Origin of the sequence: Breznakibacter xylanolyticus (assembly GCF_003254275.1) — a bacterium.
In the GTDB taxonomy this organism is placed as follows: Bacteria; Bacteroidota; Bacteroidia; order Bacteroidales; family Marinilabiliaceae; genus Breznakibacter; species Breznakibacter xylanolyticus.
Map to the genome: position 1 here is coordinate 1 of NZ_QKZK01000014.1, position 57671 is coordinate 57671.

At 47.9% G+C, this 57671-nt stretch carries 45 protein-coding genes (1 of these 45 running past the window's edge); 29 read left to right on the forward strand and 16 right to left on the reverse strand.

What is annotated here, in order from left to right; genetic code table 11:
- Nucleotides 1-472: 472 nt before the first annotated feature.
- On the reverse strand, nt 473-760 hold the full coding sequence (locus LX69_RS09550) for a type II toxin-antitoxin system RelE/ParE family toxin (RefSeq protein WP_111445806.1): 288 nt from the start codon (nt 758-760) through the stop codon (nt 473-475).
- Nucleotides 753-992 (reverse strand): ribbon-helix-helix domain-containing protein, encoded by a 240-nt coding sequence (locus tag LX69_RS09555; RefSeq protein WP_111445807.1) that lies wholly within the window; start codon nt 990-992, stop codon nt 753-755. The genes LX69_RS09550 and LX69_RS09555 overlap by 8 nt, the downstream gene beginning before the upstream one ends.
- 340 nt (nt 993-1332) lie before the next feature.
- Here LX69_RS09555 and LX69_RS09560 point away from each other — a divergent pair, with 340 nt between their 5' ends.
- Entirely contained in the window at nt 1333-2595 is a 1263-nt protein-coding gene (locus LX69_RS09560; protein ID WP_111445808.1) for a plasmid pRiA4b ORF-3 family protein, read from the forward strand.
- Nucleotides 2596-2794: 199 nt separating this feature from the next.
- Here LX69_RS09560 and LX69_RS09565 read toward each other — a convergent pair whose 3' ends face one another.
- Both LX69_RS09565 and LX69_RS09570 read right to left on the reverse strand, forming a co-directional pair.
- Entirely contained in the window at nt 2795-4918 is a 2124-nt protein-coding gene (locus tag LX69_RS09565) for a pectate lyase (protein ID WP_111445809.1), read from the reverse strand.
- A 477-nt stretch (nt 4919-5395) separates the two neighbouring features.
- A complete protein-coding gene (locus LX69_RS09570) occupies nt 5396-7660 on the reverse strand; it encodes an aconitate hydratase (protein WP_111445810.1) in 2265 nt (754 codons plus the stop codon).
- A 216-nt stretch (nt 7661-7876) separates the two neighbouring features.
- On the opposite strand from LX69_RS09570, the gene thpR reads away from it, so the two are divergent.
- The gene (thpR, locus tag LX69_RS09575) at nt 7877-8440 is read left to right on the forward strand and encodes an RNA 2',3'-cyclic phosphodiesterase (RefSeq protein WP_111445811.1); all 564 of its coding nucleotides are present in this window, start codon (nt 7877-7879) and stop codon (nt 8438-8440) included.
- A gap of 46 nt (nt 8441-8486) precedes the next feature.
- On the opposite strand, the gene gap is transcribed toward thpR, so the two are convergent.
- Both gap and LX69_RS18240 read right to left on the reverse strand, forming a co-directional pair.
- Entirely contained in the window at nt 8487-9494 is a 1008-nt protein-coding gene (gap, locus tag LX69_RS09580) for a type I glyceraldehyde-3-phosphate dehydrogenase (RefSeq protein ID WP_111445812.1), read from the reverse strand.
- A gap of 213 nt (nt 9495-9707) precedes the next feature.
- On the reverse strand, nt 9708-9836 hold the full coding sequence (locus LX69_RS18240) for a hypothetical protein (protein ID WP_262509759.1): 129 nt from the start codon (nt 9834-9836) through the stop codon (nt 9708-9710).
- Between the two features lie 438 nt (nt 9837-10274).
- Here LX69_RS18240 and LX69_RS09585 point away from each other — a divergent pair, with 438 nt between their 5' ends.
- The 5 genes from LX69_RS09585 to LX69_RS09605 all read left to right on the forward strand — a co-directional run bounded on the left by LX69_RS09585 (nt 10275) and on the right by LX69_RS09605 (nt 16057).
- Nucleotides 10275-11228, forward strand: coding sequence for a sensor histidine kinase (locus tag LX69_RS09585; RefSeq protein WP_111445813.1), 954 nt, complete (start codon nt 10275-10277; stop codon nt 11226-11228).
- The gene (locus tag LX69_RS09590) at nt 11225-11869 is read left to right on the forward strand and encodes a response regulator (RefSeq protein ID WP_111445814.1); all 645 of its coding nucleotides are present in this window, start codon (nt 11225-11227) and stop codon (nt 11867-11869) included. The genes LX69_RS09585 and LX69_RS09590 overlap by 4 nt, the downstream gene beginning before the upstream one ends.
- Nucleotides 11870-12057: 188 nt before the next feature.
- Nucleotides 12058-12765 (forward strand): NAD(P)H-binding protein, encoded by a 708-nt coding sequence (locus LX69_RS09595; RefSeq protein ID WP_111445815.1) that lies wholly within the window; start codon nt 12058-12060, stop codon nt 12763-12765.
- Nucleotides 12766-12773: 8 nt separating this feature from the next.
- The gene (locus LX69_RS09600; RefSeq protein WP_146260704.1) at nt 12774-14765 is read left to right on the forward strand and encodes a hypothetical protein; all 1992 of its coding nucleotides are present in this window, start codon (nt 12774-12776) and stop codon (nt 14763-14765) included.
- Between the two features lie 731 nt (nt 14766-15496).
- A complete protein-coding gene (locus LX69_RS09605; RefSeq protein WP_146260705.1) occupies nt 15497-16057 on the forward strand; it encodes a hypothetical protein in 561 nt (186 codons plus the stop codon).
- Nucleotides 16058-16450: 393 nt separating this feature from the next.
- Here the strand turns inward: LX69_RS09605 and LX69_RS09610 are convergent, their stop codons facing one another.
- Together LX69_RS09610 and LX69_RS09615 are read right to left on the reverse strand one after the other, a co-directional pair.
- Entirely contained in the window at nt 16451-17155 is a 705-nt protein-coding gene (locus LX69_RS09610) for an LrgB family protein (RefSeq protein WP_111445818.1), read from the reverse strand.
- Nucleotides 17143-17484: a CidA/LrgA family protein gene (locus LX69_RS09615; RefSeq protein WP_111445819.1), complete on the reverse strand. Its 342-nt coding sequence runs from the start codon at nt 17482-17484 to the stop codon at nt 17143-17145. The genes LX69_RS09610 and LX69_RS09615 overlap by 13 nt, the downstream gene beginning before the upstream one ends.
- Before the next feature lie 965 nt (nt 17485-18449).
- On the opposite strand from LX69_RS09615, the gene LX69_RS09620 reads away from it, so the two are divergent.
- The 7 genes from LX69_RS09620 (at nt 18450) to LX69_RS09655 (ending at nt 31545) form a co-directional block, all read left to right on the forward strand.
- On the forward strand, nt 18450-19940 hold the full coding sequence (locus LX69_RS09620; RefSeq protein ID WP_170124319.1) for a hypothetical protein: 1491 nt from the start codon (nt 18450-18452) through the stop codon (nt 19938-19940).
- 43 nt (nt 19941-19983) lie between these two features.
- Nucleotides 19984-23244 carry a SusC/RagA family TonB-linked outer membrane protein gene (locus tag LX69_RS09625; protein WP_111445821.1) on the forward strand — a complete coding sequence of 1087 codons (3261 nt, stop codon included), beginning with the start codon at nt 19984-19986 and terminating at the stop codon, nt 23242-23244.
- A 25-nt stretch (nt 23245-23269) separates the two neighbouring features.
- Entirely contained in the window at nt 23270-25093 is a 1824-nt protein-coding gene (locus LX69_RS09630; protein WP_111445822.1) for a RagB/SusD family nutrient uptake outer membrane protein, read from the forward strand.
- An 87-nt stretch (nt 25094-25180) separates the two neighbouring features.
- Nucleotides 25181-26845 carry an arabinan endo-1,5-alpha-L-arabinosidase gene (locus LX69_RS09635; RefSeq protein ID WP_111445823.1) on the forward strand — a complete coding sequence of 555 codons (1665 nt, stop codon included), beginning with the start codon at nt 25181-25183 and terminating at the stop codon, nt 26843-26845.
- 177 nt (nt 26846-27022) lie between these two features.
- Nucleotides 27023-28981 (forward strand): alpha-L-arabinofuranosidase C-terminal domain-containing protein, encoded by a 1959-nt coding sequence (locus LX69_RS09640; protein WP_111445824.1) that lies wholly within the window; start codon nt 27023-27025, stop codon nt 28979-28981.
- A 278-nt stretch (nt 28982-29259) separates the two neighbouring features.
- Nucleotides 29260-30177 carry an ABC transporter ATP-binding protein gene (locus tag LX69_RS09650; RefSeq protein ID WP_111445826.1) on the forward strand — a complete coding sequence of 306 codons (918 nt, stop codon included), beginning with the start codon at nt 29260-29262 and terminating at the stop codon, nt 30175-30177.
- Nucleotides 30178-30225: 48 nt separating this feature from the next.
- Nucleotides 30226-31545: an ABC transporter permease gene (locus LX69_RS09655; RefSeq protein WP_111445897.1), complete on the forward strand. Its 1320-nt coding sequence runs from the start codon at nt 30226-30228 to the stop codon at nt 31543-31545.
- Between the two features lie 109 nt (nt 31546-31654).
- Here LX69_RS09655 and LX69_RS09660 read toward each other — a convergent pair whose 3' ends face one another.
- Together LX69_RS09660 and pyrE are read right to left on the reverse strand one after the other, a co-directional pair.
- On the reverse strand, nt 31655-32053 hold the full coding sequence (locus LX69_RS09660) for an SRPBCC family protein (protein ID WP_111445827.1): 399 nt from the start codon (nt 32051-32053) through the stop codon (nt 31655-31657).
- 139 nt (nt 32054-32192) lie between these two features.
- Nucleotides 32193-32834 carry an orotate phosphoribosyltransferase gene (gene pyrE / locus LX69_RS09665; RefSeq protein ID WP_111445828.1) on the reverse strand — a complete coding sequence of 214 codons (642 nt, stop codon included), beginning with the start codon at nt 32832-32834 and terminating at the stop codon, nt 32193-32195.
- On the opposite strand from pyrE, the gene LX69_RS09670 reads away from it, so the two are divergent.
- Nucleotides 32833-33459 carry an NUDIX hydrolase gene (locus tag LX69_RS09670; RefSeq protein WP_111445829.1) on the forward strand — a complete coding sequence of 209 codons (627 nt, stop codon included), beginning with the start codon at nt 32833-32835 and terminating at the stop codon, nt 33457-33459. The genes pyrE and LX69_RS09670 overlap by 2 nt on opposite strands.
- A gap of 72 nt (nt 33460-33531) precedes the next feature.
- On the forward strand, nt 33532-34125 hold the full coding sequence (locus LX69_RS09675) for an outer membrane beta-barrel protein (RefSeq protein WP_111445830.1): 594 nt from the start codon (nt 33532-33534) through the stop codon (nt 34123-34125).
- Between the two features lie 113 nt (nt 34126-34238).
- Here LX69_RS09675 and LX69_RS09680 read toward each other — a convergent pair whose 3' ends face one another.
- Complete coding sequence (locus LX69_RS09680) at nt 34239-35111, reverse strand: VIT1/CCC1 transporter family protein (RefSeq protein ID WP_111445831.1); 873 nt, start codon at nt 35109-35111, stop codon at nt 34239-34241.
- Between the two features lie 75 nt (nt 35112-35186).
- Nucleotides 35187-36278: a glutamine-hydrolyzing carbamoyl-phosphate synthase small subunit gene (gene carA / locus LX69_RS09685; RefSeq protein WP_111445832.1), complete on the reverse strand. Its 1092-nt coding sequence runs from the start codon at nt 36276-36278 to the stop codon at nt 35187-35189.
- A 672-nt stretch (nt 36279-36950) separates the two neighbouring features.
- Between carA and LX69_RS09690 the strand changes: the two genes are divergently transcribed.
- Nucleotides 36951-37619 (forward strand): hypothetical protein, encoded by a 669-nt coding sequence (locus LX69_RS09690; protein ID WP_111445833.1) that lies wholly within the window; start codon nt 36951-36953, stop codon nt 37617-37619.
- A gap of 62 nt (nt 37620-37681) precedes the next feature.
- On the opposite strand, the gene LX69_RS09695 is transcribed toward LX69_RS09690, so the two are convergent.
- On the reverse strand, nt 37682-38980 hold the full coding sequence (locus tag LX69_RS09695) for a patatin-like phospholipase family protein (RefSeq protein ID WP_111445834.1): 1299 nt from the start codon (nt 38978-38980) through the stop codon (nt 37682-37684).
- A 494-nt stretch (nt 38981-39474) separates the two neighbouring features.
- Between LX69_RS09695 and LX69_RS09700 the strand changes: the two genes are divergently transcribed.
- The 4 genes from LX69_RS09700 (at nt 39475) to LX69_RS09715 (ending at nt 42545) form a co-directional block, all read left to right on the forward strand.
- The gene (locus LX69_RS09700) at nt 39475-40341 is read left to right on the forward strand and encodes a UDP-2,3-diacylglucosamine diphosphatase (RefSeq protein ID WP_111445835.1); all 867 of its coding nucleotides are present in this window, start codon (nt 39475-39477) and stop codon (nt 40339-40341) included.
- 138 nt (nt 40342-40479) lie between these two features.
- A complete protein-coding gene (locus LX69_RS09705) occupies nt 40480-41505 on the forward strand; it encodes a glycosyltransferase family protein (RefSeq protein WP_111445836.1) in 1026 nt (341 codons plus the stop codon).
- Between the two features lie 151 nt (nt 41506-41656).
- Nucleotides 41657-42187, forward strand: coding sequence for a lysophospholipid acyltransferase family protein (locus LX69_RS09710; protein WP_111445837.1), 531 nt, complete (start codon nt 41657-41659; stop codon nt 42185-42187).
- Nucleotides 42171-42545 carry a hypothetical protein gene (locus LX69_RS09715; RefSeq protein ID WP_170124320.1) on the forward strand — a complete coding sequence of 125 codons (375 nt, stop codon included), beginning with the start codon at nt 42171-42173 and terminating at the stop codon, nt 42543-42545. The genes LX69_RS09710 and LX69_RS09715 overlap by 17 nt, the downstream gene beginning before the upstream one ends.
- Nucleotides 42546-43351: 806 nt before the next feature.
- Here the strand turns inward: LX69_RS09715 and fabD are convergent.
- The 3 genes from fabD to LX69_RS09730 all read right to left on the reverse strand — a co-directional run bounded on the left by fabD (nt 43352) and on the right by LX69_RS09730 (nt 45992).
- The gene (gene fabD / locus LX69_RS09720; protein ID WP_111445839.1) at nt 43352-44239 is read right to left on the reverse strand and encodes an ACP S-malonyltransferase; all 888 of its coding nucleotides are present in this window, start codon (nt 44237-44239) and stop codon (nt 43352-43354) included.
- A 444-nt stretch (nt 44240-44683) separates the two neighbouring features.
- A complete protein-coding gene (locus tag LX69_RS09725; RefSeq protein ID WP_111445840.1) occupies nt 44684-45592 on the reverse strand; it encodes an N-acetylmuramoyl-L-alanine amidase-like domain-containing protein in 909 nt (302 codons plus the stop codon).
- Between the two features lie 112 nt (nt 45593-45704).
- The gene (locus tag LX69_RS09730; RefSeq protein ID WP_111445841.1) at nt 45705-45992 is read right to left on the reverse strand and encodes a carboxymuconolactone decarboxylase family protein; all 288 of its coding nucleotides are present in this window, start codon (nt 45990-45992) and stop codon (nt 45705-45707) included.
- Nucleotides 45993-46258: 266 nt separating this feature from the next.
- Between LX69_RS09730 and LX69_RS09735 the strand changes: the two genes are divergently transcribed.
- The 8 genes from LX69_RS09735 to fusA form a co-directional block, all read left to right on the forward strand.
- Entirely contained in the window at nt 46259-48238 is a 1980-nt protein-coding gene (locus LX69_RS09735; RefSeq protein ID WP_170124321.1) for a gliding motility-associated C-terminal domain-containing protein, read from the forward strand.
- 21 nt (nt 48239-48259) lie between these two features.
- The gene (locus LX69_RS09740) at nt 48260-49168 is read left to right on the forward strand and encodes a PorP/SprF family type IX secretion system membrane protein (RefSeq protein WP_111445843.1); all 909 of its coding nucleotides are present in this window, start codon (nt 48260-48262) and stop codon (nt 49166-49168) included.
- Between the two features lie 20 nt (nt 49169-49188).
- Nucleotides 49189-50631 (forward strand): PKD domain-containing protein, encoded by a 1443-nt coding sequence (locus tag LX69_RS09745; RefSeq protein ID WP_111445844.1) that lies wholly within the window; start codon nt 49189-49191, stop codon nt 50629-50631.
- Between the two features lie 71 nt (nt 50632-50702).
- Nucleotides 50703-51680, forward strand: a complete 978-nt coding sequence (locus LX69_RS09750) for a hypothetical protein (protein WP_111445845.1) — start codon at nt 50703-50705, stop codon at nt 51678-51680.
- Nucleotides 51681-51689: 9 nt separating this feature from the next.
- On the forward strand, nt 51690-54881 hold the full coding sequence (locus LX69_RS09755) for a ligand-binding sensor domain-containing protein (protein WP_111445846.1): 3192 nt from the start codon (nt 51690-51692) through the stop codon (nt 54879-54881).
- Between the two features lie 297 nt (nt 54882-55178).
- Nucleotides 55179-55607, forward strand: a complete 429-nt coding sequence (gene rpsL / locus LX69_RS09760) for a 30S ribosomal protein S12 (protein ID WP_111445847.1) — start codon at nt 55179-55181, stop codon at nt 55605-55607.
- Nucleotides 55608-55741: 134 nt separating this feature from the next.
- The gene (gene rpsG / locus LX69_RS09765) at nt 55742-56218 is read left to right on the forward strand and encodes a 30S ribosomal protein S7 (RefSeq protein ID WP_111445848.1); all 477 of its coding nucleotides are present in this window, start codon (nt 55742-55744) and stop codon (nt 56216-56218) included.
- Between the two features lie 21 nt (nt 56219-56239).
- A protein-coding gene (gene fusA / locus LX69_RS09770) for an elongation factor G (protein WP_111445849.1) crosses the window boundary here: on the forward strand, nt 56240-57671 show its 5' portion. Its footprint extends 680 nt past the window's final position; only the first 1432 of its 2112 coding nucleotides appear in the window; its start codon is at nt 56240-56242; its stop codon lies off the right edge, out of view.

Genomic DNA, 57671 nt, shown 5'->3' on the forward strand with positions numbered 1-57671 from the left:
TTTCAAAGATACAATCTGAAAGCAACTCACAACTTAATGCGTAATAATATCCTTTATCTGTCTGTTGCAAATCAGTCCATCAAAAAATCAATCAAAAATCAACATCCATCCCAATCTGAGCTCCAATTTTGGTGAAAACTTGGTGGCTCCTTGACGAAATGATTATATTTTAGCGCCAACAGACAATCCCGAGAGGGGATAAAAAAACAAAGTCATAACTGTGCCGTCATTGTTCACCCAGGTGCAAATCAATATTTCAAAGATACAATCTGAAAGCAACTCACAACTAATGCCAGCTAACGTTACGCATATGCCTAGTGGCGGATTTCGGACGATTCAACTGTCAAACCGTAGAGAAGTTTGAGCGGCCGAAAAGCCTTGCAAATTGCAGTAAAACCGCCATTAGGTGTATGCGATGTTGCCAACAGTACTTTTTAGTCTCGGAATAATGCTAATCCTTATTCCTGAAAGGTTAAAGCATATTTTTCAAATCTTGCATTCCAACAATTGCCATTATCTCAACAATATTATCATTGATTTTGTAATATATGGTGTCAGAACCACAAGGACATTTTCGATATCCTGCTTTTATGTAATCCACCGATTCAAATGCAAATGGATTCTCTGCAATAATTTCAAAATAGTCAAAAAAAGTATCAAAGTACTTATCAGCTTGAGTAACACCAAAATTTTTGATTCCAAAATGATGAATGCGAATCAAGTCCTCTTTGGCTGAATTGCTTAATCTATAATCAGCCATTAAGCAGAGACTTTGACTGTTTTAAAATCTGCTCTTTGGTATCACTTGTAAATCCACTCCTTTCGGAATGTTCTAATTTTGCTCTAATCCAGTCAATATGAACTTGCTGCTTCCGAGCCTGTCTAATCAAATCGTTGACAAGTTCACTTTTGCTTGAATATTCCTGACTGTCTATTTGAAAATTCAACCATTCATCATTTGGTTTCGAGAAAGAAATACTTTGTCTTGGCATAGTTTGCTTTTTTGATGTAAATTTACACCAAATATGAACCACTTGCAAGTTTTTCTCAGTATTGTTGGCAACAGTTTATATCACCAGTGCTGTGCTCAATATTTCAAAGATACAATCTGAAAGCAACTCACAACTTAATGCGTAATAATATCCTTTATCTGTCTTTTGCAAATCAGTCCATCAAAAATTCAATCAAAAATCAACATCCATCCCAATCTGAGTTCCAATTTTGGTGAAAACTTGGTGGCTCCTTGACGAAATGATTATATTTTAGCGCCAACAGACAATCCCGAGAGGTAATAAAAAAACAAAGTCATTTTCATCCATCAAAAACGAAACAATGGCCAAGAACAAGAAGAGTGGCACTAAGATGCAGCTGTTGAGTCCCGAGAATTACATACGTCAGCGTGCGCGGAGTTTGCCGGTGGCCGAGTGTTGGGTCAATAGTGCGTGGGTTGATGTGGGCATGGCCAATGTGTCAGTGGCTCGTCAGCATAGCAACGGCAATTACACCGTGGGGCACTATCTGGTGGATTTGAATTGCCTTGGGGTGAAGGATTGCATTGCATATTTTAACCTTACCCCCACTGAATATCAGGATTTGATGGCAGATCTTTTTGAAAGTGTTGAGTTTGAGCAGGTGCCTTATGCCTTGGTTCATAACATTGTGTATGCCGGGGTGGCTTTTGCCGAAGATTTTGGTTTTCAGCCTTTCGCCGACTTCACTTCGGTAGCTCAATATATTTTGGAGGAGGATACCGATGATGTTGAGCTGATTGATATTGAATGCGGTAGCAATGGTCAGCCGCTTTACGTGAAAGACCCTGACGATAGTGAAGCGCAGGTGCGTAAAGTGATTGCCACCCTTGAGCGGACTGCCGGTGTTGGGAATTTTATGGTGGTTGACTTAGATGAACCTCTGCACGGCGATGATGACGAAGAAGATGACGATTGGGAGGATGATTTCGGATGTATGGAGGATGAAGAACCTCTCGATTTGTCGTTTACCGAAACAGAGCTGCAGCAAAGCAATACCTTACAGTTTAAAATAGTCCTCGAAGGGGTAGAGGAACCACCGGTTTGGCGGCAGGTTGCTGTGCCCTCGTACTACACTTTTGAGCATCTTCATCATGTGATTCAAGCGGTGTTTGGTTGGGCAAACAGTCATCTGTTTCAGTTTTCCGATAAGGGATTCGATTCGCCCACATTTATTACCCATGTTTATGAGCATGTCGAGGTGGATGGCACTCCGATAGATGCGAGCAACCTCCGCATCAGCGACGTGTTTAAGCGGAAAGGGAAACGTCAGATTTATATTTACGATTTTGGTGATTTGTGGACGCACACGGTAACGCTTGAGCAGACCATTAAGCAACCGTCGCGCATCCCCATGATTCTGGATGGTGGGGGTGCCTGTCCGCCTGATGACTGTGGCGGATATAGAGGCTATGAGGAAATGAGGGAGGCCTTGATGGATGTGAATAATCCGGAACACGACTCATATCGCGATTGGCTTGGCCTTGATGAGGGTGAGGTGTGGGATCCCGAGACGTTTGATAAGGAGGAGATTCAGCAACGACTGAGTGTGCGGTTTATGTGGTAAATGGTTTCCGTCGAAGCTCTATTGCTGATCTTGTTGGAGATGTTTTATTAAACAAAGCGTAGGGATAAACGCTGAGGCTAAAGGCGCTGATTTAATTTGTAACGCCTTGCTTTTAAATGATAATACAGATCACTCAAAAGAGTTATGTAACAGGGGCAATGAATATCCGGCTTTTACGGTTATTCATTGCCCCTGTATATTATTTTGCCACCACCACTTTTTGACCGTCAATGATATAGATGCCCGGGATGAGGTTTTGGGTTGCTTCAGCGCGAATAATGTTGGCGCGAATGATGCGGCCGTCGATGGCTCGCACGTTAACCCGGGCGTTGGGATTAGTGATTGAGGCGGGGCGATTGACAATGGCTGTCGCTTTTGATGTGGCCAGTGTGATGGAGGCCACCACCTGTTTCCCGCCGAAGGTAAAGGAGAGGCTTCCTGTGGCGGGAGTGTCGAGGTCGATGGTGTGACTGACGTTGGTGGCATTGCCACTTGCATCTTTACGGGGAAACAGGTAATCGGAGCCCGAGAATGTCACGCCATTGAGTTCGCTCACCCACGAGTCGCCATCGGCATAGTTGTCGTATCCCGTCATGGTGATGGCGCTTACTTTGATGCCGGCAGGCAGGGTAATGGTGAACGGGACACCGGTTGAGAATTTAATACCCGGTGCAGTGCCGGTTGCATAGGTTTTTGAACTGGTATTGGCGATGGTGTAGCCGTCGTTGAAGAGCCATGGCGATGTCGCCCCGACCGCCCCGGCATAGGAGGTGTGATTGAGGGTGACGGCTGTGATGGGACTGTTGTCGGGAGCGAGGGTTGTGCCCGCGGGGGTACCCCCGGCATTTCCACTTTCGATGATGTGGCTCACCAGGCTGTTCATATATACCTCAAGCATGGTATAGCCGTCGGCGTTTTTATTATTCCGGTCGTTGGGGTTTTGAGGGTCGAGACCGTTGTTTGTTTCCCACGCGTCGGGCATGCCATCTCCATCCGAGTCGGAGGGGGGTGTGTCGGATGCCAGGGTTGGCCAAGGGCTGGTTTCGCCTGCAGGAAGGGAGATGTCGTTTTGGGTGTTGATGATGCCCGGAGCATTTCCCGATCCGGTGTTGGTCGCCGTGGTGTTTCGGGTGTCGGCCACCATTCGGGCATCGAGCCAGTCGCGATTGAGCGACGCGCCGGCATGGTCGAGCACGCGCTCGTAGGCCGTTGCCGCATCGTGAGTGGTGGTGTAAAGGTGATCGATGGGAGTGCTGCGCTTCATGTTGATTTTGGCCTCTTCGGTAAAGAGGTTGTCATTGTTTTCGTTGGATATCTGCGCATAGATGCCTTTGGTCCAGTTGTCGGCTGTCACATCACTGAAGCCATTCATGTGGTTTCCGTTGACGAAAAATGTGCCCCATTTGTGCAGCATGGGCAAAAAGTCAGGGTTTTTGGTGCAGTATTCGGTGGTGCGAATGCCGATGGCTGCAATGCGACAACGTATCAACTCGGAACGAAGATTGGTTGCCGGTCCTGGTTTGTAGTAGTTGTTGACGATGTTGACGTTCATGCCCTCACCGCCATAGCACCCGTTTCCACCCCAGTTGTAGATGACGTTGTTGCGCATGTCCATGCGTTCGTCCGTTTGAGTGGTTTTTCGGGGGCCCAGGCGCGGCGTTCGGCTGCTGTGGTGAGCCATCAGGTTGTGGTGATAGCTGGCGCCCGAACCGCCCCAGTTACCGCCGTAACCGTGGTCACCTTTGATATGTCCGGCTTTTTGGAGGCTTTGCGAGACGATGCACCATTGCACGGTGGCATTTTTCATGCCATACACCGAAAGGCATTCATCGATGCTCCAGCTCACCGAACAGTGATCGACCATGATGTTTTCCTGATCCATGCCGCCCAGTCCGTCGCCCTCGTGATTGGCTACGTTGGTATTCCCCAGTCGGAACCGCACGAAACGGACAATGACGTTACTGGCTTCGATGGTGAATGGGTAATCGGCAATGCAGATGCCGTCGCCCGGCGCCGTTTGTCCGGCGATGGTCACGTTGCCGTTTTTTAGGGGCAATGCAGAGGTGAGACGGATGGTTCCGGACACGTCAAAGACGATGGTTCGTTTCCCGCTTTGGTTGATGGCCCAACGGAAGGTGCCGGTGGAGCCGTCATCGGCCAACGAAGTGACGTGCAGGACGGCGCCTCCTCTTCCCCCGGTGGTGTAGCGTCCAAAGCCTTCGGCACCAGGGAACGCCGGGGTTAATTCGGTTTGGGCTGTGAGGTGCATAAATACCATGAGCATCCCGATGATGAGGGTGGCATTTTTGAGTGTTTGGTTCATTTGAAGCGTTTTTAGCTGTTGCAAAATATTTTTTTAGACATAGCATCTTGTTTGCAAATGGCGATGCTATTCGTGTGACGAACCGGTTGCTCGATGGCGTTTTGTTTCTCTTATTGGCCGGTTGTTTCAGAGTGTAAAGAAACTGTGACTGGCTGTTTTGGATGGGTAAGGATTTGTTTTAATTGTGTATTTATTGACACATTTTAACAATAGTGAGGTGTGTTTGTGGAGGAGGGGAGGAGTTGAGGAGTTTAAGAGTGGAGGAGTGGAGGAGTGGAGAAGTGGAGGAGTGGAGGAGTTTAAGAGTTGAGGGGTGGAGGAGTGGAGGAGTTTAGGAATGGTGGTATAATTTGAATTGTGGGAATTGATGTTGTTGAACCTCTGCGATAAAAAACAGCAAGGGCGTCGGAGAAATCCCGACGCCCTTGCTGTTTTAATGGAACACTAAAGCGGTGACGCTTTGGTGTTGATGGCGAATCAATGGTTTTGCAGTTTGATGAGGTTGAGAGCCGAACCGGCTTTGAACCATTCGATTTGCTGAAGGTTGTAGGTATGGTTTACCATAATGACCTCCTTGTTGCCGTTGGTGTGAACCAGTTCAATGGCCAAGGCTTTGCCCGGGGCAAACTGATCGAGGTCGAGGAAGTTGAGGGTGTCGTCTTCCATAATTTTGTCGTAGTCGGCCTCATTGGCAAAGGTGAGGGCAAGCATTCCCTGTTTTTTGAGGTTGGTCTCGTGAATACGGGCAAAGCTCTTTACCAGCACGGCTTTCACGCCCAGGTGACGGGGCTCCATGGCGGCATGTTCGCGGCTCGATCCTTCGCCATAGTTGTGGTCGCCCACCACGATGGAGGGAACTCCGGCGGCCTTGTATGCACGTTGCACAGCCGGTACTTCGCCATATTGACCATCGAGTTGGTTTTTTACCTTGTTGGTTTCCCCATTAAAGGCATTTACGGCACCAATGAGCATGTTGTTGCTGATGTTGTCGAGGTGACCGCGGTACTTAAGCCATGGGCCGGCCATGGAGATGTGGTCGGTGGTGCATTTTCCCTGTGCCTTGATGAGCAGTTTGGCACCGGCGATGTTCTTGCCATTCCAGGGTTGGAAGGGTTCGAGCAGTTGCAGGCGGTCGCTGACGGGGCTCACGGCCACGTTCACGGCCGAACCATCGGCCGCGGGTGCCTGATATCCGTTGTCTTCTACGGCAAAGCCTTTGGTTGGCAGCTCATCGCCCGCGGGGGCATCAAGCATGACTTTTTGTCCATCGGCATTGACCAGCGAGTCGGTGAGCGGATTGAACTCGAGAGTTCCGGCAATGGCCAGTGCGGTCACCACTTCAGGCGAAGCCACAAAGGCGAAGGTGTTGGGGTTGCCGTCGGCTCGTTTGGCGAAGTTGCGGTTAAAGGAGTGAACAATGGTGTTTTTCTCTTGTTTTTCGGCGCCCATGCGCGCCCACATGCCAATGCAGGGGCCGCAGGCGTTGGCAAACACCTTGCCGCCAATTTTGTCGAATATGTTGATGAACCCGTCCCGATCGATGGTGTAGCGCACCAGCTCAGAGCCGGGCGTGATGGAGAATTCGCCTTTGACGGTGAGCTTTTTGTCCACGGCCTGTTTGGCGATGCTAGCGGCACGCGCAATGTCTTCGTAGCTCGAGTTGGTGCAAGAGCCAATCAGCCCCACATCGACCTTCAGAGGCCATCCGTTTTTGCGGGCTTCGTCGGCCACTTTCGAGATGGGGGTTGCCAAGTCGGGCGAGAATGGGCCGTTGAGGTGAGGCTCCAGCTTGTTTAAGTCAATTTCGATGACCTGGTCGAAGAATTTTTCGGGGTTGGCATACACCTCGGGGTCGGCTGTGAGGTGTTGTTTGACGGCGTTGGCAGCATCGGCCACGTCGGCACGATTGGTGGCGCGCAGGTAGCGCTCCATCGATTCATCGTATCCAAAGGTGGATGTGGTGGCTCCGATTTCGGCGCCCATGTTACAGATGGTGCCTTTCCCGGTGCATGAGATGGAGGTGGCGCCTTCGCCAAAATATTCAACCACGGCACCGGTTCCGCCTTTCACGGTGAGGATGCCGGCTACTTTCAGGATGATGTCTTTGGGGGATGTCCATCCGTTGAGTTTTCCGTTGAGTTTTACGCCAATCAGTTTGGGGAATTTGAGTTCCCAGGGCATTCCGGCCATCACGTCAACGGCATCGGCACCGCCCACGCCAATGGCAATCATGCCCAGTCCGCCGGCGTTAACCGTGTGCGAGTCGGTTCCAATCATCATTCCGCCCGGGAATGCATAGTTTTCGAGCACCACCTGGTGAATGATTCCGGCACCCGGTTTCCAAAACCCGATGCCATATTTGTTACATACCGAGCTGAGGAAGTCGTAAACTTCCTTGTTGGTGTCTTTTGCGATGGTCAGGTCATTGGCAGCACCTGTTTTGGCCTGAATGAGGTGGTCGGCATGCACCGTTGAGGGCACCGCAGCGGTGGCTTTTCCTGCTTGCATAAATTGAAGCAGCGCCATTTGTGCGGTGGCATCCTGCATGGCCACGCGGTCGGGTTTGAAATCGACGTACGATTTTCCCCGATCAAAGGCATTGGTTGGTAATTCGCCCGCCAGGTGGGCGTAAAGGATCTTTTCGGTGAGCGTGAGTGGTCGTCCGAGCAGGGCACGGGTGTTGTCCACTTTTTGCGCCAGGTGGGCATAGACGCCCCGGATCATGTCAATGTCGAAAGCCATGGTGATGGTAATTTTTATCGTTTGGCCAAAAATAGGGAAAAATTGGTATCGTGAAGGTTAAACATTGATAATGGGTTAAATGTTTTTTGCGGATATTGAGATGTCGGTGCGTAACTTAGTCGGGAGGCAGTGAGGTGCGATTTTCGTTGGAATGCTTGAAGTGTTTTATGATTGTGAGACGCACGATCGTGCGTCTGTACCACCAAGGAGGAGGAAATGATGGCAAAGCGTCGATTATTTGTGGCGGTTCCCATTGTAGGGGCAACAGAGTTGCAGCAAGCCTTGCCGGGGTTGCATGGTGCATTTTCCGGTTATCGGGTGCGTTGGCTTGGTGCTGACGAGTGGCATGTGACGTTGTGGTTTATCGGAAATATCGAAGCGGGAGCGGTTGACGCATTGGTGCACGATCTGTCAGTGGTAGCGGGCGCGTGTGATGGTTTTGAAGTGTCGATTACCGGCTTTGGCGTTTTTGGAGCCGAGGCGCATCCACGTATTTTGTGGGCAGGGGTAGAAGGGGGTGAGGGTTTGTTGCGGCTTCAGCAGGCAGTGGTGCCCTGGGAATTGATGATAAAGCCCTTTGTTCCGCACATCACGTTGGGACGTTTTGGGCGAGATCATGGCGGAGAGTGGCCTGCGGAGTGGTGGCAAGGCAATGTCCATCGGGCGATGGATGTGGTGCGGGTGCGTTGTTTCTCGTTGTATGAGAGTGAGTTGATGCCGGGCGGATCAGTCTATCGGCGGTTGCACGATTTTGAGTTGCGGGGGAGTTTAGGGCAATAAAAAAGCCCCCTTATTCAGGAGGCTTTCGATGATATTGTGAATGTAATTATTTCACAGTGTCCATGTGAGCGATCAAATCCAACACTTTGTTAGAATAACCCCACTCGTTGTCGTACCAGCTAACAACTTTCACGAAGTTGTCGTTCAAAGCAATACCAGCACCTGCATCGAAGATAGAAGTGCGAGCATCGTGGATGAAGTCAGTAGAAACCACTGAATCTTCAGTGTAACCCAAGATACCTTTCATTTCGTTTTCAGAAGCTGATTTGATGGCAGCTTTGATAGCATCGTAAGAAGCAGCTTTTTCGAGACGAACAGTCAAGTCAACTACAGAAACGTCAGCCGTAGGTACGCGGAAAGCCATACCGGTCAATTTGCCGTTCAAAGAAGGAATTACTTTACCAACCGCTTTAGCAGCACCGGTAGAAGAAGGAATGATGTTGTTCAGGATAGAACGACCACCGCGCCAGTCTTTAGCCGAAGGAGCATCAACAGTTTTTTGAGTGTTTGTAGCTGCGTGTACAGTTGTCATTAAGCCTTCAACGATACCGAATTTATCGTTCAAAACTTTAGCGATAGGCGCCAAGCAGTTGGTTGTACAAGAAGCGTTAGAAACCACGTCCATGTCTTTGGTGTATTTGTCGAGGTTTACACCGCAAACAAACATAGGAGCGTCGTTAGAAGGAGCAGAGATAACAACTTTCTTAGCACCACCTTTCAAGTGAGCACCAGCTTTTTCGGTTGTCGTGAACACGCCGGTTGATTCAACCACGTAGTCAGCACCAGCAGCACCCCAAGCGATGGCAGCAGGATCTTTTTCAGCGAAGAATTTCACTTCTTTACCGTTCACAACCAATTTACCGCCTTTGTTTTCAGCAGTACCTTGGAATTTACCGTGTACAGTATCATACTGCAACATGTAAATCAAATAGTCGATGTCGAGGAAAGGGTCGTTTACTGCAACGATTTCCACATCGTTTCTTTCTTGAGCAGCACGAAAAACCAGACGTCCGATACGTCCGAAGCCGTTAATACCTACTTTAATTTTTGACATTTTAGAACTTTTTAGAAAGTTATTGTTTTAGAGTCATAATTTTCTTGCGGCACAAAATTAAAAATTCGTGCTTAAAAGTTCAAGATAATTCATTTTTTTTTGGTATAATAAGGTGAAAGGACGTTAAAAACGGGGATGGCGATCCTTTTTGTAGAGTAACGAGCACAAAAAAAGGGACTCAAGTCCCTTTATGCGTTGATCCACCGATGCGCATTATGCGTGATGAGCGGGCAGTTCAGTGTTGGCATTGCTGTAAGCCGGGCAATCTTGAGCGCTTTTGCACGATTGAAAGCCAATGGCCATCACGGCGACTACAGCAGCAAAAAGGAAGAGTTTTTTCATGGTGATGCATTTACATTATTGTGTAAAAATAATCGAATTGGTTAAATTCGCCAAGGTTTTTTTGAAAAAAAGACTTGAGAGGGATATGAGTTTAGGGGGCAGGGGGTTAGGAGTGGAAGAGTTAAGGGGGGAGAGTGGAAGAGTTTAGGGGTGTAAGAGTGTAGGAGTGTAAGGGTGTAAGAGTTTAGGAGTGTAGGGGGGGAGAGTGTAAGAGTGTAATAGTGGAAGAGTTTAGGGGTGTAAGAGTGTATGGGTTTAGGAGTGTAAGAGTTTATGGGTTTAGGAGTTGAAGGGTGGTAGGAGTATAGAGAATGTAATGGAGGTTTAAAGAACCATGAGGTGAGGGGCGGCGTTAAGATGGTGTTGATTGTATTTTTATTGGTGTTAGATGTTGATATTCATATAAATAAAAGCCGTTGAGGGTCACGGTGCAATCGTATGTTGATAAAGATTTTATTAGGGACATCCATCTTGTTGCATTTTTTTGCGGCGTCGGTGGCACTTCGTTTGACGAAGGTGACAAAATATAATTTGTCGTGGATGCTGATTACTGCGGCGCTCATTTTTATGGCAGCACGTCGCTGTGTTGAGGCCTTGCCATTTTTCACGGATTTACGGTCGCAGGATTTCCGGTTGGCGTTTATCTGGCTTGGCATTGCTTCGTCGCTATGTTTTGCCATCGGTGTTTTTTTGATTGGGCGCATATTCAAGTACATCCGTGAGGTGGAAATCAAGAAGCGAGAGTACGAGAAAAAACTTCTCACGGCCGTTATTGAAACAGAAGAAAAGGAACGTCGACGCTTTGCCAACGACTTGCACGATGGCTTGGGGCCTTTGTTGTCGTCCATCAAGTTGTCCATCTCATCGTTGCATGGCGAGGTGACAGACAGACAGCGTCAGCGAGTGCTCGACAATGTGGAGTTGGTGGTGAACGAGGCCATTCGGAGTATCAAGGAGATATCGGACAACCTGAGTCCGCATGTGTTGGTTCATTTTGGCATTGAAAAGGCATTGGGTAATTTTATCAATAAGGTGCATGTGTCGGGTAAGTTGCGCATACAGACCGATTTTCAGTTGCAGGGCAGTCGTTATGGCGAAAATGTTGAAACAGTGCTTTATCGGGTGGTTTGTGAGTTGATCGCCAACACTTGTCAGCATTCGGGAGGCGACAAGGCATGGGTGAGGCTGTGGGAGGAGTCGGGGCATCTGAAGCTGACTTATCGTGATAACGGCAAGGGTTTTGATCCCGAGCGGGTGCTTGAGGATACGCACGAGGGTTCAGGTCAAAGTAACATCCGTTCGCGAGTGGCTTCGCTCAAGGGGCAGGTGAGGTTTGAGAATGCTCCGGGAAAAGGTATCTTTGTGTCACTTGAAATACCAACGTCAAAATGAGCGCACAAAAAATAAAAGTGACCCTGGTGGATGATCATCTGTTGTTTCGTAACGGCTTTCGTTTGCTGCTCGATCATTTGCCGGAGGTTGAGGTGGTTGGCGAGGCATCTGATGGCGAGGGATTTTTGTCGTTGCTGTCGGGTCGACATCCCGATTTGGTATTTTTGGATATCTCAATGCCGGGCATGGGCGGGTTGGTGGCTGCGCAAAAGGCGCTGTCGATGTGCCCTGGCTTGCGCATCATCATGTTGACCATGTATAGCGATGAATCGTACTACTATCAGCTGGCCGACATGGGGGTGAAAGGTTTCTTGCTGAAGAGTTGTGATTTTAGAGAGGTCGAAATGGCCATTCACACGGTGATGGGTGGGCAGACGTATGTGTCGCAGGAGTTAATGATGGCCATCATGAACACGCACAAGTCGGGAGGGCCGACGTTGCAGGAGATGGTGAGCCTGAGCGACCGCGAGAGTGAAATTCTGGTAGAAGTGTGTAAAGGCTCATCCACGCCCGAGATTGCCGATCGTCTTTGCATTAGTCCCCGTACGGTTGAGAAGCATCGTTCCAATATTCTTTTGAAGACGGGGTGCAAGAATACTGCCAGTTTGGTGGGGTACGCGATGAAGAATAAGTTGATATGAGGGATTAAGTGTGCGAAAGTTTAAGAGTTCAAGAGTTCAAAAGGAAAATAGCAAAGTGACTAAGTGCCTGAGGGAGAATCAGCAAGTGTGCAGGAGTGTAAGAGTGCAAAAGGAAAGTAGCAAAGTGACTAAGTGCTTGAGGGAGGAAGAGTAGACGTGCGAAAGTGCAATTAATTATATAAAGGGTGATGAAGCCGGTAGCAGATGATCGATTTGGAGGAGCCATTAAGCGAGCTGTGGTGGCGGGAGCGACCGGGTTGGTGGGGCGTGAGTTGCTGCAGTTGTTGTTAGATGATGGGCGCTATGCCGAGATTCATGTGCCCGGCCGTCGGTCGCCCCAAGTGGATGATGACCGGGTGCGTTTCCATGCCTGCGATTTTGAGGATTTTTCGTTCCTTCCCACCGTGGGCGTTGACGAGGTTTATTGTGCCTTGGGCACGACCATTGGCAAGGCCGGATCGCAAGATGCATTTCGACAGGTCGATTTTGATGCGGTGGTGAATCTGGCGCGTTGGGCCGCCCATGTTGATGCCGGTCGTTTTGTTGTGGTCAGTTCATTGGGGGCAGATGTCCGTTCGGGCAATTTTTATTTGCGCACCAAGGGGCAGATGGAGCGCGCATTGAAACAGTGCGGTTTAAATTCTTTAATCATCGTACGTCCATCGTTGCTGATGGGGCAACGGGGAGAATTTCGTTTAGGAGAGCGGTTGGGTGCCTGGTTGATGCGTCCCTTGTCGGTGTTGATGATCGGGCGCTTTAAGAAATATCGCCCCATCGCGGCTGCCAATGTGGCCAAGGCGATGAAACGGTTGGCCGAGAGTAAGTTTGGCGATGTTTACGTCGAAGAATCCGATCAGTTGCAGTTGTTGGCCAATGGTTATTCGTCTACCCTATAATTGATTGCATGCGTTTGCTACTCGTTATCGTTTTTAGTGTGGTTTTATCGACCGGTTTGGTGGCGCAGGAAAGTTCATTTACGCCTGTTCAACGAGCGCGGATGTTGCATGTGGTTGAGCAAACCGGACTGCTGAAGTCATTGTTAGGGGATTGTTTTGCTTATAATCGAGAGCCGTTTTATGTGGTCAATCATGGAATATCCCGGTTCGATGCACAGGCGGCTGAGGATTACCTGAGTGTTCACCCCGATTCGTTGGTGGTCGATTGGGCGAGTTTATCGCATCAGTCTCCCGGGTTGTTGGCCGAACTGGCCGTGAAGCTGGCCTTGTGGGAGTTGGTGCAGGATCCCGATGGGCTTTGGGCATGTGAAGATGCGTCGTTGTGCGAGGCCTTAATGAAGCCGTTACATCGTTATTTGCCCGAACGTTATCGGGAGCGACCACAGTCGAAGGGAGCCCGTCACATTTTGGGAGTGGTGATGCACCCTTCGCGTCCGTTGTCGGTAAAGAGGCAGCAGATGGAAGCCTTGAAGGTGACGCCCCGAGAGCAGCGACAGTTATTGATGGCGTGGTCGCAGGCCGTGGAGCGATATGTTCAGGCACAGGGGCGACGTTATTTCACAATGCTTGCTGGTGAGTCGGTTGGTTTTGAACTGAAGATGATGGCGGCCGGAGAAGGGAGCGGCACGGCCGGATTGTTGGGAGCCTATGAGCGTCGCACGGATGATACCACGCGCTTTAGTTATGCCAAGGGATGCGGGCTGTTTAATTATCAGTTTGAAGGTCAACGGTCAAGTGTCACGCCCCGATGGTATGCCGAGGTTCGCACGGTGGCCTCACGCAGCGGTAGCAATGCGTTGCATGGTGCTTTGTGGGGCGTTGACGGGAAAAATCAAGCATTGGTGGTGGTCACCCGTGGAGACCGGAGTTATCATTTATTTCCGACAGGCTCGCTGCTCACGCCCGATCAGAACCATTCGGAGGGGATGAGTTATCTGGATTACCTACAGGCAGTGACGGCGCTAAAGGTCGAGCGGCCGGTGGCACGCCTTCAGCAGGAGGGAGGTCTCAATGAGTTGTTGCAGGCCGAGTATGAAAGGAAGGAGGAGATTGAGGTGCGTTTGCGGGTGCTCGAAAGCGAGATTGACAGCTTACAGCGCATGCCGGGGGTGATATCGGGCGATATTCAGGGGCGACGTCAGCAAATCAATGTGTTATTGGGCAGTTTGTCGGCACGCGAACGTCGTATTGTTGAGCTCGGCCGTAAGGTTTCAGCACAGGTGACCAAAGCCGAAAAAGCATCGGCAGAAGTAGATGCCATGCAGCAGTTATTGGGGCCCGCTCCGCAGCGTTGGGAGAAGCAGGGCGAGTTGTATCGGTATGATGATGGGGTGATGTTTGATGCCACGCGTCAGGATTTGATATTTCCTGATGACATATTGAATGACACCCTCACCATTCGGCTGGTGTCGGCAGCCATGACGCTGAGTGGCCGGTTGCGCGACGAAGTGCAGTTGTTGGCCTGCATGGTGAATGTGCCCCCGGTCGTTCCCGAGGAACCATGCCTGTCGGATTCCGATGAACGTGAGTTTATGTTTTACTATCATCCCGATGCGATTGTGCCTACCGTGAGCATCGACAGTTTGATTACGTTTTTAAAGGGTCTGAATGCATCTCAGGTGAAGGTGGCCGTTGAAACTGACGTGGCAGTCACGGCATCGCGGGCAAGGTATGCCGATGCGTGCCGCGAAAGGATGCATCCGTTGACCGATTATGGTCGTCAGCGATATGCCCGTGTGCGAGTGATGGTTGCCGATGATGTTGCGGAAGTATTTATTGTTGCCGGTACAGATCCGGTGCCAACCCGACTGTCGGGATTGACCAAGCAGGAACGGCGAGCCTTAGGGATTCATCATGCATCTGTGGCAAACAATGAGGTGTTGGCGCGACAACGAGGGGAATACCTTCGTCAACAAATTGAAACGATGGAGGGGCGATAAAAGTCCGATTGCGTGCCCCATTTGTGGTGCTACTATTGTGGGGTTCCGTAAGTTTTGTGTAAGGAATGGGGATGTTGGTCAAAGACACATTTCGTTGGCCAAAAAAAATGATTGACCTCGGATGGGAGTTCTTAAATTTGCGATTGAAAAATAAACGTGTGGGGCGATTCCTGAAAAAGGTGTTTCAACATCGCGTTTGAGAAATCATAGACAAATGAATACATGAAACGAGCCAAGAGGCGTTCTCGTTGATGGAGGGAGAGGGATTAAATGCAGAGTTCTCAACGAACACGGAGGCGCCCAGGGGTTTTCTGATGATGATGTAAGTTTGAGAAATCTAAAACCTGTTTCAAATAAAAAAGCAGATAACTTAGCGTTAACTCAACTTCCTCAACATATCCAACGAAGAATTGACACTGATTTGTAGTGAGTTAAGATGAGAGCCGGTGAGGAGAAGAAACCTCAGTGTAGCTCAGCAAAAGAGTTTTATCGTCGTGTTAATGCGATTTAGTGGGTGAAAGAGATGTCTTGAAATTCAGTTGTTTGCTGATTTATTGACATGTAAAATGAACCGTGAATCTTCTTTGTTACGCAAATGAGAATGGAAGAATGGCATCGCCAATGATTTATGGTGAGTTCCATCTGACTGATAAGAAATAAATAATTACCAGGTTAATATTCTCAAGTCCTCCTATGGGGATGAGGGGCTAAACATAATTAAAATGAAAACGATGAAGGTAGTCGGAGTGTGCTTGTTGATGGTGTTGTTGTGGTCGCCACAAGCGAAGGGGCAGGGAGTGTTCAATGTTTATCATGACGAAGTGGCTTTTCGAGCAGCGATTGGGATTGTTCAGCAGGCCGATGATTTAATAGATTTGGAGTCCGGAGCCATTGCCTGTCGTTTGGTTCGGGGATGTCATCAATATGGTTTTTGTTGTCGCAGCTACAGTCGTTTGTTGTGGAATTCGCCCGGTGCCCTGGCGGCAGGGTTTCCAATGGATACCCTCTATGTGAGTAACGCCAATCGGGTGATTCATTATGTGGGCGGTTATTTCTACAATGTCGATTCCGACGGACGTTTTGTCAACAGTCCTGTGACGCTGAAGGTGGCCGGTTTTAGTTTTACCTTTCAACCCGAGAGTTCATCGACCTTTACGGGTTTTGTGTTCTGTCAGCCGGTCGAAGAGGTGTCATTTACGGGCAATGTACTCAACTTAAAGGACGACGTGGTGCTGACAATGACGCATGTGTACATGGGGAGTCAGGAGAACATGGCGTTGACGAGGCGGTAGGAGGTTAGCCCCCTAAATCCCCCCAAAGGGGCACTTTGGGTGTTTCGTCTTTAATTGCTTCTGTGGTTATTTCTTTTGCGCTTTTGAATGCGGCCGTTATGCTGCTTACTTTGTTGTGCACAAATTGGCAAACCCTCTGTGTTGAAGCACAAAGAAAACGACTGTTGCATAGCCGCTTTTTCTCACACTTTTATTTGAACAATTTTGCAGTGTGAGGTTCTAAGCAATTATCTTTTTGAAATAGGTACTTTGTATATAATCTTAAAGCCCCAACGGGCGAAACCGATAGCTGCCTAAACTGACAATCACTGCACGTTTGGTTAAGTACTGCGTTCAATAACGCTCTCGCTCTTTTGGGGCTATGAGGATGGCATTCCTAACCCTTGATTGAAATTAAGCGTTGAATAATAGTCTAATGAGAGGCACCAGTAAGGCTGTAGCCAGTCCCATGAGTCCAATGGCAAGCCCACTGATGGCGCCCTCAATGGCGCCCATCTCGATGGCACGAGCGGTACCCAGTCCGTGAGCGGCGCTGCCCATGGCCAGTCCTTTGGCTATTTTACTTTCGATACCCATTTTTTGTAAGATGAAGGGGCCGACAATCCCACCAAACACACCCACCATCACCACGATGACGGCCGTTAGCGGGGGTATTCCGCCGAAGCGTTCGGCGATGCTGATGGCTATGGGGTTGGTGACTGATTTTGGCTCGAGCGAGGCCACGATGGCCTCGTTGGCGCCCATCCAGCGGGCAATGAGACCCACGCTGATGATGCCCAGTGCGCTGCCGGTGACGATGGCCGTGATCATTGACCAAAGGTGTTTGCGGATGTGAGAGACCTGTTCGTGCAGGGCATAACCGAGCGCGACCACCGAAGGGCCCAGCATGAAGTCGATGAGAGCGCTGCCCTGTTTGAAGTCGTCGTACGGCACGTTGAGCAGGGATAGTACGGCAATGATGACCGCAATGGTGGTAAGCACCGGGTGCAATACCGCCAGACGCGTTTTGCGATAAAGCCACACAGCCGCCAGATAGGTTCCAATGACAAAGGCCAGCGTGAAGGGTTGTGTGGCAAACCAGGATTCTATTCGTTCCATGATTCCATTTTTTGTTGCACGTAAGCCGTGGATATGAGTACCAGGATGGTGCTGATGATTACCGACACCACTATTGGCGCCCAATATTGTCCGATGTATTGCATCGAAATCATGAGTCCCACACCCACAGGGACAAAAAATAGGGACATGTGTGTGGTGATGCCCACAGCCACGGTGCGCAATTTGAGAGCGTCGACCCATTTTAATTGCAGGGCAATAAACAATAGTACCATTCCGATGACATTGCCCGGCACGATGCCCTGAATGAGCCAGCTACAGAAATTCCCAATGGCATAAAAGAGAAAGATGATGAAGAATCCGTAAAGCATGATACAATTTTAGCATTGCAAAAATAGTGTCTTCGTTGACCTGTTGTGACTCAATATTGGGAAATGGTTGGTTTGTTTGGATAGTTTAACGTTTGAAGCATTTGGTGAAGACAAACGATTGAAAAAGACTTATTGGTCGATTAAAGTTGGAGTTTGGCATGCCGAAAATTCTTTGCTGTCAAATAATCGCTGACGATTGTTGAAAGGGGTTGACATCGTTTGGTGAAGAGCCTTAAATTGAAGGGAACACAATAAAAGTAAATAATCACTTATGAGGGCGTCGGCGTGGGCGGAATGAAGCCCTGTTTAAACGATTTGAGGGGTGAGGTATTTGTTTGCGGACAGTGAAAACGGCATGTCATCCTGTGACGTTTAATGCGGAGTGTTAAAAATGTTAAAGCAACTTCTATTTTTTGTTTTTTTTATGAATCCGGTCTGGTTGAGATCGTGTGTTGTGGGTGTTTTAATTTTTAAAGCGTTCTAAAAGTGCAGTAAATCAGAGGTTAAGATGTGTTTGTGGTTCGATTAAGGAACCTTTACAATTTGTTGGATTGTCCACTTGATAAAGACAATCGTCCACCTGTAAAGGTGAAGGACAGGCTAAATTTGCATATAAATGTTAAAGACGAGGAGATATGAAAAGTATGAATCACTTCATTAATGTCATCTGGGATGTGTCACGAATGACTAACTGTGTATTTGAAAAGAGATTCGGATTTAAATAATAGAAATATGAAGCGAGCCATGAGCAAGTCTATAATGAGATACAGGAGGGCTCCCGGCGAGTCCCATGAGGCCATTGATAAATAATTAAACACATTAAAACAATCATGACGATTAGTAAGCAACACACAGGAGAATCGAATTTTGTTGTAGCCAATGATTTCTAAACCTCATTGTCTTGTGTTTTGATACTCACGTCTTAATACTTTTTTTAACACATGAAATCACTCAAATTTAATTTTATGAAAACAACCAGAATGTTGAGGTGCGCATTTTTCGCATCTGTTTTGGCGGCATTCAGCTTTGTTGGGTGCGAGAAGTCGGAGATGTATACGATTGATTCTCCTGCGAATCTCCAACAGAAAATAGATTCCATCGCTTATGACCTGTTGCGGAAGAAAGAAATTGCTGATTCGATTGCAGCAGCAACAGCCGCTGCTTTGGAGGCTCGATTGATCAATGATGTGTATCAGGTTGGAGCGACGGATAATTCTACTGGATTTTGGGGAGGCCATTCTAAGTATTATCGTTTAGCCACAAATGCAGACACTGTTTACGTGAAGTTTAAGAATTTTTCCAGTGGGAAAAATGTTTGGACCAACTGGGTGCAAGCCATTACCAATGATGTGCCTCGTGGAGGTGCCGGTTATGTTGAGTATGCGATTTGGCGAGCCGATAACGCTACGGCGAATAACATGGCTTGGGGAACTGAGAATGGTGTTTCATGGAACACATCAATGGATGGTGATGTACATAGTTTACAGCAAACGACCAACTATTCCCAAATGGCAACTGCGAATGAAAACTTTGCAGATTTTATCAGTTTGATGAACGGCGCTGATTGTGTGGCATCTATTACGCGCGGTGATGACTCGGTATATGTGGATGTTCAAATGACCGCCTTGTCGGGTCGGAAGTTAACAAAGAAATATTTCATTGTTGAGCGTGGTATAAAAGATAAACCTATTCGTATTTTCTGGACTGTAGATAATAGTCATCTCGTGTTTTATAAGTCATTGACGCCTGCGTTGGATGAGTATACACCTGCTTTTGATCTCGATCCAAATTGGAACAGTGGAGCTATTGAAGAACCTGTTGAAGAACCTGTTGAAGAACCTGTTTCAGTTACCTATAGAGCAGACATGACTGCAACCATTACAACGACCTCAAATGAGGTGTTTACTTATACGTATTTTGCAGAAGGTCTGCCATATACCGGCTATGGTACATTCTTGGTTATTGAGGGAGGACATATGGTTCTAAATCCTACCGATACCTATTATTGTGCCTTAGCAGATAAAGACAAATCCAGTGCCTGGTATTATCCTTATTCATCCACAACAACTGTTGGTTTAGTGGATAATTCGACACCATGGTGGGCTCATTTCTCTAATTATACTGCAGTTATTGGAGAAGGGTATTTCCATTATAAATTTATTAATAATACGAATGGTTTAACCAATTGGAACAACTGGTGTCTTGCTTTAACGAACGGGCAGAATCGAAATAGCAATAATTACAAAGAGTGTTTTGTCTTACGTTCTGATAATTACGGGTGGGGTGATTACTATGTCGCCGATAATCTGACGAATGATTATGATTGGGCGAATTTCACTGAAAACATGAAAGGAGCAACCGTTGAAATCTCCCTGAAAATTTCAGCAGAGACTTCGGCTGAACTCAAGTCGATGAGTGTTAGTAAGGCATTAATGCCCGGAGAGACCATAGAATAGTACTTTGTAAGAGGATTAATCATTAAGATAAAATTAGATAATTATGAAATATTCATATTTAATCCTGCTGGGATTGTTGTCGCTAGCACCGTCAACATATGCGGAAGGAACCGGCAAGGCCGAGCAATTGTCGATTGTTCAGACGGGCAACGTTACTGTAAAAGGTAAAGTTGTTGACGAAAATGGCGAGTCAGTTCCCGGGGCAACGGTACTACAAAAAGGCACCACGAATGGTATCATCACAGATATCGATGGTAATTTTACCCTTTCTGTACCTTCAGATGCTACATTGTTAGTCACTTTTATCGGTTATAAGAATGTAGAATTTATTGTGGATGGAAAAACCAATTTAGGAAACATTACTTTGGTTTCAGATACCAAAGAACTCGATCAGGTGGTGGTTGTCGGTTATGGCACGCAAAAGAAGGCTGACCTGACCGGTTCTGTAGCCATCGTGGATGCAGAGGCGATGAAGAAAGTCTCAAACTCGAATATCTCCACCATGCTTCAGGGGAAAGCCTCGGGGGTTCAGATTACCTCCGATGGTCAGCCGGGAGCCGATCCTGCAGTACGCATTCGCGGGATTGGTTCGTTTGGCGATACCAATCCGCTTTATGTTGTGGACGGGGTTCCAATGGGAACTACCATTCGCGATTTCTCTCCCAATGATATCGAGACGATTCAGGTGCTGAAAGATGCATCCGCAGCTGCCATCTATGGATCTCGAGCTGCAAACGGGGTGATCATTATTACCACCAAGCAGGGTAAGAAGAACTCCCCCATGAAGATTGATTATCGAGGATACTTTGGGGTCGACCGGGTTCAAAAGGATGTGTACAATGTGATGGATGCTGATCAGTACAAGCAGTATGTGATAATGGCATACGAAAACAGCGGCATGAGTGTTCCGGGTGGTTATAATTCGGGAAGCAGCGATTATTTGTGGACAACCGATGGCAGTGGTAATGAGAAAGCGTCTGTTGATACGGATTGGTTTGATTCTGTATTTAAAACGGGCGTTCGTCAAAATCATAATTTGAACTTTTCCGGTGGAGGAGAGAATAATACCTATAACATTGGTTTGGATTATTATAGTCAGGAGGGAACCATGGTGGGAGCCGGCCCAAATTTCGAGCGTTTCACGGCACGTATCAATAATTCGATGGATGTGAAGTTTATTAAAATCAAAACAAACATCGTTTATAGTCACAGTGATCAGGATAAAATGGCGCTCAGTAATGCCAGCGAATACGTTGAAGGGTTGTATGGCACTCAATATCCGGTGATGGCATCTGCGCTTTTAACTCCTCCGACCATCAAAGATTACGATGCATCGACCTGGGTGTTGGATGGCAAAATTCCTGCGGCGACTGAATTTACTTATGACTCTTATGGTTTTGGGACATACTACGATGATGTTCACGGAGATTTGCGCATTTCCAACGTGTTGCTTACAAACAGTCTGCTCGAGCGTAATACGAAAGTTGACCGAATTGTTGCATCTGCTTCAACAAATGTTGATGTGTTGGAAATGTTGGGGTTAAAAAGCGATAACCATAAGTTTTCTTACAATCTAAATTTGTCGTATAGTAACACCCATGTGAATAACTATACATTTGTGCCTGCCTTTATTCAAAGTACAAACGTGAAGTTATTGAAAGAGGATGAGACACTTAGTTTAGTTAATGAGTATATTGGTGATGGACTGATTGAGAATACCTTTAACTATAATGCAAAGTTAGGGCTACATCATTTTGATGCGGTTCTTGGTCAGACTTTCCAAAGCGTATATTTTAAGTCGCAAACCGGTGTGGGTAACAATTTTCCGGAGCCTTATTATCTGCAATTGTCCAATGCCGCAGAAAAGAATTCATACAGTTACGAAAGCGAACATTTATTGGCATCGTACATTGGTCGATTGAATTATAATTTTGATGGCAAATATCTTTTGTCTGCAACAGCACGTCGTGATGGATCCAGCCGTTTGTCGGCGGATGATCGTTTTGAAATCTTCCCATCTGTATCGGCCGGTTGGCGTATCGAGCGTGAAAATTTCTTTCCTGTTGACGATACCACCATTAGTTTATTTAAATTACGTGGTAGTTATGGTGAATTGGGTAACGAGAATATTGGTGAGTATCAGTATATGAATACGATGGATCGTGGTAATTATACTTATGCATTTGCCAACAGCGTGGTGACCGGTTCTGCAATCAATACGTTTGTCAATAATGCCATTCGATGGGAGAAGAAGAAAACGCTTGACTTTGGGCTAGATTTAGCGATGTTCAATAATCAGTTGGAATTCAATTTTGACTGGTATAAATCGACCTCCGAAGATCTGCTTTATTATACCGCAATTCCTTCTAATGGTGGTTTTAATAACTCCGGCATTACTTCGAATGCTGCAACTATGATCAATCAGGGGCTTGAGTTTTTACTGACCTACCGCAATTTTAACCGAGCGGTGAAATACGAGATTTCGGCAAACGTCTCTACTTTCAGTAACGAAGTCACTAAATTGGGGATCAATAATGAGCCTGTAACATCCAGTATGTGTCGGACCGAAGTGGGGCAGGAAGTGGGACAGTTTTATGGCTATGTGCTTGAAGATGATGTGAGAAATTCTGATGGCACTTATAGTATTCGAAATGGCATTGCTCAAAGTCAGCGCGCAATTGACCAGCGTGTTAATTCGAAAGGATTATTCATCTCTCAAAATAAAGCTGCAGCCGGTGACCTCTTGTATAAAGATTTGGATGAAGACGGTGTCATCACTGCAAAAGATCAGCAATTTTTAGGAAGTGGCTTGCCCGATTTTACTTATGGGATTAATGCACGTGTAGAATGGAAGGGGTTTGATTTAACCATTGCTGCTTTTGGTGCGGTTGGTTTCCAAGCAGTCGATTTTGTTGATATGGCATTGCGGAGTTCCTATGGTGCCACAAATAAAGATGTTGATTTGCTAAATGCATGGACACCAACTAATACGGATGCAAGTTTGCCTCGTGTGCAAAACAAAGCTGATGTTACCAGTAATGATTATTTTAGTGACCGCTACATACAGGATGCTTCTTATTTGAAACTTGCGAATGTGCAGTTAGGGTATAATTGTCCAGATAGTTGGTTTGGCGGGAAAATCAATGGTGTGCGTTTATATGTATCCGGACAAAACCTGGCTACCATATCTAAATACAAAGGGTATAACGTGGACTTTGCAGGTGGTACATATACACCGGGTTATAACTATTGTTCATATCCATCACCGACATCGGTTATGTTTGGGGTCAATATGTCGTTCTAAATTAAATTGAAAGGAGAATTTTATTATGAAAATTTTAAATAGATATATCGCAATACTGGCATTAATTGCAGGTTTATCCGGTTGCGATGACCAGCTGGATGTTGTCAATCCGAATACTCAAACAACGGATGCATTTGGGAATTCAGAGTCTGAACTCAATGAGGCTTTAATTGCATGTTATAGTCTGAGTCGCTTGGAAGGCACCAATGCTCGTGTAGGGTATGTGATGGATGCTTTACGAGGCGACGAAATCTGGAATTCATCTCAACAATGGTATCTGGCTGCCGATAATCTCAATGCTTTGTCGGATTACTTTATGCTTGAATGGCCTTGGCGCGATAATTTTTGTGTCGTGAATCGTACTAATTTTATTTTGTCTAAAGTTGAAACGGCGCTTAAAGAGGGATCTGATTCGTATAAACAGATTAAGGGACAGGCTCTTTTCTTAAGAGCCCAGGCTTATTATAATTTAGCAATTTATTATCAGGTTTGTCCTATTGAGTTGGATTATGATGCCTATTCTGATTTGAATAATTTGTACTCTCCTTGTGCGACACAGGATGAGGTTTGGGATCAAATTGAAGCGGATTTATCTGAAGCAATGATCCTTTTGCCATCACGTGACAAAGGAGGACAATGGGCTCAAGGGCGTGCTACTTGTGGTTCTGCAGCCGGATATATGGTTCGTGCATTGATGTTTCGTCATAAGTTTGATAAAGCCTACATCGTGTTAAAAGACATTATGGACGGAAAATATGGAAAGTATCGTCTGATGGACGATTATGGCGATAACTTCAGAGAAGGGACTGCTTATGAGAATAATGATGAGAGTTTGTGGGAAGTTCAGTTTATGGATTATGGCACTGGTGGAACCAACGAAGTGTGGACGACCGGTAACCTGAACTCAGACGCAACCCAGGGGCATGCCATTGAGAGTAATTTTGCTTCTCAGGATTTTGGAAGCTGGGGTGATATTGCCGGATCAAATTGGTTGTATAACCTGTTTAAAGAAGAGAAATCTACCGATGGTTTCTTAGATCCCCGTTTGTATTGGACTTTGGTGACTTATGAAGAAGAATACGATGCTGTGACCGGTAAACCAACTGCGGCCTATCCTTCAGGGGATGTTCGTTCCAATACGGTTTATCAGACAAAACTTGAAAAAGATAGCTGGATGTATAAAATACGTTCGAACACGGCTCAAGGGGGCATCTCGATTGCTAAGTTTACCAATGCAAGAAATAATATCTACAAAAGTTTTGGTACCGGATTGAAATGTGGGGTGAACATTCGTTTGATGCGATATAGCGATGTGTTGCTTCGTGCAGCCGAGTGTGCCAATGAATTGGGATATATTAAAACGGCAGTGGGGTATATTAATCAGGTGCGCGACCGCGTGAAGCTTCCTTTGCTAAAGGCCGAAGACTTTCCAAATTCAGATGCTCTTTTTGAGCAAATTGCGAATGTGGAGCGTCCGAAAGAGTTTGGTTGTGAGTATGGTCGCGGCGCAGACTTGATCCGTTGGGGATTCTTTTATGATGCCGGACGTTTGCAGCAAATGACAGAACATGCCTATTATGTTTTGGCGCCTCAAATGACGATTCCTGATCCTGAAAACCCGGGGAAAACCAAGAGTGTTTCATATGTTGAAACCAAGGAGCTTACTTCTGCCAATGCAACCGGCTCTTCTTTTTCGAGTTATTCTAAAGGGCATGAATATTTCCCGATTTGGCAGACGCATCTCAATAATAACGTAAAGTTAGGAAGTGGTAACTCCGCCAATACCAGCACTGACAATAGCACTGCTTTCTTCCAAAAAGGATATAAGGTTCGTCCTGTTGTGAAGTGATAATCAAATATTTTCAATCAATAACTTCCTTATCTGTGTGTGTCCGTTAATGGGTAAGGAAGTTTTTTATCAAAAAAATGTTTAATCATGAAAATCAAGTATTTTACGGTTTTGGCAGTCAGTGTTCTTGCTTTTGCATTTACAGGCTGTAAAGATGATGATGTAGAACCCAATGTTGATCCGGATCCTGTTCCCTCATTCACAATACCAACTTATGCCGATGACTATTCGTCAATTTCATCTTGGGATAACCGAAACAGTTGGAATTTGGCCAATGTACACGACCCGTCAGTTGCTTATTATAATGGTTATTATTACATGTACGGTACCGATGCTTCTTATGGTAATGCACATGACGGTCATGGTCACTTTCAGGGCAAAAGATCCAAGGATTTGGTGAATTGGAAATGGGTGAGTGGACCATTTTACGAGCCCCCTACCTGGGTTGCCGATTCGTTAAATGCGATTCGTTCGCGCATGGGACTTGCGGCGATTGCCAAGGCTGATATCTCTTATGGATATTGGGCGCCAGTTATTCGGCGCATCACTGTGGATGGGAAAGAGATTTTGCGCATGTATTATAGTGTCGTGATTGATAATTTTATTAAGAGTGGTAAGGTTAATTCAGCGAAAAACTTTGATGGCAGTTGGTCTGAGCGTGCCTTTATTGGGATGTGTGAATCGACCGATCCTGCCGGAGGGATTTGGACAGATAAGGGGTATGTAACCTGTTCATCTTCTGATCGCGGGACTAATTATAGTCGTGTCAGTTATGATAAAGATTGGGATGGGTATTTTTACTATAATGCCATTGACCCGACATACATCGTTGCGCCTGATGGCAATCATTATCTCATTTATGGCTCATGGCACAGTGGTTTTGCGCTGTTGCAAGTGGATGCCACCACGGGTAAGCCGCTCAATCAATTGGGTGAGCCTTATGCCGCCAGCGCCAGTGAACTGGAATCCCGCTACGGTAAGCGAATCGGAACCCGTAAAGCCTCATCGCGCTGGCAGGGTAGCGAAGCACCCGAAATCATTTATAAAGATGGTTACTACTATTTGTTTATGGCCTACGATGGTTTGGATGTTCCGTACAACACACGTGTGGTTCGCAGTCAAAACATCGAAGGTCCTTATGTGGACATCAGAGGGCGTAGCTTTACCGATGGAGAAGGGGATAGCTATCCCATTGTGACCCATCCCTATAGATTTAATCTGAGCAATGGTTGGGTTGGAATTTCACACTGCGCGATTTTTCAAAAGGAGTATACCGGGGAGTGGTTCTATATGTCGCAAGGTCGTCTGCCAGCCGGGGTTAATGGAAATGTTAACTCCAATGCCTTGATGATGGGGCACGTGCGCCGTATTGTTTGGTGTCCGGCATCTGCAAATGAGCCCGATAACCTATGGCCCATTGCTTTGCCTCAGCGTTACGCCGGTGTGCCTGATTATGGAACGATCACCAAAGACTCGTTGGTAGGAACCTGGGAGCACATTAAATTGGAGTATGCCTTTAGCGCGCAAAATGCTGCCACTTCCCTGACACTGAATGCCGACGGTACCATGTCCGGCGCATTGACCGGTAATTGGAGTTACGATGAAGCCAAAAAGCAACTCAAGCTGGGTAATGTGATTGTTTGTGTTGAACGAGAAGTGGATTGGGAGGTTACCCCGCGTCGTGTTACATTGGTGTATGCAGGAACTGAAAAGAACCTTAATGCAACCTATTGGGGTAAACTGAAAAGATAGCTCATGGTTGTTGAGTGATGTGGATATATTGAAGCTCCTGCTGAACACTTTCACACTCATGAGCATGATGATGGGAAGGAAGTGTAAAAGTATCAATCCCGTAATAAATACGCAACGAACCCAAGTCCCCCTTCGGGGGGGCCTTGGCTGTAATTATCAATACATGAACTTTTAAATATGAAGCACATTCAAACCCTTCTCGCAGCCGTGGCATTTGCCCTGCCCTGCACGCTTGGGGCACAGAATCTGGTGGTGAAGGCCAACGCGCCCATTGCCGATATTCAGCCCACGATGTACGGAATTTTTTTTGAAGACATCAATTTTGGTGCCGATGGAGGTATTTATGCCGAGTTGGTGAAGAACCGCTCTTTTGAGTTTTACAAGCCCCTGATGGGCTGGACCACTGCGATGGCTCCCGAGGGAGTGGGCAGCGTGTTGATTAATAATCGCGAAGATGCCCAGTCGGCCAACCCGCGATATGCAGCCATTAAAGTCAATGGCGGTCAGTTGTCGATGGTGAATGAGGGATTTCGAGGCATGGGCATCAAGGCCAACCTCGATTATCACTTTTCGGTGTGGGCGCGTCAAAAAGAGCAATCCAACCTGAGCTTGGTGGTCGAGTTGAAGAATGCCAAAGGCGAAGTGGTTGGCAGCACCACCGTGACACCCCAGGGTACCGAGTGGAAAAAGTACACCGCCAGTTTCAAGTCGTCACAAACCGATGCCAAGGGGCAGTTGTCGGTGACCTTTAAGGGTCAGGGGGCGATGGATGTGGACATGGTGTCGTTGTTTCCGGGTGATACCTGGAAAAACCGTCCCGGCGGTTTGCGTGCCGACCTGGTGCAATTGTTGGCCGACCTGAAACCGGGCTTTCTACGTTTTCCCGGAGGTTGCATTGTTGAGGGGCACGATTTGAGTGTGCGTTATCAGTGGAAGAAAACTGTTGGCCCCATTGAAGAGCGCGAGATGATTGTGAATCGTTGGAACACCGAGTTTGCTCACCGTCTCACCCCCGATTATTATCAGACTTTTGGATTGGGTTATTATGAATACTTCCTTTTGTCCGAAGATCTTGGGGCTGAGCCGCTTCCCATCATGAATTGCGGCATGGCCTGTCAGTTCAATACCGGCGAGGTGGTGCCGATGGATCAGTTAGATCCTTACATTCAGGATGTGCTCGACCTGATTGAGTTTGCCAATGGTGATGTGACGACCCAATGGGGGAAACTGCGTGCCGATATGGGTCATCCGGCTCCCTTTAACCTCAAGTATGTGGGGGTGGGCAACGAGCAGTGGGGAACACAGTACATCGAAAGGTTTGTGGTGTTTGAAAAAGCCATCAAAGCTAAATATCCCAACATCATAGTGGTGACCGGATCGGGGCCATTCCCCGATGGTGCGGACTTTGATTATGCCTGGGGTGAGCTCAAGAAGATGAATGCCGAAATTGTGGATGAACATTACTACCGCAGCCCACAGTGGTTCCGCGATAATGCCACCCGTTACGACAGCTACGACCGCAAAGGTCCTAAGGTGTTTGCCGGTGAGTATGCTGCTCAAAGCGTGGCGATTGCCAGTCCCGATAACAAAAACAACTGGGATTGCGCTCTGTCGGAAGCCGCTTTTATGACCGGGTTGGAGCGTAATGCCGAGGTGGTGACCTTGACATCGTATGCCCCCTTGTTTGCCCATGTAGAAGCGTGGCAGTGGACGCCCGATATGATTTGGTTCGACAACCTGCGTTCGATGGGTACGGTGAACTACTACGTTCAAAAGATGTATTCGAATAATGCCGGTCATCAGGTGGTGCCCATGCTGCTCGACGGTAAAGCCATTACCGGTCAGGAGGGATTGTATGCTACCGCAGCACTAGATAAGGAGACCAACGAAGTGATTCTGAAACTGGTGAATACCTCCAATCAGTCGAAAACGACAAATGTTGCTGTGGAAGGCGTTAAGAAGCTGGCTTCGAGGGGTAAGCAGATTGTGATGCAAGCCGACAGTAAAGATGCCATGAATACGCTGGATGAGCCAACGAAGATTTCGCCGGTTGAGTCGGTGATCAAAGTTAGTGGTAATAAAGTGAATGTGACGCTACAGCCGATGTCATTCACTGTGGTACGTGTCAAAAAATAATCAGAAAGGGTTGTAGATGCAGGTTTGTTTTGCAGATTTTGAGACCTGCTGATACAGCTGTTTTTTGATTCTCTTGATAATTTGTAGTTTGTGAAAAGTGACCGGTCATTCCCGATGTGGGGGTGGCCGGTTTGCTTTTGTGGGTTGCGTATCGTGGTGCAGATGAAGCATTGGTGACTTGAATCTGCGTCATCTAAAAAATCAGCCCAGTTCATGCTCTCGTTTATGCTTTTGTTATCTTAGCTCGATGATTTTGATTTCCATGTAAATATATCACAATGGATTTTCTTGAGATAGCGCAGGTTACCAAGCAGTATGGGAGTTATAAAGCCCTGGATTCGGTGAGTATCACGGTGTGTGAGAATCAGATTTATGGTTTGCTGGGACCTAATGGTGCCGGCAAGACGACGCTGATTCGCATAATCAATCAAATTACCCGCCCCGATATGGGCGAGGTGCGGTTGCAGGGGAAGCCGATGACACGTGACGATATTTCCCTGGTGGGGTATCTGCCCGAAGAACGGGGGTTGTACAAAAAAATGAAAGTGGGGGAGCAAGCCCTCTATTTGGCGCAACTCAAAGGCATGAGCCGTCGCGATGCTTTGCGGGAGCTGAAGTTTTGGTTTGAGAAGTTTGAAATACAACCCTGGTGGGACAAAAAGGTTGAGGAGCTTTCAAAGGGTATGCAGCAAAAGGTGCAGTTTGTGACCACTGTGTTGCACCGCCCTCGTTTGCTCATCTTTGACGAACCATTTAGCGGTTTTGACCCCATCAATGCCAATCTTTTGAAAAACGAAATACAGGAATTGAAGCACCAGGGAGCCACTATTTTATTTTCGACCCACCACATGGCTTCGGTCGAGGAGTTGTGCGATGATATTGCCCTGATGAATCGTTCGCAGGTGATTCTCTCCGGGGGGGTGGATGAAATCCGACGTCAATATCAATCCGGCCGAATGCGATTGACCTACTCGGGGGATGTGGATTTAGCGTCGGTATTGCCCCTTGGGTGTTCATTGTTGTCGGACGCCCCGAGCCGTCAGCTTCGCGTTGCCGAGATTCAGAGTGCCAACGGGCTTGATGTGAATGCCATGCTGCGGGTGTTACTTCCTGTGATGTCCATTCATGGCGTTCATGAGGTTTTGCCATCGATGAATGAGATATTTATTCGTTTGGTCAAACAGTCCGGTGAGTGAATCCTTGTTTGCCTTTTCTTTTTTTTAATCGATTTAATGATATTCAACATGCCACATAAAATAGCCCTCATTATCCGTCGGGAATATCTTTCTCGGGTTCGAAAAAAAAGCTTTCTGGTTATGTCCATTCTTGGCCCCTTGTTGTTTGCGGCCATGTTGGTATTGCCGGCATGGTTTGCTTCACTTGACAGTTCTCAGGAGGTTCGCTTGGCTGTTTTGGATCCCGACGGTGTGTTTGGAAACGCTTTGGTCGATACCGAATCCATCAGGTTTGAGTCGATGCAAGGGATGGATGAGGCTGCGTTGCGCTTTGGGTATCGCGACATGGGGTATCAAGCCTATCTGATTCCAGATGGTCAGGAAGGTGTGCGGGTGGTATCGCACAGTCCGGTGACCATGGATGTGAGAAACCATGTGGATCATTGCCTTCGAGGATGGCTGCAACAGCAGTTTCTCGCATCGCGGCAAATTGAAGGACTCCCCGAAATTATTCGGGAGATGGACGGCATTCGTGTGAAGATGACCACCGTGGTGGTGAGCGATGAAGGTGTTGAGCGAGAGAGTTCGTCGGAAATGACCATGCTGTTGAGTGTGGTGTTTTCGATGATGGTTTACCTGTTTGTGATGATTTACGGGGCGCAGGTGATGCGGGGCGTGATGGAGGAGAAGACCAGTCGCATTGTGGAGGTGATTGTGTCGTCGGTGCGACCCTTTGAGCTGATGATGGGCAAGATTGTGGGCATTGCATTGGTGGCGCTCACGCAGGTGGGTATTTGGATTGTACTCACGGCGTTGTTGGTAAGCAGTCTTGGTCTCGTGGCGGGGAGTGGCGCCATCAGCTCGTCGGGAGTTCCCGCTCAGGTTGAGATGGTGACAGAACTTCAAGGAAGCGGTGCTTTTGAGGCGCAGATGGCAGCTGTGGTTGCGAAGGTCGATTGGGGCAGCATGGGTTGGTCGGTAGCCGCGTTTGTTTATTTCTTTTTGGGAGGCTACTTGTTGTACGCCGGTTTATTTGCCGCGGTGGGCTCGGCCATCGATGCCGAAACTGACAGTCAGCAGTTTGTGTTACCCATCATGATACCATTGATTTTGTCCATCTATGTGGCCATGTCGGCTTATCGTGACCCGATGGGCGATTTGGCATTTTGGTTTTCGATGATCCCATTCACCTCGCCGGTGGTGATGATGGCGCGTTTTCCGTTTCAGATTCCTTTGTGGGAAATCGTGTTGTCGATGGGAGTGCTGGCCGTGTCGTTTGTGGGGATGACCTGGTTTGCCGGGCGCGTGTATCGTACAGGTATTTTGATGTATGGCAAAAAGGTGAGCTACCGCGAGATGTGGCGATGGTTCCGAGAGGCGGGACGATGACCGGATTGAATCGGGGCTACTGCCTGCGACTCTTGTATTTAAGATAGTCCCGGAGGGACGGTATATAAAATAGGATGGGTTTCAATCCATCCTATTTTATTGTTCAAGGTTATACGTTGGCAATGGCAGCGCAGAGCAGTTCCAGGAATTTCTGCACCGGTTTGGCGGCCACCATTTTAATCATCGGGTTCATTTGAGCATCTGCCGCAACCACCACTTGTGCGCCGGTTGCAGTTGGCTGCAGGAGCACCGACAAGTGAAAGTTAAATGGCACCTTGCCGTGTCCGGTGTATTGGACGCGCGAGCAGGGTTCTTTTTGGGCGATGATGAGCCCGATTTCACCAATGCCATCCACCGTAAATCGACAGGTGTTGCCATCTGTCTGCCAGTTTTTGACTTTTCCTTCGGGGAAAAGGTGTTCCATTTGTCGGAAGTCTTCCAGGATGGTGTAGATATTTTCAGGAGTTTGGGTCGATGGTTGGGGGAGTGATTCGAAGTGGGTCATCATGAGAAGTGAAAGAGTGCAACAGTTCAATCGTACGTTTTCCTTACTCCTCCCCTTTGGGAGGTCGGGAGGGGCTTTGTTGGGAGTGTCTCTCCATTGACAACACACCCCGAACCATCAGGAACGGGGTGCGAAGAGGAAATTATTTTGCAATGCCTTTCCAGTTGGCGGGATCTTTGCGCCATTCGTTGAGGGCTTCGATGTCGTTTTCGGAGACATAGCCGGTTTTAGAGGCCACCTGAATAAGGGTGGTGTAGTCGCTCAGGCAGTTGAGTTTGACACCTGCTTTTTCGAAGTTTTGCTGGGCTGTGGGAAATCCGTAGGTGAAGATGGCTAACATGCCCATCACTTCGTTTCCGCTTTTTCGGATGGCTTCCACGGCCTTGAGGCTGCTCCCGCCGGTCGAGATAAGGTCTTCGATGATCACCACTTTTTGTCCGGGGCGCAAGTCGCCTTCAATGAGGTTTTCCAAACCGTGTTCTTTGGGCGAAGAGCGCACATAGATGAACGGTTTGTTGAGCAGGTCGGCCACCAGAGCCCCTTGGGCGATGGCGCCTGTTGCCACGCCGGCAATCACATCGGCATCGGCATAAAGCTCGCGAGCCATGTTGGCAAATTCGTTTTTAATATAAGTGCGCACATCGGCATGCGACAGTGCTTTGCGGTTATCGCAATAAATGGGCGATTGCCATCCCGACGCCCAAGTGAAAGGGTTTGAGGGTTGCAATTTTATTGCTTTAATTTGCAGCAATTGATTGGCAATAATTTCAGCTACTTTTTCCATGAAGCAAAGTTATAAGATATTTTTCAACGAGCGGGTGTTGCACATCTATCACCCTGAGCAGACGGCGGTTGAGCCCGCCCCAAATTCGGCGCTAAAATACGCAAATCGGGCGGAACTGCAAGAGCAGATTTTAAAATTCGCCGCCAGCAACAGTATGGTTCAGGCGGTGGTGTACAGCGATCATCCTTCCGCAACGTTGGAGGAGATAAAGGCAATGTTTCATTACATTGAGGCTGCGGGGGGCGTCGTGGAAGGGCCGGGAGGCTTTTTGTTGTGCATTCATCGGCTGGGTGTGTGGGATTTGCCCAAGGGCAAGGCCGAAGCCGGTGAGTTACCCAGCGAGACTGCACTTCGCGAAGTGGAGGAGGAATGTGGCATTGGCAATATTGCCCTGCGCGATAAAATCACCGATACCTATCATACCTACGAGCATAAGGGGAAGATGGTGCTCAAGCGCACGCATTGGTTTGCCATGTCGGTCGATGTTTTGCAGCCCCTCACGCCACAGCTGTCGGAGGACATTCTGGCAGCCGAGTGGTTGGGGCGCGACCGGTTAGGGGAGGTGTTGCAAAATACCTATCCCTCCATTGTAGAGGTGTTGGAAAAGGGGGGGTATGTGGAATGAGAGGAGTCTTGTTCCTTTCATTTCTACGATTATCTTTGCATCGCAATAATTACTAACTTAAATTTTACGATTATGAAAAAGACCCTTTTGGTATTTGCGCTGGCAGCCGTGGCCGGTGTTTCAGTAGTGGCTCAGCAAGGAAGTAAATGGCTGGGTGGTAGTTTAACGCTTGGATCAACCGATAATGGTTCCGGAACAGAAACGTCTTCGTTTTCAATCGCCCCATCTTTTGGTTATTATTTGAACGATGCCTGGGCAATCGGTATTGGTGTTGGATATTCAAGCAATACCACAGAAACCTCTAATGCCGAAACTAAATCAACCGGTCTTACCGTTAATCCTTTTGTGAGATATAAAGGATGGGAAATTGGTAAGTTTGCCATTTTTGGTCAGGCTAATTTGCTGTATTCATCCAATGAAACAGAAACCACCATTGGAGGTGTAACAGTAAAAGCTGATGGTAGCACCACCGGTTTAAATGTTGTACCCGGTTTGTCATACAATTTGAATGAGTCGTTTGCATTGGAGATGACTGCGCCAAGCATTTTTAACTATTACAGCAATTCCGATAATGGCCCATCAGGCATGTCATTCCTTTTCAATAGTGGTTATTCGATTCAAAGCTACTTGCTGAATCCTACTTTTAGCTTTGTTTATAAGTTTTGATCGCGTAGTTTATGGTATAAAAAAAAGGCAGTCGAAAGGCTGCCTTTTTTGTTTGTATTTTATTATTGTTGAAGCGGCATTGTGTGTAAGTTCTGAGTTTCACCAATGTGTCCTTACACTTCAATCCCCATGAAGTGCCGTAGCGCCCAACCCACGCCAAAGCTGAGTGCTGCCACGCCAAAGCTGAGCAGGATCATCTCGGTAAATCGTGCGCCGAATTTCTCATCCTTCACCACGGCATAGTAATAGTTGAAGCCGGCAATGATGAGGGCGGCTGCCGAGAGGGTGAGACTCAGTGAGAGATAAACGTTGTCGAGCAGCAGGAACGGCATAATGAGGCACATGACTGTGAAGATGTAGGCCACGCCGGTGTACCACGATGCTTTAATGGCTTTTTTGCCATTTTCTTCCGACTTGGTGGAGAGGTATTCAGAAGCGGCCATGGAGAAAGCCGCCGCGATGCCGGTGATGGAGCCTGTAAGGGCGATGAGCTGTGGGTTTTGCAGGGCAAAGGTAAGGCCGGCCAAGGCACCGGTCAGTTCCACCAGGGCATCGTTGAGCCCCAGTACCACCGATCCCATGTAGTTGAGCCGTTCTTCCGATATCATCGCGATGAGTTCCTGTTCGTGTCGTTCTTCATCGGCCATGATGTCGGTGATCTGTGGCAAGGCAGCAAACTCGCCGTATTCGACTTGTGCCCGTTCTTCGTTTTTTTCCAGTAGTTTGATGGCGAAGGTCGGTCCCAGTGTTTTTGAAATCAATGAAAAAAGGACAATTTGTGAGCGGATGGGCGACACGTCCGTTTGCGTCAGTCGTTTGAGCCAGTTGTAGTGCTTAATTTCGTCTTCGGCAATGCGATAAAGCACCTCCCGATTTTCGGGGTGGTGTTTTTGTTGTTCCGCGATTTTTCGGTAGATGTGGTGGCTGGTGATTTCCTGACGCTGGGCGGTCAAAATCAGGGTACGTTGGGAGGGGGTGAGTTCCATGTTGTTGATGAATGTTCAGGTTGGTAAATTTGTATATTAACAAAAAAAGCCGGACAATGTCCGGCTTTTTGCATATTAATTTTTGGCTTTGTGCTCTTCAATCATTTTCACGAAGTCGTCAAACAGGAACTCGGTATCGGTTGGCCCGCTAAAAGCTTCGGGGTGAAACTGAGCCGAGAAGATGGGCTTCGTTTTGTGTTGGATGCCTTCGTTGGTGTCGTCGTTGATGTTGACAAACAAAGGTTCCCAGTCGCTGCTCAGGGTCGCGTTGTCGATGGCGAACGAGTGGTTTTGGCTGGTGATAAAACACTTGGTGTCGTTGACTTTTCGCACCGGGTGGTTGTGGGCACGGTGGCCGTACTTGAGTTTGTACGTTTTAGCGCCCGAAGCAATGCCAATGAGCTGGTTGCCCATGCAAATGCCAAAGATGGGTTTTCCCTGGTCGAAAGCTTTGCGGATGTTGGCAACCGTTGGCTGGCAATACTGCGGGTCACCGGGGCCGTTTGAAATCATCACACCATCGTAATCTTCCTGGGTGAAATCATAGTCCCAAGGCACACGAATTACTGTGGTGTCGCGCTTGAGCAGGCAGCGGATGATGTTGTATTTGCATCCACAGTCCACCAAAACCACTTTGTGTTTACCGTTGCCGTACACCTCTTTTTTAGGGGTGCTGGCTTTGGCCACCTGGTTTTCTTTATCGGGGTTATAGAAATCAACGGGCTGGCCTTCGACTTCAATTTTACCGAGCATGGTGCCGGTTTCGCGCAGTTTTTTGGTGAGGGCGCGGGTGTCAATCCCGAAAATGCCGGGCACGCCTTGTTCCTGAAGCCATTGGCTGAGGCTTTTTTGTGCGTTCCAGTGGCTGTATTCAAAGGAGTAGTCCGAGATGATCAAACCTGAAAGGTGAATGCGGTCACTTTCGAAAAAATTGGGCAGCCCGTATTCGTCCACGTCGTCTACCGGAACCCCATAGTTTCCAATGAGAGGATAGGTGGTCACCAGGATTTGTCCTTTGTAAGAGGGATCGGTGAGGCTTTCGGGGTATCCGGTCATGGCCGTGTTGAACACCACCTCGCCGGCTACCGATTTGTGACAACCAAATGATGTGCCTTCAAAAACAGTCCCGTCTTCCAAAATCAGCTTAATTTTCTTCAATTCAGGCATGTGATCTGATGTTTATTCTGTTTGCGTTGTGGCAGAAAAAATGCATTTACCCCTGTTTCGGATAAATGCATGAGTTACTTCCTGCTTTATCGGGGCAAATTTAATAAATTTATTTCGTTGCCGTGCCCATTTTCTCATTTTGAAGAATTATTTAACGCCTTTAGGGGTTTGTGATTGTTTCATTCATTTGAGTTTTGGGGGCTAAGTGCATTTGATGTGCTATTGTTTGATAGATATGCGAATTAGGTTGAATATACAGAAGCTCAATGTGCCTCGCAAGCTTTAACCACGTGCGGAGTGTAAGAGGTTTAAATATAATCTCTTGTCGTTATGCCAGTGCCATTTCCCTTTTCTCTTGCGCTGAGATGATTTGTGAAACCCTGCTTGAATTTGTGGGTGAAATTCCTACCCCTTCAATGGCATTTATGAAGGGGCAGGTACAGATGATGGTATAAATGAACCTCGAGTGAGTGTGGTATTAAAATGAGATTAAAAAAAGTGTTAAAGTTGACAACATCTCATACGTGTTCGCTGTTTATAAATTGTCATCAATACGTAAGCCTTTCAATGTCCCTGAAGTTGTTGTTAAGGAAAACCTAACATTTACTTAATCAGATATTTTGGGCGATGAAATACCTTTGAGCAAGACGTTTAACTTTCAACACCTGACCTATGCAAACAACAACCATGGATTGGATGACGGGTAATGGCCACATACTCGCCCAGCGGAATCTCGATGAAAAAGTCATTGCACTATTGGCCGAAAGTGATGTGGCGCCCGAAAAGTTTTACCTGACCGGCTTTGAAACCATTACTTTTAATCAAAACAAATTGTTTGCACTCAACGTGGTGTTGGCGTCAGTCATCACGCTGGAGCGGTCGGTGTTGATCCTTAATACCGGACGTGCCAGTCATAAAGTGGCAGAGATTTGCAGTCGTCTTAGCATGAATTATTTATTGCTCGACGATATTGGGATGTTGGATGAAGTGTTGCGTATGCATCGTCAGGTGTCGCATTTGTTTATTTGCGAAGGAGACGATAAAGGTGTTGCCCGGTACGAGTTAACCCAAATCGGTCAGTTGGCCGGGAAATATAAGGTCGATTTAATTGTTGAATGTATGCAGCAGCCTTTGACCGTTTCGCAAGCCATGTCGTGTGGGGCGTCATTTATGATTTATGTGGATCCATTGGCGGTGCAGAGCGATTCGATGGTGGTTTGCCGGCGTTCGCGACTGGTTCAGGCTGAAGGGCAAAGTCGGTGGGCCATGTTTGACTTGTATCAGTATTGGCAAAAAACGCTGGACGGTCGCAATAATGTGATTGAGCCCATGGCGGTTTAGTTGTCGTTTGATAATCATATCAACCGTCTGTCAACTCATAGAGGAGGAGGCAGACGGTTTTTTTATTGTGCTGTTTCTGTTTTGACAACGTTACACAGCTCCGGGCAAAACAGATGCACATGGATTTCTGTGAGCACCTGTGTCAGGGACATTAAGTTGTTAATTTGCGTGGTGGTGAGGGCGGTGAGGTTGGTTCCCACGCTTCGTGCCACAGTGCGTCGGGAGGCATTGGGGAATCGTTCGGTCATGGCGTCATAGCCGATTTGTTGTTTCATGTGCCCGGCCAGTGCCTGTTTGCTCATGGTGATGACCATGTCGGGGGTGAGTTGGTGGTGCGCCAGCAACGACGGCATCAGTTTGCCCGATTTGGCAAAATCGACAAAATAGTTGATGGCATTCTCCGGCTCGTTGGAGAGGGAGAAATAGGCGATGCTTTTCTTGCCCAGGTACTTGTTAAGCACCACATTGTTGACGTATTGAATGTTTTTGATGCGGTTCATAAACAGGTTGCTGGTTTGCATCAGCAGCATCACCGTGTTGTTCATGCGGGTGAGGGGTTTAAATCCGGTTCCTGCATCGCTCACCAGTACCGTGTCGCAGGCATAGAGTGAGCCAAAATGGGTGAGCTTGTGGATGCCCTGGTTGTCGTACACCCCGCCATCGATGAGGATGGGGTCGATGCGGCGGGCATCGTGGGGTTTGTGATAATGGCGTCGGCCTATTTTGACCGGGTTGAAAGCAAAGGGGACACACGAGGATGCCATCACGGCTCTGCTGACGGGGAAGCGTTGATGTCGGAATAGCACTGGGGCAATGCCCTTGGGCGGGAATTCGTAGGTGGAGTCGGTCATCTTGTCGCGCGAGAAACTGAACGGACGGCCAGTTTCGACGTTGGTGGCATTGATGACCAGCAGCGGTTTTTCGGGCAGGTCGGCCAATGTTTTGTTGCCAAAAAAGACACTTCGGTAGCGTTGTTCAATGATGCGGCTGAACGGGAGCAGGTTGAACTGGAACCGCATCAGTAACAGGATGAGGGGGATATAGATAAACAGCCAGTACCATCCCCATGCGGCTAACACAAAGGGGAGTGTGAGTAAAATGGCCAGTGCGGTACCCAACAGGAGGTAACATGCCGTTAACATGCTTTTTTGCAACGATTTTTTCATGTCGCGCTCAAAATCGTCGAAGGGTTTGGTGTTGAGGGCGTAGGCCGCGGCCGTGATGGAGCCGCCCGATACCGACGAGATGACGTCGATGTGCGACAAAATGCCCATTTGATGGAGTTGGCGCAGCGTGCCCAAGTGAAAGGCGGCAGCCCTGAATCCGCCTCCCGAGAGTGCCAGTCCGGTTCGTTTTTTCATTGGTTTATCATTAAGCCCCCTCAATCCCCCCAAAGGGGACTTTGGGTTGGTTTAGCCCCCTAATCCCCCCAAGGGGGACTTTGGGTTTTTCGTATTTAATTACTTCTGCAACTGTACTTTTTCGCTTTTGTGCTTTTGCACTTTCTTAAGTCGCAGCTTTGCTACTTCGTTCATTGCTTTGCAATGTAAAGCGACTTCGTCGATTTGCCGCTTTCCTCCGGCACTCTTGAGCTACTTCTCACCATCATTTCCTTTGGGTTCAATGATGAGCCGTTGTTTCTGTGTTGACGAATTTATCACTTTTTCGCGATTTGAGGCAGTTTCGTTAGAGGATGTTCCGAAATGTCCTGTGGTGTTTTAATGGTGTTTGATGCCTGTGTTAAGCGAGGGTTAAGGGGTTGTCGGTCTTAATATTTACTTATCGTGTGTTTAATGGTGGGGTAGGATTCGGAGGGTATGTTTGTATCGAGAAAGAATATAAAAAACACTCGAGCATGAATACACCTGAAAACCGACAGGAAGCCCGTAAGATGGATGTGGCCGTCATTTCCGATGTCCACCTGGGTATTTACAACAGCAAGGCCAAAGAACTGGTTCGTTACCTCAAGAGCATTGCCCCCGATGTGCTGATTCTCAATGGCGACATTGTGGATGTGTGGCAGTTTAGCAAATCCTATTTTCCCAAGAGCCATCTCAAGGTGATCCGCCAAGTGGTAAAGATGATGGAGCGCGGCACTCGTGTGCATTACATCACGGGGAACCACGATGAGGTGTTTCGTCGTTTCGAGGGGCTGAAGCTGGGTAATTTTTCTATCGAGAATAAGCTGGTGCTCGAGATGGATGGCAAGCGCACCTGGGTTTTTCACGGCGATGTGTTTGATGTGGTGATGCACAACAGCAAATGGCTGGCTCACCTGGGCGCGCATGGTTATGGCATTTTGACGTTGATTAATAAAATGGTCAACAGTCTGTTGCTCACCTTTGGCGGCAAGCGCATTTCGCTGTCGGGACGGGTGAAGGATGCGGTGAAGGGGAAGAAGAAAATCTCAACCGGCTTTGAGCGGACGGTGTCGGAACTGGCCATTCGCAAGGGTTACGATTACGTGATATGCGGCCATATACACCGTCCCGAGGTGAAGGAAGCTGTGCTGGGCAGCCGTTCGGTGACTTATCTCAACTCGGGCGACTGGGTGGACAACTGCACTGCGTTGGAGTATTACCAGGGCGACTGGCATCTCCACATTGTTGGCCCGGACCTGGATCGTCGCAGCAACGATGATGACATGGAGGCCGAGGAGGTGTTGCAGCTCTCCAAGGAGGTGCTTTTTAAAGCCATGTATCAGGATATTTTGAATAACTAAGTGGCAGAGGAGGAAAGTGCAAGAGTGCAGGAGGAAAGTGCAAGAGTGCAAAAGTACAAGAGTGGGGCTACTGAAGTAATTAAATACGAAACATCCTGAGTCCCCCTTTGGGGGATTAGGGGGCTCAAATAAACAACTATGAAAATTCTATATGCCATACAAGGAACCGGCAACGGGCACATGGCTCGTGCGCTGGAGATGGTTCCGTCGTTGATGCGCCATGGCGACGTGGACGTGTTGGTGAGCGGCTCGCACTGCGAGTTGCAATTGCCCTGGCCGGTGAAATATCGTTTCAATGGCATGGGGTTCGTGTTTGGGAAGCAGGGGGGCATTGACTGGCGAGCCACTTTCAAAGGGTTTCGCACGCGGCAGTTTATGGCCGATGTGCGTCGGTTGCCGGTGCGGGATTATGATTTGGTGATTAACGATTTTGAGCCGGTGTCGGCCTATGCCTGTTTGTTGCGGCGGGTGACGTGCGTGAGCATGAGTCACCAGGCGGCGGTGTTGGGCATGAATGCCCCTCGCCCCCTGACGCGCGACATGGCCGGCTGGCTGGTGATGAAGGTGTATGCGCCGGTGCGTTTTGCCTATGGTTTTCATTTTGAGCGTTACGATGCGCATACTTTCACCCCGGTGATTCGTCGCGATGTTCGCCACACCCGCCCGGTGGATGGTGCGCATTACACGGTGTACCTGCCTTCGTATGGCGACGAGGCCATCATTGGTTTTCTCGGGCAATTCCCTAACGAGTCGTTCGAGGTGTTTTCAAAGCATAGCCACAAGGCTTATCAGGCGGGCAATGTGAAGATTCATCCCGTGAATAAGGAACTGTTTGCGCGCAGTCTTCAACATGCGCGGGGGGTGTTTTGCAACGCGGGGTTTGAAGCCCCGGCCGAAGCGCTGTTTTTGGGCAAAAAGCTGTGCGTGATCCCCATGCACGGACAGTACGAGCAGCAATGCAACGCCTATGCGCTTGAGAAAATGGGTGTGCCGGTGATCAAACGGCTGGGGCAGAAGGAGGCCTCATTGTTCAGACAGTGGCTTGCCGGCGATGAGCGTGTGACGGTCAATTACCCCAATGAGACCGATGCCGTGGTGGATGCCATTTTGGCGCGTCATGTGGCACAGCCCGGGCAGTTGGCGGGGTTGGTGTCGAGTTGCTGAAGTGCCCTTAATCCCCCAAAGGGGGACTTTGGGTTTGTCGTCTTTAATGACTTCTGTAACCGTACTCTTGCACTCATGTACTTCTGCACTTCTGCCCTTTAGCCCTCATGTCCTTACTGCAGGATTATTAATCAATATCGTGAGTCAACCTATGTCACTCATCAATTTTACAGAATTAGAAGCCTCGGGGTTGAAGATGCCGAGTCATCCCCTTGGGCGGTCGGTGGTGCACCATTGGCTGAAGATTGACCGGATGAACGCGCTTTATGAGTCGCATTTGCAGGGGCTCGAAGGCGCCGCGTTTGTGGAGGCATTGCTTTCGCAACTCGAGATACGGGTGGAGGTGAGCGATGACGACCTCCGGCATCTGCCCGAGAAAGGCCCTTTTATTGTGGTGAGCAATCATCCGTTTGGCTTTCTCGATGGGGTGGTGATGATGCATTTGATGCGGCGCCACCCCGATTTTAAGGTGATGGCCAACTTTTTTTTGGGTGAGTTTGCGCCCATTGGCGATCGTTTTATTGCGGTGAATCCCTTTTCGGGTCAGCATCCCATGAATGTGCAGGGCATGCGGCGGGCGTTGGCGCATGTAGAGGCGGGCGGTGCGTTGGGGATTTTTGTGTTTTTTGCAAACGCATCGTCAATATCGATATTTAATGGGGCCGGTGAGCATCAGCAATGATTTGTCGGCTTTTTCGCGCGATTTGATAGCGGCTTATGTTCGCAAGTATCATTTTGATGAGCGACTGGCGCGGTGGGTTCGTCCGCGGCGCGCGTTGGTGATGCGGTCGCAGGCATCGGACATTGAGGCGGTGTTGGCGCGTCATGCCAACGATTTGGCGGGTCTGGACCGGTTTATCGCCGGCATTGAGCCGCGTGGCCTCAAGGTGCCGGTGATGCTCAAGCAGTACATTCGGCAGAATGCGCGCATCGTTGGGTTTAATGTGGATGCGGCTTTTAACGATAGTTTGGATGGGTTGATGGTTTTGGATGTGAAGGATTTGCCTGCCGGGACGTACGATTTTTTGGGCGGTCGCTGAAGGGGTTTCTGTTGGGCTGCGTGAGGGATTGCAGCGGAAAGCCCGCAGCGCAGCGAGGACTTGGAGCGGAAAGCCCGACCCGAAGGGGCACGCCCACCTCGTGGAGATGTGCGGGAGGCGTTTTTTCGGGTGAATGTTTAGCTGCAGGAGTGCAGCGAGCTTCCACGCCGAATTTTTGGCAGCTGCAGGTTTGCAGCAGCCAACCACGCGAAATATTTGGCTGCTGCACGTCTGCAGGAGCCAACCACGAGGAATTTTTAGCTGCTGCAGGTTTGCAGGAGCCAACCACGAGGAATTTTTGGCTGCTGCACGTCTGCGGCTAAAATGGGAGGCGAAATTTCGGGTCGTAACAATTTTTTTGGGGGGGCTCTATTCGGATTTGTGAGGGTAATCAAAAACATAGATACATTCAAACCAATATTTCGTGCCCTCGAGCCGGGCGGGCTCTTACTTTTTGGCTACAGCCCCAAAAAGTAAGCAATTTTTGCATTAAGTGAGCGCATTGTGCAAACTGGTTTGCCAATGCCGAACGTTGCAAAAATCAGCTTCGCTAAAAAAGGCCGCCGCTGACGTAAAATGGCTAAAAATCATAGGCCTTCGCTAAAATCTGCGAACTCGCAAGCTCAAACAGCGCATCTTTTTTAACGCTCAGGCCTATGATTTTCTTAACGCCATTTTCCGAAGGCGGCTTAGTTACCTTGTTTGATTTCGTGCTTCTATAATTTGTTGATTCAGGTGATTCGACATTGAGTCAAAATAAGAAAGGTCGCCCATGGGCGACCTTTTGTGTGGATGAGAGGCGGTGATCAGGCGAGTTTGCTGATGCCGGCGGTTTGGGCGTTGCGGTCGACTTTTTTGACCAGTCCCTGGAGGACGCTTCCGGGGCCTACTTCGGTGAAGAGGGTGGCGCCGTCGGCAATCATGTTTTGCACGGTTTGGGTCCATTTAACGGGGGCGGTGAGCTGTGCCACCAGGTTCTGCTTGATGTCGGCAGGGTTGGTGAAGGGGGTGGCGGTGACGTTTTGGTAAACGGGGCACACGGGCTCGTTGATTTGAGTGGCCTGGATGGCGCTGGCCAGTTCGGCACGGGCAGGCTCCATGAGGGGCGAGTGGAAGGCGCCGCCCACGGCGAGCTTGAGGGCGCGTTTGGCGCCTTTTTCGGTGAGCAGGGTGCAGGCTTTGTCAACGCCGGCAATGGAACCGGAGATGACCAGCTGACCGGGGCAGTTGTAGTTGGCGGCTACCACCACTTCGGGGATGGCGGCGCACACTTCTTCGACCACGGCGTCGTCGAGCCCCACGATGGCGGCCATGGTGGATGGCTCGGCTTCGCAGGCTTTTTGCATGGCCAGGGCGCGTTGGCTTACCAGTTTGAGACCGTCGTCGAAGCTCATGGCCCCGGCGGCCACCAGGGCTGAGAACTCACCCAGGGAGTGTCCGGCCACCATTTGGGGCTGAAAGTCGGCGCCCATCACTTTGGCCAGAATGACCGAGTGGAGGAAGATGGCGGGCTGGGTCACCTTGGTTTGTTTGAGGTCTTCGTCGGTGCCCTCGAACATGAGGTCGGTGATGCGAAAGCCCAGGATGGTGTTGGCTTTTTCGAACAGGTCTTTGGCCAGGGGGGAGTTGTCGTAGAGGTCTTTGCCCATGCCTACGAATTGTGCGCCCTGTCCGGGAAATACGTATGCTTTCATGTGTTTAAATAATAAGATATGAGTATTGAGATTTAAGTATCAAGATGTGAGTATCAAGACGCAAGACAAAAGATGATGAGGTTTTTTTTGTCCGCGAAATTGCTTTGCGCTTTCTTTTGTGCGCAGTGGGGTCATTTGCCAAATGAAAGCGACGGTGTTGATTCACACAAATTAAGCGTTAGGGTAGAAGGGCGATGGTGTGATGTGCCTTTGCACGGATTACAATCATCAGGCTTCCGTTGAGTTCGTTACACCGAGGCTCGTCCCATCACTTGCATGAGTTAGTTTGATGAAAAATTGCGCAAATATAATCATTTCATGCAATGAGGTAAGCCCCCTAATGTTAAGCCCCTAAATCACCAAGGGGTGACTCATTGTGTTTGTCTTTAATTCCCTTAGTAGCCGTGATTTTGCACCTCCTCCCTCAGGTACTTAGCCGCTTAGTTACTTTGCCCCTTTTTTCTCACCCCGTACCCGAGCCACCACAATGCCAGTGTTGGAGCGGATGCCGGCCAGGTAGTTGGCCAGAGGCTTGTCGGTGACGACCACTTTTTTGAGTGTTGAGGAGGCGTGAATCATGTGCAGGCGTTGGTTGACAAAGCAGGCAATGCCCACGTGCGAGATGTCGAGCCCGGGGATGGCGGTGGTGATGGCGATGATGTCGCCCTCGCGCAGGTGCCCTTCGTATTCGGCCAGACGCTCTTTGGGGATGTAACGCAGTTGTTGTTGCGAAATGTATTGCTCGGCCCGGGCAATGAGGGGCACGAAGGCCGGGTTGGCGGTGAGTGCCTTGTACTTGTCGGGGTGCGTGGACATAAAGCTGACCGACGGGCGAAAGAGGGCCGGGGCAAACTGTTCGCCGGGCAGTTCAATGAGGTTGCGCGAGCGGTTGTTGAGCAGCCATTCGGTGAAGTAATGCAGGCGGGATGGGTAACCGTCGATAATGCCGTTACGATAACGGAGGGTGGTGAGGGCGTTGCAAAAATCGTCAAAGGTGGTTTGTTGGTTGTGGACGCAACGGGCAAGCGCCGTGACGTTTTCCACAAAGGTGGTGCAGTCGAGCTCGCGCAGGTTCACCACCAGTTGTTCGGGGTCATTGCCTTCGAGGGTGGCGGCCACATACGGGGTGCCCATGAACTGGCGCGCCAGGTGGATGATGGTGGCCGGCAGGGAGTCGGGGGCGGTGGAGCATGTGGTCAACAGTTGGGTCACCCGCGTGGAGTCGTCGGGGGTGTAGCGAACGTTGAGCCGTGTTGTGTGTTGGGGGCTTTCTGCGGTGCGGTTTTGTGCGGTGCAGCAGCAGGTAAGGGAGGTGAGGGCAACCAGTAGGGCGATGAAAGGCGTGTGGTGCATAAGCGGAGTTTTATTGTCCGCTAATTTCGTGAATTGTTGTGAATGATTTTATAGGATGAATGAGTGAATGTGAGTTTGATGAATTTCATTCGTTCATCGTTGTTGAAACTGTTTATATGGGTTTACCATGTATCAGTTGCTGAGCGTAGGCGACCAGGGTCATGGTGTCGTGCGTGCCCAGTATATCGGAGATGGAAAACAGTGCCTGATAGATTTCAGACGGGGCGATGCCATTTTCCAGACAAAGGCTCAGGTGCGTTTTGAGTTGCTCGACCGGCAGGGCAATGGCCAGCGCCGTAAGTTTGAGAAGCAGCCGGGTGTGCTGATTCAGCGGGCCTACATTCTCGAGCATGCCTTTAATCATTGGATGCGTATCGGTGGGGGTATGATAGGCTTTCATGACTGTGTGTGTTATGGTTCTTTTAATTTCTACGCTGATGTTATGCGTTTGATTGGCTTAGTTGATGATGGGGTGTTTTGTGTAGATGAAAATGGAGTATGCAGGGGTGTGTATCGGCAATGAGGTAATTATCTACCGAAATTAAGTTGGTCATTGCCACGAATTGGTTTCTCGATTGATTGCTTTGATACGCATGGTGATAACGAAAAATGTTTATTTTTGCAGAAACCGACTTGTTCAACCCTTCTTTTAATTACAGAAATCGAATGGAAAAATTGATTTTTCGCTTTTTCGTCATTTTTCTTCTTGCCCCGTTTTCATTGCTGGCACAGCCTACGGGTGTGCTTGAGGCTGTGGGGGCGACTTCGTTTTGTGAGGAGGGTAAAGCTGAATTTAAAATCAAGTTTACCGGGACAGCGCCTTTTGGGTATGCTTATAAAACAGAATATAGTGATGGCACTGGTGGAATTACTTATTTGATCAATTTTGAACACCAGATTTTTCTCAATGACCCAAACTTTGATGCTCAAGGGTGGTATCATTTTAAGGTTGACTTTAATAAATCTGCTAAGCTTTCATTATTTAAAGTATGGGATGGCTCTATGATACTTCCTTGGGATAAGTATCTCGGGGCAGTCGTGACAGATCAATCTGTCGATATTTCAGTTTACAAAACCCCCGCCCCTGTCATCGGAAGCTATGCTCCTGCCTGTGGCACCTCCATTGCCCTGAACGCCAAGCCCGACCCCATGTCCTCCACTTATCACTGGGAGGCTGCCGGGGGAACATTCTCCAACGATCAAATTGCCAATCCTGTTTTTACTTCCAATGCTCAGGCCGAAGGCGTATTTCCATTAAAGTTTATTCAACAAAACGGTGTCTGTCTGTCGGAAGTCACGACCAATGTCACCTTGCAGGCAACGCCCAAGGCCACCCTCAGTGGATCGAAAGATGTCTGTTTAGTGAGTAATGCCACTTATGAGATGGATGTGCAGGCCAACCTGACCGGTCACGCTCCTTTTTCCTATGAGGTGACCGACGGGGGCTCCCAACCAATCACCCGTAGTAACCAATCTGCTGGTAACGCCACATTTAAAGTGCCGGCCACGGCGCATCTGCAAACTTATCGCATCGCCTGGGTAACCGACGCCAATGGCTGTCAGGCCGTGGCGGCCGACATCACCGGTCAGGCCGTGGTGACCGATTTGAGTCCGACAGCCAATGCCGGTGCCGATGTGGCGGTTTGTGCCAAGACGGCCATGGTGTCCGGATCCCACGATAAGGGAGTGGGCAGCTGGAGTTTTATCTCCAATGCGCCCGGTGCGGTGTTGGATGATGCAACAGTGCCCACTGCCGCACTCACGGCTCAGCAGTACGGCGTGAGCGAGTTGCAGTGGGAAGTCAATAATCAGGGATGTGTGCACGCCGACCGGGTGACGGTCTTCTTTAACGAGCCGGCAGGCTTGGCGTTAATCAAGGATCAGCTCACGGTTTGCGAAGGGCAGAGCGTCGAGATGGATCTTTCTCTCACCGGCAAAGCGCCCTGGCGTGTCGATTACACCGATGGTTCACAGACTTTCTCTTCCGATATCAATTTGTCGCCGGCATCCATTGCATTGGATAATAAAGAATCCGCTAATTATACCATTCAAAAAGTGACTTCGGCCGATGGATGCGTTGGTTACCCCGATGCATTGTTTCCCGTAACGGTCGAGCCGCTGGCTCCAGCCAATGCCGGGGCCGATCAGGTGTTGGGGCGTGCGTACGCCGTTGAACTCAGCGCTTCTCCCCTCGATTTGGCCGGGTATTGGGAGGTAGATAATCCCAATGTTCAGCTTAGCGATGTCAATGATCCGCTGGCCACTGCTACCCGCTTGGTGGTGGGTAAGAATGTGTTTCGCTGGGTCACGCTGGCAACCGTATGTCCATCAACTTCCGATGAGGTGGTGATTGAAGTGAGTGAGTACACCACCTATCGTGGTTTTTCGCCCAATGGTGACGGCATCAACGACTTTTTTGAAATTGACGGCATCAACGATGCCCTGAATGGGGAGTTGACTGTTTATGATCAAAATGGGAAGCAGGTTTATAATAAACGCAGTTACGATAATCGCTGGTCCGGTGAGGGGTTGGATGGCCATCCATTGCCCGAAGGCATTTATTATTATGAATATCGCTCCGATCATCACGAGGCGTTGCGCGATTATGTGGTGCTTCGTCGTCATTCGGCTACTTCTCATCCTTAACCATCCTCCATTTATCAGTTCATGAAGAAATTAATCCTGTTTGCATTGATGCTGGTTGTCTTACTTCCGCTTTGGGGGCAGAAGGAGTTGTATGTGAGTCAGTACATGCACAGCCGTTATTCTATAAACAGTGCCTTTGGCGGTTCGGCCGAAGCATTATCTGTTTTTGCCGCTTATCGCAAGCAATGGGTGGGGATGAATGGTGCTCCATCGGCGCAGTTTTTCTCGGCTCACACGCCGCTTCGTAACGATCGCATCGCTTTGGGTGTCGAGCTTTTTGCTCAGCAGCACGCCATGAGTCATGCCAACGGGTTCACTGCTTCGTACACTTATCGGGTGCAGACATCTGCTAACACACAGTTGGGATTGAGCCTCAATGGCGGTTTGGCGATGACCAAGGCCGGGTGGACAGATGTGTCAATTAAGCAAGCCCACGACCCTGTGTTTGATGCTGCTGAGTCGTTTGCCCTTCCTGTGGTGGGAGTGGGTGCAGCCTGGTATGGGGAAGCATTTTTTGCCGGTGTATCGGTGCCCAATTTGTTTTACAACCATCCGGTGGTGTACGACCAAACTCAGTTTAGTCCTTCCGATGCCCGTTATTTGATCACCGGAGGGTATCTTTATCAGGTGACAAAGCAATTTGGCATTCAACCTTCTGTTCTTTTTAATTATCAAAAGGAATCAGGGATGGTGAGTGAAGCCGGTTTGAATTTGCTGTTTGCACAAGTTTTGTGGCTTGGCGGATCTTATCGCACCACACGCGATGTGGTCATCATGGGAGGGGTGCAGGTGATGCCGGCCTTGCGGGTGGTTTACAGTTGGGATAAGTCAATGAATGACATGGGCGGGCTCACCAGTGGTTCCCATGAAGTGTCGTTGCGATATGAGTTTGGGGTTCGTTTACCCGTCACCAACCCTCGTTTCTTTTAACCTTCGAAATCCGTATTGCTATGAGCCTCATTCAAGCTTGTTTTCGTCTTTTTTATATTTATGTGATTGTTGCAATGTCGGGATTGTTCTTCAGCTTACCAGCCTCGGTTCGCGCGCAGGACATGAAGATTGAGAAACTCCTATTTTGTTCACCACGCAGCAACGAGATAGCGCCGTTTTACCGCGATTCGGTACTTTATTTTGCCTCCAATCGTCGTAAGTCGTTGTTCCGGAGTTACATGAATCCGCAAGGGGAGTTATTGTATTATTTATATCAGGTTCGTCATAAGGGCGCAGACCGCTGGGAACGGCCTCAGCTTTTCGACGCTCGTTATCAATCTCCTTTTAACAATGCCTCCATGACCATGAATGCCGCCGGTAACGTGATGGTGGTGTCGCACGGTCGTAACGATGAGTTAAAGGCGATCCGGAATAGCCGACATGGAGATTTGTTGGGGCTTTATCAGGTGAAGTACAATGGAAAAGGGTGGGGCAAATCGTCGTTGATGCCATTTAGTAAAGTTCGTGATTATTCGTTAACGCATCCCTGTCTTTCGCCCGACGGGCAGATGTTGTTCTTCGTGTCAGATAATTCGGAAGGCATCGGGAAAAGCGACATTTACATGAGTGAACAGGTCAATGGTGAGTGGAGCGAGCCGATGAATCTGGGCAAGGGAATCAATACCCATGGAAATGAGTTGTTTCCTTTTTATCATATTTCGGGTAAGTTGTTTTTTGCCTCCGACGGACAAGGAGGATATGGAGGGTTGGATATTTTCTATACACGGCGTCAGGGCGACGGCACTTGGGCTGACCCGGTATTGTGGGAGCAACCCGTCAATTCAGGTGCCGATGATTTTGGTTTTTATCTTTCGGACGATGAGAACTGGGGTTTTGTAGCCTCTAGTCGTGCGCAGAGTGATGACATCTACCGTTTTGAGCGACAATGGCCTACTTTTGACGTGTGTGAGCCTCAGGTGGATGATGCGTTTTGTTTCACCTTTTTCGACGAAGGACCTTATAAATCCGATACCATTCCGTTTGTTTATCGTTGGAATTTTGGCGATGGTCAGTCGGGTGATGGGTTGGAGGTGGATCACTGTTTTGTCGGCCCCGGTAACTATCGGGTCACCTTGAGTGCCATTGATTTGCAGCAAAACAAGGAGATGATGGTTGTGGCAGACTATTTGTTAGAACTACAGAAAACTGTACAGGTTTACATTCATTGTTCTGAAACAATTCTGGCCGGGAAGCCGTTTGAGTGTGATGTTCTTCAATCTGTATTGCCCGATATGTCAGCGAATGAATATTATTGGGATATGGGTGACGGAACCCGATTGAAAGGCGAACGGGTGAAGCATGTGTATGCCAATGCAGGGACTTATATTGTGCGGTGTGGAACCGTTCACCGTGACACAGGGCAAAAATATTGTTCGACCCTTGAAGTGATTGTAGAGAAATAAGCATTGGTGTATTCCTTGATGCACGGATGAGAGATGATATGATTATAGAAGAGATTTGATAAATAAAGCGCATGGTACGATTATCTATTTTGTTGACAGCTTTGATGCTTTTGAGCGGATTGCACATGACGGCACAGCCGGTCCCGGGTAGGGATGAGAACATCCCCTTTTTGGTCACGTTTGGTTCGAAAAGTGAAACAGCGTGGGGGGATGATGATTTTTGTCAAATCATCTTTTTCTCTATTCCTAAAGAAGTGTCCACGCCCGTATATCTTCGGGTATTCGATGCAGATGTATCCGGTTTAAATGATGAGCAAAAAGGGGACTGGAACAGTAAAATGTTTTATGGGATATATGGTGGCAAAGGCGCTTGTTCTAACGAGGACGCCCAAAAGTCGAACATGAAAGGGAAATACGACAGTGGCACTCTTTTGGCGACCAAAACCTTTGGTGTAGATGCTGCCACTGATAATAAATGGTACACCTTTGGCCCCTTTAATCCCAGTGAGGGAGAGTTACTCCCAGAGTTTGGCGGCAATGTGTTTAAGTTTATTTGTGAAGGGACATCGGGCGACGATGGAAATATGTATCGACTGTTTCTCTCATCATCACCCACGAGCAATGTGGCGGTTGAGGGAGCTTTCGCATTTTATTTTAAATATAAGTTCCGTCTGCACGACAACAATCAGGAAGTTTCACATATTTATCCGTATATTGACAAGCGTGTTGTTGCGATTAAACAGGCAAACTTTGATTGGGACAATGACGGAGTGATTCGGATTGTTTCGGTGGCCAAGAATGGTGAATCCATGGCCGTTTCCGGCGATAATGTGTGGGCCGAGAGCCGACATACCGTTTCCGAAGCGGAAAAGAATACTTCGTTTGATATTCAAATGATCAAAAATAAAAAGACCGTTATTCGTAACAATAACGTGGTGATGTACCTTCAGAACCAATTTGGGGAGTTAATGCCTTTCTATAGTGTTCCCATTGGTGGCATTCCCAAGTATAAATATAGTATCGGGGTCAAGCCGAAAACGTCCAAATAAGAATGTGATATGCTTCGTTTTTGCATGCGTTGGTGTCTCTTTTTGATGTTCATTGTAGCTGATTTAACGCCGTTGGCGGCTCAAGCGTACGATTTTAAAGTATATGATTCCGGGGTTGGATTACCTCAGAATTTCGTTTATAGCCTGGCTCAAGGATCTGATGGATACATCTGGATGGGAACCGGAGAAGGCGTGGTTCGATACGATGGGTTGAAGTTTCGGATATTTACCGAATACGATTCATTGGCTTCTTCGTTTGTGCACAAGTTGATTGTCGACAAAGCTGGTGTGGTCTGGATGGGGCATGATAACGGGAAAATCACATGCTATGAGAAGCAACAGTTTCATAAAATTATTCCGGCTGAGACATCCAGCCCCATCAAAGATATTGCACCCGGGGTCAATGGAAATGTTTGGGCATTGGAACAAAACAGCGGTTTGATTCGCATTGATGCCAATCGAAAGGTGCATACTTATTTTCGACGCCACTTGTACGGGGGGCGCAAAATTTTTTATTCGCTGCTGCCGGTTGACGATCAAACGATATTGTTGGGGACTTCCGATGGATTGATGAAAGTGACGCTGGCTGCCGATACCGTGCAGGTTGTTGAAGAAATAACCGGATTTCCATCTGTGGGGGTGAATGTAATTGTGCCCAAGTTGGCTTCACCCGGCGATTATTGGGTAGGCACAGAGGGGAATGGGTTTTATCTGTTTCGGATGAGTCAGGATAAATCGGAGCATGTGCTCAATAATGAAGACTGTTTGATGTATAATGTTGGCAGCGAAAACATCACCGATATATACGAAGAAGAGGAGGGGCATTTGCTTTTGTCTACGTGGGGGCGTGGCGTGGTGAAACTACTGTTTGATCCGGTGCAGAATCGTTTTGGTAAATCCATGACCTTCAGTCATGAGAACGGTATGCCCAATGATTATGTGCGTGATATTCTGTGTGATCGTGAAGGGAATTATTGGTATGCGACCTACGGAGGAGGTGTGGCCGCATTGCTTAATGATCATTTTTTGTTTTTCAATCTTGAGCAGATCGGGTTTAAAAGCAATAAAGTGAATCGGGTTATTTTTACCCGTAATGAATTGTTAATGGGTTTAGATAACGGCATTCTAAAAGCGGATCCTTATTGTTTTGCGAATCATGAGTTTTATGATGTCTTTCAAGGATTACCGCCATCGGTGATTACCGGTTTTTATGTCGATGCACAAGAAACGTTGTGGGTAGCCACTCGTGATAAGGGATTGTTTAAGCGCCCCAAAGGAAGCCGTTCGTTTGCATCCCATGCCTATGGTGGAGGCTTGCTTGGTAATCAGATTAATGGGATTGAAGGTGATAGTGCCCGAATTTATTTGGCGACCATGGGCGGGCTGTTTGTAATTGACAAAGCTCGTAATCGGGTGTCGCAATACACCACTGAGCGCAATCTACCTCATAACAATATTAATTTTGTGCGTCGTGATCATAATGGAAATATTTGGATAGGACCCAAATCGAGTGGGATTTGCCGTGTTGATGTTGATAAAGATCTTATCGAAGTCCATCGGATTGACGACAGTCCTGTGGATGTGGCTGATTTGACATCAGATATCATGGGTAACATTTGGCTTGCAACCCGAGGTCGTGGCTTGATTAAATATATGGCAAATGGGGTAGAGGATTTTACCATGGCCAATGGTCTTCTGAAAAATTATTGTCACAGCATTGTTACCGATTCGCAAAATCGCCTTTGGGTGGGGCATCACCCCGGACTCAGTTGTGTGGATTTGAAGACGATGACCGTTCGTAAATATGGGTACGAGAGTAGTTTGGGCGGAGATTTTCAAAATGCTTGGAAAGATCGTGATAACACCATTTGGTTTGCCTCTTCACAAGGCGTTGTTCGTTATTTTCCCGATAAGGATGTCTCCAATTTAGTGGCGCCGGCACTCAATTTTGTGTCCATCGAAGTAGATGGTGAGCCTCGTCCGTTGGATCAGGATATTCGATTGCCCTATCGGTATGGTGATAATTATAGTTTTAAGTTTTCATTTATTGGAGTCAGCTTTAAGGATCCAGAGGGTGTGACCTATAAATATAAACTTGAAGAGGTTGGTGATGAGTCTAATTCTGAGTGGATTGATATTGGAAATGTCGGCACGCGTGAGTATGATTTTCTTCCCGACGGCGAGTATGTTTTGAAAATTATCGCCTACAATGCCGATGGTGTGGCCACGAGTTCGCCTTTAACGGTGTCGGTGGTGATTAAACCGCCCATTTGGAAAAAAATGTGGTTTTATTTATTGGTGTTTGGCGTTTTGGGATATTTGGTTTATTTGTTGATTCAATATCGTGAACGCAAGCTTATTGAACAAAAGAAACTGTTGCAGCGCGAGGTGGCCTCTCAAACGGTGGTGCTGCGCAATCAAAAGGCCGAGATTGAGAAAAAGAATCGTGATATTACCGATAGTATCAATTACGCTAAGCGAATTCAGTCGTCTATTCTGCCTCCCTTGAGCATGCTAAAGAATGTGTTCCCCGATTCGTTTGTGTTTTTTGCGCCTCGGGATATCGTTAGTGGTGACTTTTATTGGTTTTATCAGCGCAAAGAGTATTTATATATTAGTGTTGCCGATTGTACCGGACACGGAGTGCCGGGCGCTTTTATGTCGATGATTGGGAGTACCCTGTTGAACGATATTATCAAAAATCCCTCAGGCGTATCTCCGGCATTGATGCTCGAAGATCTGGATCGTGAGATCAAAGTGTTGTTGCAAAAGAACAGTGCTGAGCAGTCGCAAGATGGCATGGATATCTCCATTGTTGAAATCAATACATCGACCCGCATGGTGAGGCTGGCTTCAGCCAAACGGCCGGTTTATTTGTTTATTAATAATGAGATGACCCTTTATAAAGGAGCTCGGCGGAGTATTGGTGAATCACTGATTGATGCCGATGGTCGTTTTGTGAATATTGAGTATCAATTGACCAAGGGCGATATCATCTACCTTTTCTCTGATGGATATTCCGATCAGTTTGGCGGCCCTTGCGGGAAGAAGTTTATGAAAGTAGGCGTTCAGAACTTGCTTGAAGAGATTCGGTTGCTCCCCATGGATGAACAACAGCGCCGGGTGAAAGAGAATTTTTATAATTGGAAAGGTGATTTAGAACAAGTCGACGATGTGATATTTATGGGTGTTCGGGTGTGATTTGCCCTCATGTAAAATAAAGCAGCCCCGGGAAAGAATTCGTTCTTTTTTGGGGCTGCTGATTTTTTTTCACCGGTGATATTTTGGGAGCTGTGGTCGTAGAAGTAACAATGTTTCACATTTTTAGCAAAAAAAGATAGGGGATGTATTGTGTAATGTTGTTGGAAATGTGTAATTTTGCAGCGCTTTTTTGTGGATAGGTGTGGAAGCATTTGGAAATCAGCAGTGTTTTTAAGGCTTCCGATTTCATGAGAGAGTGATGGAAAGAACATCTATTTTTTTAATTATATTATTAATATGCCAACAATTCAACAGTTAGTAAGAAAAGGACGTACAGAGTTGGAGTACAAGAGCAAGTCTCCGGCTTTGAACGCATGTCCTCAGAGACGTGGCGTTTGTGTGCGGGTGTATACCACCACACCAAAGAAGCCAAACTCTGCAATGCGAAAAGTAGCCCGCGTTCGATTGACCAACGGCAAAGAAGTGAATGCCTATATTCCAGGAGAAGGACACAACTTGCAAGAGCACTCTATTGTATTGGTGCGTGGCGGTCGTGTGAAAGACCTTCCAGGGGTACGTTATCACTTGGTTCGTGGTACTTTGGATGCCTCCGGTGTGGATGGACGTAATCAACGTCGTTCTAAATACGGAACAAAACGTCCTAAGCCAGGAAAACCCGGTGCAGCTCCCGCAAAAGGTGCTCCCGCAAAAGGCAAAAAGAAGTAATCATGTGTAACTGATCAGTTTTGTTTATTGGTTTGTTTTAATAAACGGTTGAGTAAACCATCAAAAGTGAGGGTTGAAGACACAAATATTACTAACGAACAACCAATAGTGAAACTAATAAACAACAAAACGAAATGAGAAAAGCAAAACCAAAAAAGCGGATCATTCTTCCCGATCCCCGTTTCAATGACGTGCTGGTGACACAGTTTGTGAATAACCTGATGTACGACGGTAAAAAATCAACTGCCTACGAAATTTTCTACACCGCTATGGATCGCATTGCTGATCGTGCAGAGAAAGAAGGCAAGAGCGTATTGGATTATTGGAAAAAATCGCTCGAGAACATTACTCCTTCTGTAGAAGTAAAAAGCCGTCGCGTGGGTGGTGCCACTTTCCAGGTTCCTACTGAAATTCGCCCCGCTCGTAAAGTATCGATCAGTATTAAAAACATGATTTTGTATTCTCGTAAGAGAAGTGGAAAATCAATGTCAGAGAAACTCTCTGCTGAAATTGTTGCTGCATACAATCAAGAAGGTGCTGCTTACAAACGTAAGGAAGACATGCACAAAATGGCCGATGCAAACCGTGCATTTGCTCACTTCAGATTTTAATCACTAATTACAAGTATTACAATGGCTAATGAAAATTTGAAGTATTGCCGGAACATTGGTATCATGGCTCACATTGATGCCGGTAAAACAACGACCTCTGAGCGGATCTTGTTTTACACCGGTATTACTCACAAAATTGGTGAGGTGCACGATGGTGCGGCCACAATGGACTGGATGGAACAAGAGCAGGAGCGTGGGATTACCATTACCTCTGCTGCCATCACGACCAACTGGAACTATAATGATGAATCATACAAAATTAACCTGATTGACACTCCGGGTCACGTTGACTTCACCGTAGAGGTGGAGCGTTCTTTGCGCGTGTTGGACGGTGCTGTGGCACTGTTTTGTGCGGTGGGTGGTGTACAACCACAGTCGGAGACTGTTTGGCGTCAGGCTAACAAGTACGGTGTTCCCCGTATTGGTTTTGTAAATAAAATGGACCGTTCAGGTGCAAACTTCTTTGGCGTTGTGCGTCAAATGAAGGAGGTGTTGAGCGCCAATGCAGTCCCTGTGGTGATCCCCATTGGTGCTGAAGAGACCTTTCAAGGGGTTGTGGATTTGATTGAAAACAAAGCAATTGTTTGGCATGATGATGCAATCAAAGGTTCTACTTTCGAGTACATGGAGATCCCTGCCGAATTGAAAGAGGAAGCAGAAGAGTGGCGCGGTAAACTCATTGAGGCAGTCGCCGAACACGACGATGCTTTGATGGAGCGTTTCTTCGATGATCCGGATTCAATCACCAAAGATCAGATCTTGCCTGTTATCCGTAAGGCAACTATTGCTCAAACTATCACTCCCGTATTGTGTGGTTCTTCATTCAAAAACAAAGGCGTTCAGCGTTTGCTCGATGCAATCATCCAGTTCATGCCAAGCCCTATTGATATTGAGGACGCCAAAGGTGTGAATCCTGATACAGATGAGGAGATTTCTTTCCCTCAAGATGAAACAGCTCCGTTGTCAGCGTTGGCATTTAAAATCGCGACAGACCCCTTTGTGGGACGTTTGGCTTTTATCCGTGTTTATTCAGGTAAAATTGATGCCGGTTCATACGTATTGAACACTCGTAGCAATAAAAAAGAGCGTATTGCCCGTCTGTATCAAATGAAATCCAACAAGCAGCTTCCCATTGAGATGATCACCACCGGTGATATTGGTGCTGCTGTTGGTTTTAAAGATATTCGCACCGGTGATACTTTGTGTGACGAGAAAAATCCTATTGTATTGGAATCCATGGACTTCCCAGATCCTGTTATCGGTATTGCGGTAGAACCCAAGACTCAAAAAGATATCGACAAGTTGGGTGTTGCTCTTGGTAAATTGTCAGAAGAAGATCCTACTTTCCGCGTTCACACAGATGAAGAGAGTGGTCAAACCGTCATTAGCGGTATGGGTGAGCTTCACTTGGAAATCATCCTTGATCGTCTTAAGCGCGAGTTTAAAGTAGAAT

Excerpts from the sequence above, each read along its gene's own strand:
- LX69_RS09550 (WP_111445806.1), bottom strand. The coding sequence starts at position 760 with ATGGCTGATTATAGATTAAGCAATTCAGCCAAAGAGGACTTGATTCGC.
- LX69_RS09555 (WP_111445807.1), bottom strand. The coding sequence starts at position 992 with ATGCCAAGACAAAGTATTTCTTTCTCGAAACCAAATGATGAATGGTTG.
- LX69_RS09560 (WP_111445808.1), top strand. The coding sequence starts at position 1,333 with ATGGCCAAGAACAAGAAGAGTGGCACTAAGATGCAGCTGTTGAGTCCC.
- LX69_RS09565 (WP_111445809.1), bottom strand. The coding sequence starts at position 4,918 with ATGAACCAAACACTCAAAAATGCCACCCTCATCATCGGGATGCTCATG.
- LX69_RS09570 (WP_111445810.1), bottom strand. The coding sequence starts at position 7,660 with ATGGCTTTCGACATTGACATGATCCGGGGCGTCTATGCCCACCTGGCG.
- thpR (WP_111445811.1), top strand. The coding sequence starts at position 7,877 with ATGATGGCAAAGCGTCGATTATTTGTGGCGGTTCCCATTGTAGGGGCA.
- gap (WP_111445812.1), bottom strand. The coding sequence starts at position 9,494 with ATGTCAAAAATTAAAGTAGGTATTAACGGCTTCGGACGTATCGGACGT.
- LX69_RS18240 (WP_262509759.1), bottom strand. The coding sequence starts at position 9,836 with ATGAAAAAACTCTTCCTTTTTGCTGCTGTAGTCGCCGTGATGGCCATT.
- LX69_RS09585 (WP_111445813.1), top strand. The coding sequence starts at position 10,275 with ATGTTGATAAAGATTTTATTAGGGACATCCATCTTGTTGCATTTTTTT.
- LX69_RS09590 (WP_111445814.1), top strand. The coding sequence starts at position 11,225 with ATGAGCGCACAAAAAATAAAAGTGACCCTGGTGGATGATCATCTGTTG.
- LX69_RS09595 (WP_111445815.1), top strand. The coding sequence starts at position 12,058 with ATGAAGCCGGTAGCAGATGATCGATTTGGAGGAGCCATTAAGCGAGCT.
- LX69_RS09600 (WP_146260704.1), top strand. The coding sequence starts at position 12,774 with ATGCGTTTGCTACTCGTTATCGTTTTTAGTGTGGTTTTATCGACCGGT.
- LX69_RS09605 (WP_146260705.1), top strand. The coding sequence starts at position 15,497 with ATGAAGGTAGTCGGAGTGTGCTTGTTGATGGTGTTGTTGTGGTCGCCA.
- LX69_RS09610 (WP_111445818.1), bottom strand. The coding sequence starts at position 17,155 with ATGGAACGAATAGAATCCTGGTTTGCCACACAACCCTTCACGCTGGCC.
- LX69_RS09615 (WP_111445819.1), bottom strand. The coding sequence starts at position 17,484 with ATGCTTTACGGATTCTTCATCATCTTTCTCTTTTATGCCATTGGGAAT.
- LX69_RS09620 (WP_170124319.1), top strand. The coding sequence starts at position 18,450 with ATGAAAACAACCAGAATGTTGAGGTGCGCATTTTTCGCATCTGTTTTG.
- LX69_RS09625 (WP_111445821.1), top strand. The coding sequence starts at position 19,984 with ATGAAATATTCATATTTAATCCTGCTGGGATTGTTGTCGCTAGCACCG.
- LX69_RS09630 (WP_111445822.1), top strand. The coding sequence starts at position 23,270 with ATGAAAATTTTAAATAGATATATCGCAATACTGGCATTAATTGCAGGT.
- LX69_RS09635 (WP_111445823.1), top strand. The coding sequence starts at position 25,181 with ATGAAAATCAAGTATTTTACGGTTTTGGCAGTCAGTGTTCTTGCTTTT.
- LX69_RS09640 (WP_111445824.1), top strand. The coding sequence starts at position 27,023 with ATGAAGCACATTCAAACCCTTCTCGCAGCCGTGGCATTTGCCCTGCCC.
- LX69_RS09650 (WP_111445826.1), top strand. The coding sequence starts at position 29,260 with ATGGATTTTCTTGAGATAGCGCAGGTTACCAAGCAGTATGGGAGTTAT.
- LX69_RS09655 (WP_111445897.1), top strand. The coding sequence starts at position 30,226 with ATGCCACATAAAATAGCCCTCATTATCCGTCGGGAATATCTTTCTCGG.
- LX69_RS09660 (WP_111445827.1), bottom strand. The coding sequence starts at position 32,053 with ATGATGACCCACTTCGAATCACTCCCCCAACCATCGACCCAAACTCCT.
- LX69_RS09670 (WP_111445829.1), top strand. The coding sequence starts at position 32,833 with ATGAAGCAAAGTTATAAGATATTTTTCAACGAGCGGGTGTTGCACATC.
- pyrE (WP_111445828.1), bottom strand. The coding sequence starts at position 32,834 with ATGGAAAAAGTAGCTGAAATTATTGCCAATCAATTGCTGCAAATTAAA.
- LX69_RS09675 (WP_111445830.1), top strand. The coding sequence starts at position 33,532 with ATGAAAAAGACCCTTTTGGTATTTGCGCTGGCAGCCGTGGCCGGTGTT.
- LX69_RS09680 (WP_111445831.1), bottom strand. The coding sequence starts at position 35,111 with ATGGAACTCACCCCCTCCCAACGTACCCTGATTTTGACCGCCCAGCGT.
- carA (WP_111445832.1), bottom strand. The coding sequence starts at position 36,278 with ATGCCTGAATTGAAGAAAATTAAGCTGATTTTGGAAGACGGGACTGTT.
- LX69_RS09690 (WP_111445833.1), top strand. The coding sequence starts at position 36,951 with ATGCAAACAACAACCATGGATTGGATGACGGGTAATGGCCACATACTC.
- LX69_RS09695 (WP_111445834.1), bottom strand. The coding sequence starts at position 38,980 with ATGAAAAAACGAACCGGACTGGCACTCTCGGGAGGCGGATTCAGGGCT.
- LX69_RS09700 (WP_111445835.1), top strand. The coding sequence starts at position 39,475 with ATGAATACACCTGAAAACCGACAGGAAGCCCGTAAGATGGATGTGGCC.
- LX69_RS09705 (WP_111445836.1), top strand. The coding sequence starts at position 40,480 with ATGAAAATTCTATATGCCATACAAGGAACCGGCAACGGGCACATGGCT.
- LX69_RS09710 (WP_111445837.1), top strand. The coding sequence starts at position 41,657 with ATGTCACTCATCAATTTTACAGAATTAGAAGCCTCGGGGTTGAAGATG.
- fabD (WP_111445839.1), bottom strand. The coding sequence starts at position 44,239 with ATGAAAGCATACGTATTTCCCGGACAGGGCGCACAATTCGTAGGCATG.
- LX69_RS09725 (WP_111445840.1), bottom strand. The coding sequence starts at position 45,592 with ATGCACCACACGCCTTTCATCGCCCTACTGGTTGCCCTCACCTCCCTT.
- LX69_RS09730 (WP_111445841.1), bottom strand. The coding sequence starts at position 45,992 with ATGAAAGCCTATCATACCCCCACCGATACGCATCCAATGATTAAAGGC.
- LX69_RS09735 (WP_170124321.1), top strand. The coding sequence starts at position 46,259 with ATGGAAAAATTGATTTTTCGCTTTTTCGTCATTTTTCTTCTTGCCCCG.
- LX69_RS09740 (WP_111445843.1), top strand. The coding sequence starts at position 48,260 with ATGAAGAAATTAATCCTGTTTGCATTGATGCTGGTTGTCTTACTTCCG.
- LX69_RS09745 (WP_111445844.1), top strand. The coding sequence starts at position 49,189 with ATGAGCCTCATTCAAGCTTGTTTTCGTCTTTTTTATATTTATGTGATT.
- LX69_RS09750 (WP_111445845.1), top strand. The coding sequence starts at position 50,703 with ATGGTACGATTATCTATTTTGTTGACAGCTTTGATGCTTTTGAGCGGA.
- LX69_RS09755 (WP_111445846.1), top strand. The coding sequence starts at position 51,690 with ATGCTTCGTTTTTGCATGCGTTGGTGTCTCTTTTTGATGTTCATTGTA.
- rpsL (WP_111445847.1), top strand. The coding sequence starts at position 55,179 with ATGCCAACAATTCAACAGTTAGTAAGAAAAGGACGTACAGAGTTGGAG.
- rpsG (WP_111445848.1), top strand. The coding sequence starts at position 55,742 with ATGAGAAAAGCAAAACCAAAAAAGCGGATCATTCTTCCCGATCCCCGT.